Origin of the sequence: Acinetobacter sp. YH16032 (genome assembly GCF_013417345.1) — a bacterium.
In the GTDB taxonomy this organism is placed as follows: Bacteria; Pseudomonadota; Gammaproteobacteria; order Pseudomonadales; family Moraxellaceae; genus Acinetobacter.
The window spans coordinates 1-57,671 of the sequence record NZ_VPEE01000008.1 but is presented as its reverse complement, the minus strand read 5'-3'; the positions used below and the strand labels follow the sequence as shown (position 1 = coordinate 57,671).

The 57,671-nt window shown below is 38.7% G+C and carries 52 protein-coding genes, 1 pseudogene and 1 riboswitch (1 of these 54 running past the window's edge); of the genes and pseudogenes, 24 read left to right on the top strand and 29 right to left on the bottom strand.

Annotation, left to right across the window (positions count from 1 at the left end; genetic code table 11):
* Positions 1–217, bottom strand: partial view of a hypothetical protein gene (locus FTV32_RS07260; RefSeq protein ID WP_180028299.1) — the beginning only. 1,355 nt of this gene lie to the left of the window's left edge; the window shows 217 of its 1,572 coding nt (coding positions 1–217); the start codon lies at positions 215–217; the stop codon falls past the left edge of the window.
* Positions 218–352: 135 nt separating this feature from the next.
* A complete protein-coding gene (acnD, locus tag FTV32_RS07255) occupies positions 353–2,968 on the bottom strand; it encodes a Fe/S-dependent 2-methylisocitrate dehydratase AcnD (protein WP_180028298.1) in 2,616 nt (871 codons plus the stop codon).
* 272 nt (positions 2,969–3,240) lie between these two features.
* On the opposite strand from acnD, the gene FTV32_RS07250 reads away from it, so the two are divergent.
* Complete coding sequence (locus tag FTV32_RS07250) at positions 3,241–3,963, top strand: folate-binding protein YgfZ (RefSeq protein WP_180028297.1); 723 nt, start codon at positions 3,241–3,243, stop codon at positions 3,961–3,963.
* A 38-nt stretch (positions 3,964–4,001) separates the two neighbouring features.
* Here FTV32_RS07250 and FTV32_RS07245 read toward each other — a convergent pair whose 3' ends face one another.
* The 3 genes from FTV32_RS07245 to FTV32_RS07235 all read right to left on the bottom strand — a co-directional run bounded on the left by FTV32_RS07245 (position 4,002) and on the right by FTV32_RS07235 (position 6,188).
* Positions 4,002–5,183 carry an MFS transporter gene (locus FTV32_RS07245; protein WP_180028296.1) on the bottom strand — a complete coding sequence of 394 codons (1,182 nt, stop codon included), beginning with the start codon at positions 5,181–5,183 and terminating at the stop codon, positions 4,002–4,004.
* A gap of 6 nt (positions 5,184–5,189) precedes the next feature.
* Positions 5,190–5,774 carry a TetR/AcrR family transcriptional regulator gene (locus tag FTV32_RS07240; protein ID WP_180028295.1) on the bottom strand — a complete coding sequence of 195 codons (585 nt, stop codon included), beginning with the start codon at positions 5,772–5,774 and terminating at the stop codon, positions 5,190–5,192.
* A gap of 168 nt (positions 5,775–5,942) precedes the next feature.
* The gene (locus FTV32_RS07235) at positions 5,943–6,188 is read right to left on the bottom strand and encodes a hypothetical protein (RefSeq protein ID WP_092767507.1); all 246 of its coding nucleotides are present in this window, start codon (positions 6,186–6,188) and stop codon (positions 5,943–5,945) included.
* A 291-nt stretch (positions 6,189–6,479) separates the two neighbouring features.
* Here FTV32_RS07235 and FTV32_RS07230 point away from each other — a divergent pair, with 291 nt between their 5' ends.
* Positions 6,480–7,280, top strand: a complete 801-nt coding sequence (locus FTV32_RS07230) for a tetratricopeptide repeat protein (protein WP_092767509.1) — start codon at positions 6,480–6,482, stop codon at positions 7,278–7,280.
* Positions 7,281–7,388: 108 nt separating this feature from the next.
* Here FTV32_RS07230 and FTV32_RS07225 read toward each other — a convergent pair whose 3' ends face one another.
* A complete protein-coding gene (locus FTV32_RS07225; RefSeq protein WP_180028294.1) occupies positions 7,389–8,312 on the bottom strand; it encodes an AEC family transporter in 924 nt (307 codons plus the stop codon).
* 97 nt (positions 8,313–8,409) lie between these two features.
* On the bottom strand, positions 8,410–9,528 hold the full coding sequence (locus FTV32_RS07220) for an NADH:flavin oxidoreductase/NADH oxidase (protein WP_180028293.1): 1,119 nt from the start codon (positions 9,526–9,528) through the stop codon (positions 8,410–8,412).
* Between the two features lie 247 nt (positions 9,529–9,775).
* Between FTV32_RS07220 and mutM the strand changes: the two genes are divergently transcribed.
* Positions 9,776–10,630, top strand: coding sequence for a bifunctional DNA-formamidopyrimidine glycosylase/DNA-(apurinic or apyrimidinic site) lyase (gene mutM / locus FTV32_RS07215; RefSeq protein ID WP_180028292.1), 855 nt, complete (start codon positions 9,776–9,778; stop codon positions 10,628–10,630).
* Positions 10,627–10,911 (top strand): peptidylprolyl isomerase, encoded by a 285-nt coding sequence (locus FTV32_RS07210; RefSeq protein ID WP_180028291.1) that lies wholly within the window; start codon positions 10,627–10,629, stop codon positions 10,909–10,911. The genes mutM and FTV32_RS07210 overlap by 4 nt, the downstream gene beginning before the upstream one ends.
* 172 nt (positions 10,912–11,083) lie before the next feature.
* Here the strand turns inward: FTV32_RS07210 and mscL are convergent, their stop codons facing one another.
* Complete coding sequence (mscL, locus tag FTV32_RS07205; protein WP_035270698.1) at positions 11,084–11,518, bottom strand: large conductance mechanosensitive channel protein MscL; 435 nt, start codon at positions 11,516–11,518, stop codon at positions 11,084–11,086.
* A gap of 233 nt (positions 11,519–11,751) precedes the next feature.
* The gene (typA, locus tag FTV32_RS07200) at positions 11,752–13,584 is read right to left on the bottom strand and encodes a translational GTPase TypA (RefSeq protein WP_035270590.1); all 1,833 of its coding nucleotides are present in this window, start codon (positions 13,582–13,584) and stop codon (positions 11,752–11,754) included.
* 178 nt (positions 13,585–13,762) lie between these two features.
* On the opposite strand from typA, the gene FTV32_RS07195 reads away from it, so the two are divergent.
* From FTV32_RS07195 to FTV32_RS07185, 3 genes are all read left to right on the top strand, one after another.
* Positions 13,763–15,127 carry a uracil-xanthine permease family protein gene (locus FTV32_RS07195; RefSeq protein WP_035270592.1) on the top strand — a complete coding sequence of 455 codons (1,365 nt, stop codon included), beginning with the start codon at positions 13,763–13,765 and terminating at the stop codon, positions 15,125–15,127.
* A 61-nt stretch (positions 15,128–15,188) separates the two neighbouring features.
* Positions 15,189–16,214 carry a class I SAM-dependent methyltransferase gene (locus FTV32_RS07190; protein ID WP_035270594.1) on the top strand — a complete coding sequence of 342 codons (1,026 nt, stop codon included), beginning with the start codon at positions 15,189–15,191 and terminating at the stop codon, positions 16,212–16,214.
* A gap of 10 nt (positions 16,215–16,224) precedes the next feature.
* The gene (locus FTV32_RS07185) at positions 16,225–17,679 is read left to right on the top strand and encodes an amino acid permease (RefSeq protein ID WP_180028290.1); all 1,455 of its coding nucleotides are present in this window, start codon (positions 16,225–16,227) and stop codon (positions 17,677–17,679) included.
* A gap of 51 nt (positions 17,680–17,730) precedes the next feature.
* Here FTV32_RS07185 and FTV32_RS07180 read toward each other — a convergent pair whose 3' ends face one another.
* Together FTV32_RS07180 and omp38 are read right to left on the bottom strand one after the other, a co-directional pair.
* On the bottom strand, positions 17,731–18,189 hold the full coding sequence (locus FTV32_RS07180; protein WP_035265532.1) for an OmpA family protein: 459 nt from the start codon (positions 18,187–18,189) through the stop codon (positions 17,731–17,733).
* Positions 18,190–18,298: 109 nt separating this feature from the next.
* Entirely contained in the window at positions 18,299–19,351 is a 1,053-nt protein-coding gene (omp38, locus tag FTV32_RS07175; RefSeq protein ID WP_035265534.1) for an outer membrane protein Omp38, read from the bottom strand.
* Between the two features lie 372 nt (positions 19,352–19,723).
* Here omp38 and FTV32_RS07170 point away from each other — a divergent pair, with 372 nt between their 5' ends.
* Together FTV32_RS07170 and FTV32_RS07165 are read left to right on the top strand one after the other, a co-directional pair.
* Positions 19,724–20,254 (top strand): GspH/FimT family pseudopilin, encoded by a 531-nt coding sequence (locus FTV32_RS07170; RefSeq protein ID WP_035265536.1) that lies wholly within the window; start codon positions 19,724–19,726, stop codon positions 20,252–20,254.
* Between the two features lie 101 nt (positions 20,255–20,355).
* Positions 20,356–21,531 (top strand): acetyl-CoA C-acyltransferase, encoded by a 1,176-nt coding sequence (locus FTV32_RS07165; RefSeq protein WP_035265538.1) that lies wholly within the window; start codon positions 20,356–20,358, stop codon positions 21,529–21,531.
* 161 nt (positions 21,532–21,692) lie between these two features.
* Here the strand turns inward: FTV32_RS07165 and FTV32_RS07160 are convergent, their stop codons facing one another.
* From FTV32_RS07160 to FTV32_RS07135, 6 genes are all read right to left on the bottom strand, one after another.
* Complete coding sequence (locus FTV32_RS07160) at positions 21,693–22,679, bottom strand: diaminopimelate dehydrogenase (RefSeq protein ID WP_035265540.1); 987 nt, start codon at positions 22,677–22,679, stop codon at positions 21,693–21,695.
* 401 nt (positions 22,680–23,080) lie between these two features.
* Positions 23,081–23,566 (bottom strand): DUF934 domain-containing protein, encoded by a 486-nt coding sequence (locus FTV32_RS07155; protein WP_035265541.1) that lies wholly within the window; start codon positions 23,564–23,566, stop codon positions 23,081–23,083.
* Entirely contained in the window at positions 23,559–25,202 is a 1,644-nt protein-coding gene (locus FTV32_RS07150) for a nitrite/sulfite reductase (protein WP_180028289.1), read from the bottom strand. The genes FTV32_RS07155 and FTV32_RS07150 overlap by 8 nt, the downstream gene beginning before the upstream one ends.
* Positions 25,203–25,432: 230 nt before the next feature.
* On the bottom strand, positions 25,433–25,945 hold the full coding sequence (locus FTV32_RS07145) for a DUF1543 domain-containing protein (RefSeq protein WP_180028288.1): 513 nt from the start codon (positions 25,943–25,945) through the stop codon (positions 25,433–25,435).
* 552 nt (positions 25,946–26,497) lie between these two features.
* A complete protein-coding gene (gene trpB / locus FTV32_RS07140; protein ID WP_035265544.1) occupies positions 26,498–27,742 on the bottom strand; it encodes a tryptophan synthase subunit beta in 1,245 nt (414 codons plus the stop codon).
* Positions 27,723–28,367 carry a phosphoribosylanthranilate isomerase gene (locus FTV32_RS07135; protein WP_092767547.1) on the bottom strand — a complete coding sequence of 215 codons (645 nt, stop codon included), beginning with the start codon at positions 28,365–28,367 and terminating at the stop codon, positions 27,723–27,725. The genes trpB and FTV32_RS07135 overlap by 20 nt, the downstream gene beginning before the upstream one ends.
* A gap of 142 nt (positions 28,368–28,509) precedes the next feature.
* Positions 28,510–28,726: riboswitch (cobalamin riboswitch) on the top strand.
* Positions 28,727–28,762: 36 nt separating this feature from the next.
* On the opposite strand from FTV32_RS07135, the gene FTV32_RS07130 reads away from it, so the two are divergent.
* From FTV32_RS07130 to FTV32_RS07100, 7 genes are all read left to right on the top strand, one after another.
* On the top strand, positions 28,763–30,610 hold the full coding sequence (locus FTV32_RS07130; RefSeq protein WP_180028287.1) for a TonB-dependent siderophore receptor: 1,848 nt from the start codon (positions 28,763–28,765) through the stop codon (positions 30,608–30,610).
* Between the two features lie 96 nt (positions 30,611–30,706).
* Entirely contained in the window at positions 30,707–31,291 is a 585-nt protein-coding gene (locus tag FTV32_RS07125) for a cob(I)yrinic acid a,c-diamide adenosyltransferase (RefSeq protein WP_180028286.1), read from the top strand.
* A gap of 138 nt (positions 31,292–31,429) precedes the next feature.
* On the top strand, positions 31,430–32,143 hold the full coding sequence (locus FTV32_RS07120) for a glycerophosphodiester phosphodiesterase (protein WP_180028285.1): 714 nt from the start codon (positions 31,430–31,432) through the stop codon (positions 32,141–32,143).
* A gap of 230 nt (positions 32,144–32,373) precedes the next feature.
* Complete coding sequence (locus FTV32_RS07115) at positions 32,374–33,540, top strand: acyl-CoA desaturase (protein WP_035265557.1); 1,167 nt, start codon at positions 32,374–32,376, stop codon at positions 33,538–33,540.
* 148 nt (positions 33,541–33,688) lie between these two features.
* On the top strand, positions 33,689–35,134 hold the full coding sequence (locus FTV32_RS07110; protein WP_180028284.1) for a YdiU family protein: 1,446 nt from the start codon (positions 33,689–33,691) through the stop codon (positions 35,132–35,134).
* 69 nt (positions 35,135–35,203) lie between these two features.
* A complete protein-coding gene (locus FTV32_RS07105) occupies positions 35,204–35,578 on the top strand; it encodes an MmcQ/YjbR family DNA-binding protein (RefSeq protein WP_180028283.1) in 375 nt (124 codons plus the stop codon).
* 191 nt (positions 35,579–35,769) lie between these two features.
* The gene (locus tag FTV32_RS07100; protein ID WP_180028282.1) at positions 35,770–36,684 is read left to right on the top strand and encodes an NADP-dependent oxidoreductase; all 915 of its coding nucleotides are present in this window, start codon (positions 35,770–35,772) and stop codon (positions 36,682–36,684) included.
* Between the two features lie 362 nt (positions 36,685–37,046).
* On the opposite strand, the gene FTV32_RS17750 is transcribed toward FTV32_RS07100, so the two are convergent.
* The 3 genes from FTV32_RS17750 to baeS form a co-directional block, all read right to left on the bottom strand.
* Complete coding sequence (locus FTV32_RS17750) at positions 37,047–37,163, bottom strand: GNAT family N-acetyltransferase (protein ID WP_373683320.1); 117 nt, start codon at positions 37,161–37,163, stop codon at positions 37,047–37,049.
* A gap of 298 nt (positions 37,164–37,461) precedes the next feature.
* Entirely contained in the window at positions 37,462–38,148 is a 687-nt protein-coding gene (locus FTV32_RS07090) for a response regulator (protein WP_092767563.1), read from the bottom strand.
* Between the two features lie 18 nt (positions 38,149–38,166).
* Positions 38,167–39,828 carry a sensor histidine kinase efflux regulator BaeS gene (baeS, locus tag FTV32_RS07085; protein ID WP_035265564.1) on the bottom strand — a complete coding sequence of 554 codons (1,662 nt, stop codon included), beginning with the start codon at positions 39,826–39,828 and terminating at the stop codon, positions 38,167–38,169.
* 133 nt (positions 39,829–39,961) lie between these two features.
* On the opposite strand from baeS, the gene FTV32_RS07080 reads away from it, so the two are divergent.
* From FTV32_RS07080 to FTV32_RS07065, 4 genes are all read left to right on the top strand, one after another.
* Entirely contained in the window at positions 39,962–40,588 is a 627-nt protein-coding gene (locus FTV32_RS07080) for a hypothetical protein (protein ID WP_180028281.1), read from the top strand.
* A gap of 310 nt (positions 40,589–40,898) precedes the next feature.
* The gene (locus tag FTV32_RS07075) at positions 40,899–42,701 is read left to right on the top strand and encodes an acyl-CoA dehydrogenase C-terminal domain-containing protein (RefSeq protein ID WP_180028280.1); all 1,803 of its coding nucleotides are present in this window, start codon (positions 40,899–40,901) and stop codon (positions 42,699–42,701) included.
* 169 nt (positions 42,702–42,870) lie between these two features.
* On the top strand, positions 42,871–44,652 hold the full coding sequence (locus FTV32_RS07070; protein ID WP_180028279.1) for an acyl-CoA dehydrogenase C-terminal domain-containing protein: 1,782 nt from the start codon (positions 42,871–42,873) through the stop codon (positions 44,650–44,652).
* Between the two features lie 161 nt (positions 44,653–44,813).
* A complete protein-coding gene (locus FTV32_RS07065; RefSeq protein ID WP_180028278.1) occupies positions 44,814–45,311 on the top strand; it encodes a phosphate-starvation-inducible protein PsiE in 498 nt (165 codons plus the stop codon).
* 33 nt (positions 45,312–45,344) lie between these two features.
* Here the strand turns inward: FTV32_RS07065 and FTV32_RS07060 are convergent, their stop codons facing one another.
* A complete protein-coding gene (locus tag FTV32_RS07060) occupies positions 45,345–45,812 on the bottom strand; it encodes an RcnB family protein (protein ID WP_180028277.1) in 468 nt (155 codons plus the stop codon).
* Between the two features lie 199 nt (positions 45,813–46,011).
* Here FTV32_RS07060 and FTV32_RS07055 point away from each other — a divergent pair, with 199 nt between their 5' ends.
* Positions 46,012–46,458 carry a hypothetical protein gene (locus FTV32_RS07055; protein ID WP_092767573.1) on the top strand — a complete coding sequence of 149 codons (447 nt, stop codon included), beginning with the start codon at positions 46,012–46,014 and terminating at the stop codon, positions 46,456–46,458.
* 30 nt (positions 46,459–46,488) lie between these two features.
* On the opposite strand, the gene FTV32_RS07050 is transcribed toward FTV32_RS07055, so the two are convergent.
* Positions 46,489–47,952 carry a phospholipase D family protein gene (locus FTV32_RS07050; protein ID WP_180028276.1) on the bottom strand — a complete coding sequence of 488 codons (1,464 nt, stop codon included), beginning with the start codon at positions 47,950–47,952 and terminating at the stop codon, positions 46,489–46,491.
* An 87-nt stretch (positions 47,953–48,039) separates the two neighbouring features.
* Positions 48,040–50,187: a zinc piracy TonB-dependent receptor ZnuD gene (znuD, locus tag FTV32_RS07045; RefSeq protein ID WP_180028275.1), complete on the bottom strand. Its 2,148-nt coding sequence runs from the start codon at positions 50,185–50,187 to the stop codon at positions 48,040–48,042.
* Positions 50,188–50,367: 180 nt separating this feature from the next.
* Between znuD and FTV32_RS07040 the strand changes: the two genes are divergently transcribed.
* The 3 genes from FTV32_RS07040 (at position 50,368) to FTV32_RS07030 (ending at position 53,393) form a co-directional block, all read left to right on the top strand.
* Positions 50,368–51,138, top strand: coding sequence for a DUF4184 family protein (locus FTV32_RS07040; RefSeq protein WP_180028274.1), 771 nt, complete (start codon positions 50,368–50,370; stop codon positions 51,136–51,138).
* Positions 51,139–51,285: 147 nt separating this feature from the next.
* The gene (gene aspS, locus FTV32_RS07035) at positions 51,286–53,070 is read left to right on the top strand and encodes an aspartate--tRNA ligase (protein WP_180028273.1); all 1,785 of its coding nucleotides are present in this window, start codon (positions 51,286–51,288) and stop codon (positions 53,068–53,070) included.
* Between the two features lie 107 nt (positions 53,071–53,177).
* Positions 53,178–53,393 carry a hypothetical protein gene (locus FTV32_RS07030; RefSeq protein ID WP_035265580.1) on the top strand — a complete coding sequence of 72 codons (216 nt, stop codon included), beginning with the start codon at positions 53,178–53,180 and terminating at the stop codon, positions 53,391–53,393.
* 114 nt (positions 53,394–53,507) lie between these two features.
* Here FTV32_RS07030 and FTV32_RS07025 read toward each other — a convergent pair whose 3' ends face one another.
* From FTV32_RS07025 to FTV32_RS07005, 6 genes and pseudogenes are all read right to left on the bottom strand, one after another.
* Positions 53,508–54,419, bottom strand: a complete 912-nt coding sequence (locus FTV32_RS07025) for a hypothetical protein (protein WP_180028272.1) — start codon at positions 54,417–54,419, stop codon at positions 53,508–53,510.
* 11 nt (positions 54,420–54,430) lie between these two features.
* Positions 54,431–55,222 (bottom strand): glycosyltransferase family 25 protein, encoded by a 792-nt coding sequence (locus FTV32_RS07020; RefSeq protein ID WP_180028271.1) that lies wholly within the window; start codon positions 55,220–55,222, stop codon positions 54,431–54,433.
* 7 nt (positions 55,223–55,229) lie between these two features.
* Positions 55,230–55,994, bottom strand: a complete 765-nt coding sequence (locus FTV32_RS07015; protein WP_180028270.1) for a glycosyltransferase family 25 protein — start codon at positions 55,992–55,994, stop codon at positions 55,230–55,232.
* A gap of 235 nt (positions 55,995–56,229) precedes the next feature.
* Positions 56,230–57,204, bottom strand: a complete 975-nt coding sequence (locus FTV32_RS07010; protein ID WP_092767587.1) for a glycosyltransferase — start codon at positions 57,202–57,204, stop codon at positions 56,230–56,232.
* Positions 57,201–57,386, bottom strand: a pseudogene (locus tag FTV32_RS17675) (glycosyltransferase family 2 protein); the annotation flags it as partial. The gene FTV32_RS07010 and the pseudogene FTV32_RS17675, both read right to left, overlap by 4 nt.
* A gap of 31 nt (positions 57,387–57,417) precedes the next feature.
* Positions 57,418–57,671 (bottom strand): IS1 family transposase (locus FTV32_RS07005; protein WP_257227603.1); only part of this gene is annotated, 254 nt, incomplete at its 5' end.

The following is a 57,671-nucleotide window of genomic DNA, read 5'->3' as shown; positions in this document are numbered from 1 at the left end:
AGCTAAAGCCTGAACCACCCTTGCCAACTGATACATCCCAACCATTATTTTGCAAGGCATTATTCGTTTCATCTTTAGAAACTAAGGCACAATACATTCCTGCATCATTATCCTTATCACTAATCGGTAATGTTTTATAGACAGTTATCCAATTGTCATATCCATGATTGGTTTTAATAAATTCTATATACTTTTCTAATTTTACTAAAACTGACACTAAATTATCCCAATTTAAAAACCCCACTTAACAGTAAGGTCTTTATTCAACAATATCAAAAACTTTAATCCACCCTAACCCCCTTTAAAAAGAAGGGAGTTCCCCTCTTTGAGAAAGAGGGGTTAGGGGAGATTCTTAAACATTCCCTTCCAAGAAATCCTGTGCAAAGCGTTGTAACACCCCACCCGCTTCATATACAGAAACCTCTTCTTCGGTATCCAAACGACACGTTACAGGCACTTCAATCGTTTGATTTTTACCATCCGCCGTTGAGCGCTCAATAACTAAAGTCAAAGTCGAACGAGGCGCAATATTCCCAATCACGCTATACAGCTCTGTACCATCCAAACCTAAGGTTTTACGATCAGTTCCTGCCTTAAACTCAAGCGGTAACACCCCCATACCGACCAAGTTGGTACGGTGGATACGCTCAAAACCTTCAGCTACAATGGCTTCAACCCCTGCAAGGCGTACACCTTTCGCAGCCCAGTCACGGCTAGAACCTTGACCGTAATCTTTACCTGCAACAATGATCAAAGGCTGTTTACGGTTCATGTAGGTTTCAATGGCTTCCCACATACGCATCACTTCGCCTTCAGGCTCTACACGCGCTTTAGAACCTTGCTTAATCGTACCGTCCGAACGCACTACCATTTCGTTATACAATTTCGGATTGGCAAAGGTCGCACGTTGTGCCGTTAAGTGGTCCCCACGGTGCGTTGCATATGAGTTAAAGTCTTCCTCAGGAACGCCCATTTTATGTAGATATTCACCTGCTGCCGAATCCATCATAATCGCATTCGATGGTGATAAATGGTCTGTGGTGATGTTGTCACCTAAAATCGCAAGCGGACGCATATTGGCTAAAGTGCGTGGTGCAGCAAGTGCGCCCTCCCAATACGGCGGACGGCGAATATAGGTACTTTGCGGACGCCAGTCATACAATGGGCTTGCCGCTTGAACCTTCTCACCCAAATCAAACATTGGGATATACACTTTCTTAAATTGCTCAGGTTTAACCGCAACTTTCACCAATGCATCAATTTCTTCATCAGATGGCCAAATGTTTTTGAGGTAAATTGGGTTGCCATCTTTATCATGACCTAAAGCATCCGTTTCGATGTCAAAACGAATCGTCCCTGCAATCGCATATGCAACTACGAGCGGAGGCGATGCCAAGAATGCTTGTTTTGCATAAGGATGGATACGACCATCAAAGTTACGGTTACCTGATAAAACAGCCGTTGCGTAGAGGTCACGGTCGATAATTTCTTGTTGGATTTTTGGATCTAACGCACCTGACATCCCGTTACATGTGGTACATGCATACGCCACGATACCAAAACCGAGTTTTTCTAAATCACCGAGTACACCTGCTTCTTCTAAATACAATGCTGCGGCTTTAGAACCCGGTGCAAAAGATGATTTCACCCACGGTTTACGCACTAAGCCTAACTCGTTTGCTTTACGTGCCAATAAACCTGCTGCAACCGTATTACGTGGGTTAGATGTATTGGTACATGATGTAATTGCCGCAATGATGATTGCACCATCAGGCATTAAGCCTTCTGCTTCTTGCGCACGCGCTGCTTCTAAATTGCCTGCAATACCTTTGGCTTTTAAATCACTTGTTGATACACGCGCATGTGGATTAGATGGCCCTGCAATGTTACGAGTGACTGTAGATAAATCAAAACGGAGTACACGTGGGTACTCGGCTTTAGTCATATCACTTGCCCACAGACCAATTTCTTTGGCGTAGGTTTCTACAAGCTTCACTTGCTCAGGCTCACGACCTGTAAGCGTTAAATAATCAATGGTGTTTTGGTCAATATAGAACATCGCAGCCGTTGCACCATATTCAGGTGTCATATTAGAGATGGTCGCACGGTCACCAATCGACATGGTGTCTGCACCTTCACCAAAGAACTCTAAATAAGCACCGACTACACGCTCTTTACGCAAGAACTCTGTTAAAGCCAATACGATATCAGTTGCCGTAATGCCCGGCTTACGCTGACCAACAAGCTCTACACCAATAATGTCAGGTAAACGCATCCAAGATGCACGACCAAGCATCACGTTTTCAGCTTCTAAGCCACCGACACCAATTGAAATGACACCTAAAGCATCCGTATGCGGTGTATGTGAATCTGTGCCCACACACGTGTCAGGGAAAGCCACGCCACCACGGTTTTGAATCACTGGAGACATTTTCTCCAAGTTGATTTGATGCATGATGCCATTACCCGCAGGAATCACATCAACATTTTCAAAGGCAGTTTTGGTCCACTCAATAAAATGGAAACGGTCTTCATTACGACGATCTTCCACCGCACGGTTTTTCTCAAATGCATCAGGATCAAAACCACCGTACTCGACTGCGAGTGAGTGATCGACAATCAGCTGAGTTGGTACCACGGGATTGACTTTAGATGGGTCTCCACCTTGATCGGCAATCGCATCACGCAAACCTGCAAGGTCCACCAATGCTGTTTGACCTAAAATATCGTGGCAGACCACACGTGCTGGATACCAAGGGAAATCGTGGTCTTGTTTATTAAAGATTAATTCTTTAAGAGACTGCTCTAAAATTGCAGGATCGCAACGGCGTACCAATTGCTCTGCAAGCACTTTAGAAGTATATGGGAGTTTTGCGTATGCGCCTGGCTGAATATCCTCAACGGCTTGACGCACATCATAATATTCGAGCTGGGTACCTTGCAGTGGTTTACGGTAGTTGTTATTCATCGCGTTCCTGCCTTGCCTTGAGCATCTTTTTTCTAAACTTTCTAAACATTTTGTTGTTGATGAGACTTCATCATTTGTGTTGGCATAGTACACTGCTGAAAGTCCATTTCCCAAATCTTATATATTTCATACATTTAGGTGTAAAAAACAGGGTTTTTGAAATATTTTGTTTCAAATAATGCAGTTAAATTAGCAGTTATGTGCTTTTTTTTGAAAAATAGTGGAAAATTGGGATAATTCTTTAGTATTAGATTCAGATTCGAGCATAGAAAATGAACAATTTATCTTTCTCCTCATTTACGCTTAATGGCGTGGATGCTCAAAAATTTTTACAAGGTCAAGTGACGTTGCATGTTGAACGCCTTGAGGAAAATATCACGCGCTACACAGCAATTTGTGATTTAAAAGGTCGAATTCACTTTGGTTTATGGTTAACAAAGCTGAATACTGAAAGCTTTGTCATTGTAACCACTCAAGATCAAGCTGAAGAATTTTCTAAACACATTAAAAAATTCGGTGCTTTTTCCAAAATGAAACTTGAAGAAGCTAGTCAGGTCTATCCTACGCTTCAAGGTGACACCACAACGTTCTCAGCAGAAGTAACAGATATTGCCGCTTGGAAAGTTCAGGCTATTCAACATGGTCAAGCTTACATTGATCAAGCCATTGAACACGTGTTCCAACCCCAAGAACTTCGTTTACATCAACGTGAAGGCGTTCACTATGACAAGGGTTGTTACTTGGGTCAGGAAGTGATTGCACGTTTATGGTTTAAAGCTAAACCGAAAGCGTGGTTACATTTAATTCAGGGTACAGGTGCTGTACCTGCAGAAGCTGAACAACTCGATAAAAGTGTACAAGTCGTCAATAGTGCGCCATTCGAAAACGGTTATATCGCTTTGGTGGTGGCACGCCCTGAAGCATTAACAGAGTTAGACGTGACTGTTTTAGATTTGCCTGAGTATTTAAATGGTGATGTGGCTAGACCACAGTAAAATAATCTAAAAAAACCTCCATTTAGGAGGTTTTTTTATTAACTAATAGGCTGAGGATTTGGAACATATTTCCGGTAAATGATCAGGTTTAATATGACCAATACCGCACAACACCAGTACATAAATTCAAAGCTCCATTGTGCAATAACCAATCCCATCACAACTGAACCAATCGCTAGACCAATATCAAAACAAATAAAGAATGTTGATATTGCATGCCCCATCCGATGTTTATCTACGGTTTGAATGGTGAGCGTTTGCAAACAAGGAAATACTGAACCATATCCAATTCCAATAAAAATTGCAGATAACCACAACATCCACTGATTATTGACTAGTGTTACGACCACAAGTCCAATCGCAAAAAATATAAAAGAAGGAACGATAACAGCACTCGGACCTTGACGATCATAAATTTTACCAACCCAAGGTCTTACAATTAACATCGACGCCGCAAACAATATAAAAAATACACTGGTGTACGCCAGCAGTTGTTTGCTCTCACTATAAACCGTAATAAAACTGGTAATACTCGAGTAAGCAAAAGCTGTAAGTAAAGCAACACCACTTACAGCAAAAACTTTAGGCTCAAGAAAATCATCTAGCTGAAAACCTTTTTTATTCATTTTATTTTGCTGAGGTATCTGATTCGCTGGAATATTTAATAGCCAGCTAAAAATTAGACCTAAACTGATGAGCACCGCGAGAGCACCGAATAAAATTTGGAAGCTATAAAATTGAATCATGGTAAGCGCAATTAATGGTCCAAATACCACACCTAGGTTAGTTGACATCACATAATAACCCATGCCTTCACCTTTACGATGCTCAGGAATAAAGTCATTCGCGACTGGAACAGCCACAGTGGTCAACACACTAAACCATATCCCATGTAAAAATCGTATAAGCAATAATGACCACATGTTATCAATGAATAAATAAGCAAATGCAAAGACCGCAAAAAACGTGCTCGATCCACGCATAGTGAGTCGCTTACCCATTTTTTGAATAATCATGCCTGAAAATGGTCGTACTGCTATTGATGAGGCGAGAAAAAGCGTTAACGCTAATCCTGCTTCTTCAACTGATCCCGCTAAATCCTTCACAATGTAAATCGGAAGGACAGCCAACATGGCAAAGTAGTAAATAAAAACAAATAAATTATTTAATACACACAAGATAAATGAACGATTCCAAAGTCGTTCGGTGGTTACACTCATGAAAATCTACTCTTGTCGCATTAATGTTTGGGCTTGAGGGCGTAATGGATCTAAACTCAGTTTGACCAATTGACGGATATAGTGCTCATCAGGCAAATGATTAAAGAAAATAATTTGGTAATGAATAGGACCATACAGTCGATCAAGTACCAAATCATAGTGATCATGTTCTATCAGCTCCCCCGCCTCAATCGCCTGTTGGATCAGTTGATGCAGTTGAACTCGTTTAGGTAACAAATATTGCTTGAAGAATGTTGCAGCCAATTCACGATGATTCGCCATAACCACCAACATCGCTCGTCCCACTGGATGATCTAAAGCCTTAGCCAAACGAAGCAATTGTCGATTAAGATTTTGTTCAAGGTCGAGTTCTGGCTCAAACTCAAAAATTGAGAGTGTGAGCTCCTTAAACGTGTCTAGAACCAATTCAGATTTATGTGACCACCATCGATAAATAGTCGACTTTCCCACCCCAGCACGTGAAGCAATGTCTTCTACTGTCAGTTGGTGATATTCCACTTCATTCAAAGCCTGTTTGACTGAAGCTAAAATACATGATCGGCGTCGTGCACTTTTGTCTTCGCTTGCCATGAAATCCCCGAAATAAAACGATACGTTTCGTATCGTTTTATAATAAAGAGTTTTTATTGATAAAGATATGAAAATAAGACCAAGGCATTAGATAGAATAGATTTTAACTCTCAATCGATTGAGAGATGACTCATAAAAAAAACCTCCTATATCGCTAGGAGGTTTATTCTAAAAGCCATGAAATAGTTTATTCATATCCTTCACCACATAATCTTTAAAATGAAATGCTCTCGCGTGTTTAGCATCAAACTTTACGGTTAAATCACCTTTTTGGAATACATACACTCGATTCTCCTGACTCACCAAATACTGCTCGCCAAGTTTCAATAAGAGCGCATCTATCTTTTGTTCATCTGGGATTGAATCATCTTGAAAAACTTTATCGTAATTACGTTTAATGCCTTTTATAAACATCGTTGAACACCTCATTGCACAATGCGTATTTAAGCAAAACCATCGAAGAACTACTAGTGGATTAAAATTTTGGTTAAATCCATATATTCAAGGCTGAACTACATAAATATATTTCGTTCATATGCGCGTACACTGCAATACACACACTTTATTCACAAAGCGAAGCTAAATTTGAAGGATGTATACATATTCTATATTTACATTCACACAATTCGGACTATGATGAAATAGTGTAAAACTCTATTTACATCAAATAAATAGGGTTGCTTTTAAGATAGGTATAAAACAATTATGAAAAAAATATTATGTGGTGCTTTACTCGCTGTTGCCACCTCATTTAGCTTCGCTGCCGCACCAGTCGATCCTGCATTCAGCAAAGTACAGGAACTGATTCAAGCAAAGAATTACAATGCGGCCTACCAAGAACTTGAACGCTTATCAAAAGCAGGGAATCCTCAAGCGACTTATAACTTGGCATATCTCACTCAAGCTGGTCAAGGAACCAAACAAGACAACAAAAAAGCAGTACAACTTTATGAACAAGCTGGCACTGCAGGCTATCCTTTAGCCAATTATGTATTGGCGCAAAACTATGCCACTGGCGGCTTGGGGCTGACCAAAAATGAAAAAAAATCTCGTGAATACTTAGATAAAGCTGCAGCTCAAGGTTTTGAAGATGCGATTGTTGAATCTGCTGTTCTGCTGTTCTCTGAAGGTAAAGAACAATCTGATAAGCTCGCTTTGCAAAAACTTGATCCTTTAATTAAGAAAGGAAGTTATCCAGCCATTCATGCTCGTGCTTTATACGATATTTCATTAGGCTTCAAAACTAAAACTGAAGCGCCTGTGAAAAAAGGTTTAGCGAGCATTCAAGATTTAGGTAAAAAAGGATACATCCCTGCGCTTATGGCCATTGGTAACATGTTCGTAAACGGAAATATCGTTCCGCAAAACCTACCTGAGGCAAAAAAAATATTTAGTGCTTTAGCAGATGAAAATATTCCTCAAGCCAAAGAAAATCTAGCGATCGTGAACAAACTGATTGCTGAGAATGCAAAAAAACCTGCAGCAAATACGAAAGCTAAATCTTAAGCATTAATTTAAATTTTAAACCGCTGCTCAAATACAAAAACCCTATCACGAGATAGGGTTTTCTTATATGAAAAGGATATTTATGATTACATTTTAGGTTTTACTCAATTACCACCATAAAATAATTAATCCAGCAGTCACAATAAATCCAATTACTGTACTCATCAATAAAGGTGTAATTGCACGATCATTGAGCCCATATGCTTGTCCCAACATTCCAAATAATGCAGGTGTAGGTAAAGCTGCAATCAATGTCCCTACATACACGATATCCATTGGTGCTTGAGCAATAAATCGTAGAGTCAAATACATGAGTATTGGAAAAATAAAGTTGGATGATAGAACAATATAAAGACTCTGCTGGTTGACATATTTTAAGGTTAAACCTGCGACGCTCCCGCCAATCACAAATAACGCCAAAGGAGATGCCGTCTGACCAATCATTAAGAAAACTTGATCTATATAATGCGGCAGTTTAACCTGAAAAATAGCGCACACAATTCCGATTACCACACCAATAAACAATGGATTTTTACATAGGTTTATAAAGTTATTTTTTAATGTATTGAATACAGCTTGCTGATTTTGAGCTTGCAAGCCCGCAATAAATAAAGCTGCTGGAACAAGAAAAACACTTTCGATAATTACGATTAAAGAAGTAAAGGCAAGCGCGATATGACCAATCAATAGACTTAAAATGGCTGTACCAAGTAATCCAGTATTAGACATTGAAGCTCCAATCGAGAGAATGGCAGCATCACTTAAATTGTTTTTAAAATGCTTTACCAAAACCCCTAAAGCGATTGCAAATACAAAGGCGGTCACCACAATATAACTGTAAAAAAGTTCAGGTTGCCATATCGCATCAAGATCTTTTGATGAAAGCGCTTGTAAAAATAGAGCAGGTAAAGCGACTCGAATGACGAATGTACCAACAATAGAGACTTGTTCCTTGCTAAGTAAATTCAGTTTAACCGAGGCATATCCCGAAAAAAGCAGTAAAAAAATCGGAATAATGACCGATAAAACCATGACTTAGCATCCCTAGCTATTGTATGAGTTAGTCAAATTATCATACAACAGCCGTAATTACCCAGGATGACTTTTTAAGTATACCTTTATGCCTATTTTATCTATCAGCATATGGCTTAAATAATGATTTCACATCATGCGGTTGGCATCGTAAATATTGCGGACTAATTTCAACCTCTGCTTTTAATTGAGCAGCAGCATGCCATGGCCATCTTGGATTAAATAGTATTGCCCTTGCGAGCCCGATTGCATCAGCTTTGCCTTGTTGTAAGACATCTTCCGCCTGTTGAGGTTCAGTGATCAGCCCAACAGCAATCACTGGAATGTCTACGTGTTTCTTGATTGCTTCCGCAAATGCAACTTGGTAATTAGGACCAATCTGAATATTTTGATCGACATGTAATCCACCAGATGATGCATGGATATAAACGGCACCAAGTTTTTCTAATGCCTTTGATAACCCAATTGAGTCATCAATATTCCATCCCTTTTCTTGCTCCATCCAGTCTGTTGCAGACAAACGAACACCGATTGGATAGTTGTCTGGAACAGCATTTTTGATCGCCTGAAAAACCTCTAAAGTTAGACGAATGCGATTCTCAAAACTTCCACCATATTCATCTGTTCTTCGATTAGATAAAGGGGACATAAATTGATGTAATAGATAACCATGAGCCGCGTGGACTTCGATGAGATCAAAACCTGCATCTACAGATCTGACTGCTGCAGTTGCAAAGTCATCGATAATTTTTTTGATTTCCTCGATACTTAATTCATGAGGAGCCTGATCATCTGGATTAAATGGTAAATCACTTGCAGATACCGTTTGCCAGCCATGTTCATGATTCGATGAGAATTGACCACGTCCCAACCATGGTTTATCAGTTGAAGCTTTACGTCCCGCGTGCGCTAACTGAATGGCGATTGGCGTTGGAGCAATCGATTTTACCTTATCAATCAATGCTTTTAATTGTGCACGTTGTAAATCATTCCATAACCCTAAATCTGCAAAACTGATACGACCTACAGCTTGTACCGCAGTTGCTTCAATAATATATAATCCAGCTCCCGACAATGCATAACTCGCCCATTGTTGTTCATGCCAAAAACTATGCTCCCCTGCTTCATTCGCAGAATACTGACACATGGGAGCAATAATAATTCTATTTTTGAGTGATAAATTTCCGAATTGAATTGGCTCAAATAATTTTGCCACACTGAATCTCCCTGATTTTAAATTGATTTATTTGTAGCAGTGTACAACGCATTTACGTGATAAATCATCTAAGTTCATTTCATCATTGAATGCTTTAAAAAACATTTTAAAACTTAACCATGAAGGCACTAGATGGATTGTGTATCATATTCTGTTCAAGCGTAATATCTTGTAGTTCACTCGATGCTGCTTGCAATATCCTCATTTAACCCAATATTTTTCTACTCGCCCATTTAACAGAGTTTCCATGCCTGAATTACCTGAAGTTGAAACCACTAAAACCAGCTTGCTCCCTTTGCTGAATCAAAAAGTACTTTCTGTTCAAGTCAATAATTCAAGTCTGAGATGGCCTATACCAAATGATGTAAATCAATTGGTCGGTCAACGACTGATAGGGCTAACACGTCGATCCAAATATATTTTGGCACAATTTGAAAATGCGACCATGTTATGGCACTTGGGCATGTCAGGAAGCTTTCGTTTGAGTGATTCATGTGATGCGTTGAGAAAGCATGATCATTTCATCATTCAATTCGATGATATCCAATTACGCTACCACGATCCTCGTCGTTTTGGTTGCATTTTATGGCTAGATGATCATGCTCAATCCAAACTTTTAGATACGCTTGGCCCTGAACCTTTAAGTGAAGCTTTTAATGCGGACTATCTAGAGCAGAAATTTAAAAATAAGAGTGTTGCAGTTAAAGTTGCAATTATGGATAACCACATTGTTGTGGGTGTTGGAAATATTTACGCAACTGAAAGTCTGTTTAATTTGGGCATTCATCCTGCACAACCCGCCTCTAGTCTTACACGGCCACAAATTGAAAAATTTGTCATTGAAATCAAACGAATCCTTAAACAAGCAATTGATTTAGGCGGATCTACTTTACGTGATTACACCAATGCCATGGGCGAAAATGGCTACTTTCAACAAACGCTATTGGCTTATGGGCGCGCTGGTGAAATGTGCATCAACTGTGAAACAACTTTAGAAAATATTAAGCTCGGGCAACGTGCTTCTGTTTTTTGCCCTGAGTGTCAACCGCTTAAGCGACCTCAAGCCTCAAATAATCCTGTATCAAAGGTAAAATCCAAATGAAATCAGCAATTGTTCGGCATATTTTAGTCAAAGATAAAGACCTGTGTATCCAACTTAAACAAAAGCTTAAAGACGGTGCTGATTTTGCTAAAATTGCTAAGCAACACTCAACTTGTCCCTCAGGAAAAAAAGGAGGGGAATTAGGTGAGGTAAAGAAAGGACAATTGGTTGGTCCTATCGATAAGGCAGTTTTTAGTTTGGCTGAACGTGAATTACATGGACCAATTAAGAGCCAATTCGGCTGGCATTTACTCGAAATTAAATTTCGTATGGATTTTTAAACTTCCTGGATTTCCCTCTCCTTTTAGGAGATGAGAAGCATCGCTTCGCAAGGGAGAGCTAAGAATCAATACCTCCCAGCCTCCCTTTGACAAAGGGGGATTTCGGGCGATTTTAAAAAAATGATGAGATATAAAAAACGGCGCATTTAGCGCCGTTTTCATTGTAAAAGCATTAACCTTTACGTTTTAATTCGTCACGAATTTCACGAAGTAATTCGATATCTTCTGGAGTAGCTTCAGGTGCTGGAGCTTCCTCCTCTTGCTTACGACGCATTTTATTCATCAATTTCACTAACCAGAATACCACCCATGCAAGCAGGATGAAGTTGATGAGAATCGTCAAGAAATTACCGTAAGCCAAAACATTTAAACCCGCTTCTTGAGCGGCAGCAAGCGTTGTAAGGTTATTTGGATTATCTCCTAATACAACAAACCAGTTTGAATAATCAACATCACCGCCTAAGATCCAACTGATAATTGGCATGATGACATCTTTCACCATTGAATCGATGATTTTACCAAACGCCCCACCAATGATCACACCGACCGCCAGATCCATTACATTGCCTTTCACGGCAAATTCTTTAAACTCTTTAATAATGCTCATTTTTTCTCCAAAATTTTTCTATGCATTAATGTGACATAATATACATTATTCTTAATGATATTTCCGTCTAAACTCGTTGGTTTTCCACCAAAATCATAAGTATCTCTGTTTAAATAAACAAGATCTTGTCCAAATCAACTACAACAATTCAACAACTTTTATTTCATATCTTAAATGATGTAGTCAAGATATAAAAAAACCGCTCTTTTGAGCGGTTTTTTTATTTAAATCAATTAAGATTTATTACGTTTACGTTCGTTTTCAGTCAACCAACGCTTACGAATACGAATTGATTTAGGTGTAACTTCAACAAGCTCATCATCTTGAATAAATTCAAGTGCTTGTTCTAACGTATATTCAATCGCAGGAACAAGTGTTAATGCATCATCAGTACCTGATGCACGAACGTTTGTTAATTGTTTCGCTTTAGTTGGGTTTACAACCATATCGTCAGAACGAGAGTTAATACCAATAATCATACCTTCGTAAACTTCTAACTGAGGTTTAGCAAATAGACGACCACGGTCTTGTAAACTGAACAATGCATAGCCCAAGCATGTACCTTGAACCATAGAAATCAACACACCGTTTTGACGTTTTGCAACAGAACCTTGTTTCATTGGTCCATAGTGCGAGAAACTTGAGGTCATGATCCCAGTACCTGAAGTCATGGTCATGAATTCTGAACGGAAACCAATCAAGCCACGTGAAGGTACAGTTGCTTCAATACGAATACGACCTTTACCGTCGACTTCCATATTGGTCATTTCACCTTTACGGTTACCCATTTGTTCCATCACAGCACCTTGATGCTGTTCTTCTACGTCAAATGTTACGTTTTCGTATGGCTCTTGCATTTCGCCGTCAATCTCTTTCAAGATTACTTGCGGACGAGATACACCCATCTCGAAGCCTTCACGACGCATGTTTTCGATCAATACCGAAAGGTGAAGTTCACCACGGCCCGACACTTTAAAACGGTCAGGACTGTCAGTATCTTCTACACGAAGTGCTACGTTGTGAATCAATTCGCGGTCAAGACGTTCACGGATGTTACGTGAGGTCACAAACTTACCTTCTTTACCGGCGAATGGTGAGTTGTTAACTTGGAATGTCATCGATACTGTAGGCTCATCTACAGAAAGCGGTGGCAATGCTTCAACATGTTTAGGATCACAAATCGTGTCAGAGATATGAAGTTCGTCCATACCTGTTACACATACGATGTCACCTGCAGAAGCAGATTCAACGTCGATACGCTCTAAACCATGGTAACCCATGATTTTTAAGATACGACCGTTACGTGTTTTACCATCTTTGTCGATTACCGTTACAGGTGTGTTCAATTTCACTGAACCACGTTGGATACGACCAACACCAATAACACCAACGAAGCTGTTATAGTCAAGTGAAGACACTTGCATTTGGAATGGACCATCAACATCCACTGCTGGCGGCTCAACGATGTCTACGATTGTTTGGAACAACGGAGTCATGTCTTCAGCCAATTCTTCTGGTGAAGGACCTGCTACACCACGAAGACCAGAAGCATAAACCACAGGGAAGTCTAACTGTTCGTCAGTACCACCAAGGTTATCAAATAAATCGAATACTTGATCGATTACCCAGTCAGGACGCGCATTAGGCTTGTCAACTTTGTTGATAATTACGATTGGTTTCAAACCACGTGCGAACGCTTTTTGCGTTACGAAACGAGTTTGTGGCATTGGACCTTCTTGTGAGTCTACCAAAAGAAGTACACAGTCAACCATCGACATTACACGTTCAACTTCACCACCGAAGTCGGCGTGTCCCGGGGTATCCACGATGTTGATACGGTATTCAGTATCAGTACGTTTATCTAACCATTTGATTGCAGTGTTTTTTGCAAGAATGGTAATACCACGTTCACTTTCAATAGCGCCTGAATCCATGACACGCTCGATCTCACCCGCGCGTTCACCCAAAGCACCTGATTGTTGTAAAAGTTTGTCGACAAGAGTCGTTTTACCATGGTCGACGTGTGCGATGATGGCAATATTACGGAGAGTTTTAATATCTGACATGTAAATTCGATACGCTTTAAATTTGAGGGCAAATTATACAGAAAAATCCTAAACTTTTATAGTGACTGTTTCTTTACAATTTCATTTTTTTTTGACGAATGGTTATGTTTCGGTTTTGTAAACGCATGTAACTCGATTAGAATGTCGGCACTTTCGCTTAATCTAGATGGTATAGACCATGTCTGCTCCCGACCAATCTCAAGAACCGAAACTCGATCTTGTTTATGGTTTAGACGATAAACCAAAACCGTTCATCGCTTTTCTCGCTGCCATTCAGCATTTACTTGCCATTATTGTTCCGATTGTTACTCCTGGTCTATTGATCTGTTTGGCTTTAGGTGTTTCTAAAGAAGATACAAACATGATCCTCTCCATGTCATTGGTGATTTCAGGTATTGCGACATTCTTACAAAGTAAAAAGGTTGGTCCTTTCGGTGCAGGCTTACTAATTGTTCAAGGTACAAGTTTTAACTTTATCGGTCCTATTATTGGGATTGGCTCAGCAATGGTTGCCGCGGGAACTCCAGTTGAAACTGTTATGGGTTCAATTTTTGGTGTCGTGATTGCAGGCTCATTCATTGAAATGGGAGTTTCACGCATATTACCATGGGTGAAAAAACTCATTACTCCACTTGTGACTGGTATTGTTGTACTTCTCATTGGCTTAACCTTGATTAAAGAAGGTTTAATCTCAATGGGTGGTGGTTACCAAGCGATGGGGAATAACACTTTTGCCAATACAGACAATCTCATTATGTCTTGTACTGTTTTGGCATTAATCATTCTCTTAAACCGCTTAAATGTTACATGGGTTAAGAGTAGTGCGATATTAATTGCACTGATCGTAGGTTATGCGCTAGCAGGCTTCATGGGCCATTTAGATTTTTCTGGCTTAGAAAATGCACCTTTGGTTCAAATCCCTACACCAATGCACTTTGGCTTAGACTTCTCTTGGAGTTTATTTATACCAATGGCATTTATTTATCTGGTTACTTCATTAGAAGCGATTGGTGATATCACCGCGACTTCTAAGTTATCTAATCAACCTGTTGATGGTCCGAAATGGATGGAGCGCATTAAAGGTGGTGTACTCGTCAACGGTGCAAACTCCTTACTCGCAGGCTTATTTAATACTTTCCCGAGTTCTGTTTTTGCTCAAAACAACGGAGTAATCCAATTAACTGGTGTCGCTAGTCGCCACGTGGGTATATGGATCGCCGCGCTATTAGTTATTTTGGGTTTACTACCTGCAGTGGCTGCCATCATCCAAGCTGTTCCTCAAGCTGTACTGGGGGGCGCTGTCATGGTGATGTTTGGGGCTGTTGCAGCATCAGGGATTAATATCCTTTCTGGTATTCAGCTTGACCGCCGTGCATTGCTTATTATTGCAATTTCACTTGCTCTTGGTTTAGGTGTTGCTCAAGTTCCACAGATTCTTGAACATATGCCTGAACTCATTCGTAATATATTTAGCTCTGGTGTAGCAACTGGCGGCATTGCAGCCTTGATCTTGAACTTCGTTCTACCTGAAGCAAAGAAATAATTTAGATTGAATCAAAGACTGCCCAGCATTGTCTGGGCTCTTTTATTCTGTGGAGAAATATATGGTTCCTCAAAGTGAAGTTGTTATTCGTCAACATAACTTTCTGAAAGGTCGAATATTATTAGTCAATGCACCAACTGATGACTTAAGCACTCAGCTCGATAAAAACATTCAGGCTTCAGTATGGACATGGAATTATAACGACTTTCTATTTTTCCAAAATCAAAATATTCCTGTTCATTTTGGGACGGATATCCCTGAAGCAGAATATGATCAAGTCATTGTTTTTGTGCCTAAAGCCAAAGAGCTTTTGAATTACTTACTACACAGTGTGGTATTAAAACTCGGTCTTGGTGGATCAATTTTTCTTGTGGGTGAAAAGAAAGGTGGCGTTGAACGAGCAGCAAAACAACTCGTTCCATTTGGCAAATGTGTCAAACTAGACAGCGCTCGTCATTGTCAAATGTGGCAATTAATTATCGATCAGACTCCTACGCCTCGAGCTTTAGAAAATTGGGCTCAACAATATACAATTCAAACACCGAATGGCGAATTACAGATTTATGCTTTACCTGGTGTATTTAGTCAAAATAAACTTGATATTGGTACAGCTGTATTTCTCCCCTACCTCAATCGAGTGAGTTCAGGTAAAATCGCTGACTTCGGTTGTGGTGCTGGCATTATCAGTGCATATTTAGCCAAATTGAATCCCAAAAATCGTATTTTTGCGCTTGATGTGGATGCTTTTGCGCTCGCCTCCACCCGCCTAACATTTGAAAAAAATAATTTGTCACCAGAACAGCTCGAAATCAAAGCTGTGACTGGCATTGAAGATGCGCCACTATTTTTACATGCCATCGTCAGTAACCCTCCTTTCCATCAGGGTATATACACTGATTACAATGCGAGTGAGAATCTTTGTAAGACATCACGTCGCCATCTAAAATCTGGTGGTGAACTTTGGATCGTGGCAAATCGTTTTTTAAACTACCCAACTCTCATTGAGCAAAATTTTGGTCAATGTGAAACTTTGACTGATCAACAAGGCTTTAAAGTACTGTTTGCAAGTACTCAAAAGAAATCATAAGGAACTTTCGATGAGCGAAACCGGTCAACTTAAGCGAAAGCTTGGAGCACGCCATCTTAATATGATCGCCATTGGTGGTTCTATCGGTACAGGACTATTCCTAGCTTCGGGTGCAACAATTGCCAATGCTGGCCCTGGTGGTGCATTACTTGCCTATTGTTTAATTGGCGTAATGATTTACTTCCTCATGACCAGCTTAGGCGAACTCGCAACACACAATCCAACATCAGGTGCTTTCTTCACCTATGGCACCAAATATGTCGAAGGTGGGTTTGGATTCGCACTAGGCTGGAACTATTGGTACAACTGGGCGATAACCGTCGCATTTGAACTTGTTGCAGTTCAATTCATCATGAAATTTTGGTTTCCTGATATCCCAGGTTTCTATTGGAGTGCCATTTTCCTTGCTATCGTTTTTGGTATTAACGCCTTAACAGTCAAAGGTTTTGGTGAGTCTGAGTTCTTTTTCTCACTCATTAAAGTTCTTGCCATCATTGCATTTATCATCATTGGTATTTTCATGATTGCCAAAATCATGATGACACCCAATGTTGCAACTTTCGCAAATTGGTCAAAGGGTGAAGCGCCATTTGTAGGTGGTTTGTCAGCATTAATTGGTGTCGCGATGATCGCAGGATTCTCATTTCAAGGTACTGAAATGGTTGGTGTTGCCGCTGGTGAGTCGAAAGATCCGAAGAAAACCATTCCTATTGCGATTAAACAGATCTTCTGGCGTATTCTCTTATTCTATATCGTTTGTATTTTTATTATCGGCACATTGATTGCGTATGATGATCCTCGTCTAATGCAAGCTGCTTCAGATGAGAATATTGCATTATCACCTTTTACTTTACTCTATGAACAAGCAGGCTTTGCTTTCGCTGCAAGTGTCATGAATGCAGTCATTCTTACGGCTATCCTTTCTGCCGGAAATTCAGGAATGTACTCTTCCACACGAATGCTGTTTGATATGGCAAAAAATGGAAGTGCACCCAAAGTTTTCTCCAAACTTGATGGTCGCGGTGTACCAATGAATGCACTTTATGCTACGACAGCAATCGCAGCATTATGCTTCTTGACGACATTTATTGGTGAAGAGGAAGTATTTAATTGGCTTCTGAATATGTCTGGTATGTGTGGCTTTATCGTATGGCTTGGTATCGCAATCTCTCATTACCGATTCAGGAAAGGCTATTTGGCTCAAGGATATAAGTTAGAAGATTTAGCATATCGTGCAAAATTTTTCCCTTTTGCACCGTGGTTCGCTTTTGTTTTGTGTGCAATCGTGGTGTTAGGTCAAAATTATCAAGCCGTACTTGATGGGGAGTGGATCGCAGTAGTCTCCACATATATTGGGATCTTCTTATTCTTAGCAATATGGTTAGTTTATAAGTTTAAGTACAAAACCAAGTTGATTGAATATCAAGATATGGATGTAAAACCGATTCAAGTCGAACAAGACTAATAAAAAAAACAGCTCAAATTGAGCTGTTTTTTTTATTATTAGATTCTGATCTTATTGTATTTTTAAGGTTAAATTCACTCGACGATTCAATGCTCGACCCTCTTCTGTCGTGTTATCAGCGATTGGCTGATTTGGGCCATAACCTTGAGTCGAAATTTGTTTAGGATCAACATTATATTGCATCACCAATTCATTACGGACAGCATTTGCTCGCTCAAGTGATACTTTTTGATTCGCTGCTATAGACCCTCGATTATCTGTATGCCCATCTACTTGAAGTATAAAACTTTTATTCTGCGCCAGAATTTTTGAAGCTGCTGTTAAATAAGGTTCATATCGGACATCTATTTGACGGGAATTGTGATTAAAATACAGCGGTAGACCTTGTTTTAATTCAATTAGTATCTTTTGATCCAAGTCTTGTACACCATTAGTTGATTGCATCTTTGTCGTTGTACAAGCTGCCAAAGTTAAAGCAATGCATAAGCTTGCTATTAAACTATATTTCATCTTTATTCTCATTGTGTAGTTGATTATATTTTGTGAAATATATCACATTTACAAAAAAGGGGTAAAAAAAAACAGCTCCTAAGAGCTGTTTTTTACAATCTATTAAAGATTATTGAGCTGCTGCTTCAGGTTGAGCAACTACTGTGCGGCTACCAGAAATCGTAGCGAATACACGACGGTTCATCGCACGACCTTCTTTAGTTGCGTTGTCAGCAATTGGTTGATCCCAAGCGAAACCTTGAGTCGCTAAACGAGAAGCATCAATATTGTATTCGCTTACAAGAGCAGATTTCACAGAGTTAGCACGAGCTAAAGATAAACGTTCGTTCAACGCACGTGGACCAGTATTATCAGTGTGACCTTCAATACGAGCAGTTGCATTTGGATATTCGTTTAATTTTTCAGCTACTTTAGCAATTTCAGGCTTGTACTGATCTTTGATGTTAGACTTGTTCGTATCGAAGAATACGCGAAGTTCCATGTTAAGATCTTCAGTCAACTCTTGTGGAGCTGGTTGAACTGGAGCTGGAGCTGGTTGAACTGGAGCAACTTCTACTACTTCAGCAGCAGGCTTCAAGTGACCGCCTAAAACTACGTTAAGACCAGCAAGTGCTGTGTAGTTCCAGAAATCTTCGTCGATGTTATAAGTTGCACGAGCTTCTGTACGAAGAGATAGAGCATCATTTAAGCGCCAGAAAGCACCTACACCTGCATTACCTAAAGTACCTTCGTCATCTTTAAGATTTACACCATCGTATTCATATTTGTAGTGACCAGCACCCAAAAGAACGTATGGCTTAATTTTGCTGTCATAGTTCTTAGTGATTAAATCAGAAGTAACATAGAAGTTACCATTGATTTGAGTTTGCTTGTACTCGCCAACATCATTACCAGTAATTGTGCCTTCGATATCACCTTTTACTTGGTTATATTCAGCTTCAAAACCCAACCATGGAGTAAGTTCAATACCTAACGCAGCACCAACGAATAAATCGTCTTGTAATTCGATAATGCTGTCAGATAAGTGATCAGCAGCACCGTTGTTGTGTTGAGTGTCTTGGAATGTATAACCCACTAATAGTGGAGTAACAGTTACACCAGCATTAGCAGCAGCGAATGGAGCAGCAACAAGCATAGCAAGTGCGATACGACTCAATTTCATGGATATCCTCCAGAGATAACAATTGTTTTTCAAGCTCAGCCTAAAATAATTATGGCTTCCTGAGATAGGCTTTTTTATACCCCAGTATTTTTTTTAAGCTACTCATGTTGAATCATACAAACACTTAAAGTGAATTCCAAGTGTTTGATTACTTTAATCAAGTAAATTATTGACAAAATTACTTACAATTTCCGTTGTAATTCGGTAATTTTTTACTCAATTTATCAGCATGAATAACTTATCTTTTCATTTTTGGTATATTAACAGCATTCAAAGGTGATAGTAATCATTTTTTAGCACTTCAGCTTATAATATAACTTCACCAAGATTATCTATAAATTCAAATAATTAACAAATACTAGAAGCTTTAAAATGTATTCCTATTGTAAATCTCTTGCTTTTACCCTTTTAGAACTCATTTTCACGATCGTCATTATTAGTATTCTTGTGATGATAGCACTCCCTCATTATCATGAATTTCGTGAAAATCAAGAAAGGGCGCAAATTCTTAGCACGGTACGGCAGGCTATCAGCCAAGCTAAAGCCAATGCTGTAAGTTACCGAAGCCCTGTGATTATCTGTGCTTCTCAAGATTTAAAATCGTGTACGAACAGTCAATGGCATAAAGGGTTTATCATCTTTCTAGATCAGAATCACAATCAAGAATTCGATCCTCACGAAAAGCTTATTCAAGCAACTTCGACAGATTACCAATATGGTGATTTCAGTTGGAAAGGTGGAGTTACCAGCAAGAATACGATCACCTTCCAACCAGACTCTGGTTTACCACGTGGATCAATGGGACATTTCAAATACTGTGCACATTCAAATAAATCAAATCTAATCGTTAGACTTTCAATGATGGGACAGACTCGTCTTGAAGAAGCTAAAACATGTGAATGACAACTTATCAGTCACATTTATCACGTTATAGTCAATATTAATTGTACTGATATTACATATACTCAAGCTGTAAAACAAAGCTAAATAAATTGGAGAGAATAATGACTGATATCGTCATCCTTAATGGTGCACGTACAGCAATGGGCGGCTTTCAGGGAAGTTTATCAAGTGTGACTGCACCAGAACTGGGTGCAGTGACCATTAAAGAGGCTATCTCACGCTCGGGTTTGCAGCCAGCAGACATTGAAGAAGTCATTATGGGTTGCGTTTTGCCTGCAGGTTTAAAACAAGGCCCTGCTCGCCAAGCCATGCGCAAAGCTGGACTACCTGACTCGACAGGTGCAGTGACAATCAATAAATTATGTGGGTCAGGCATGAAAGCTGTGATGCAAGCAGCTGATATGATTAAAGCTGGTTCAGCAAATTTTGTGGTTGCAGGCGGTATGGAGTCTATGACCAACGCTCCTTACATCTTACCTAAAGCACGTGGTGGTTACCGCATGGGTCATGGTGAAATCAAAGATCATATGTTCTTCGATGGTTTAGAAGATGCTGAAACGGGTCGTTTGATGGGCTCATTTGCTCAAGATATGGCCAATACTAAAGGCTATACCCGTGAGCAAATGGATGACTTTGCAATACGTTCATTAAAGCGTGCTCAAACTGCGATTACTGAAGGCTACTTCAAGGATGAAATCGTCCCTGTTACTGTGTCAACTCGTAAAGGAGATGTCGTTGTAGATAAAGATGAGCAACCTTTTAACGCAAACATCGATAAAATCCCAACACTTCGCCCAGCTTTTGCTAAAGATGGTACGATCACTGCTGCCAATGCCAGCTCGATCTCTGATGGTGCTTCAGCCTTGGTTATCAGCTCATCTGAGCAAGCACATGCAAAGGGTTTAAATCCTTTAGCCAAAATTGTGGCATATGCGTCTAATTCACAACATCCATCTGAATTTACGATTGCACCAGTGGGTGCAATCCAAAAGGTTCTCGATAAAACAGGTTGGAATGTCGCAGAGGTCGACCTTTGGGAAATCAATGAAGCTTTTGCAATGGTCACGATGTGTCCTATTGATGAGTTCAAACTTGACCCTGAAAAAGTAAATATCAACGGCGGAGCATGTGCTTTAGGACATCCAGTAGGATCTACAGGTTCACGGATTATTTTAACGTTAATCCATGCACTTAAACGCACAGGTGGTAAACGTGGTATTGCTGCGCTTTGTATCGGTGGTGGCGAAGCAACTGCAGTAGCGATTGAGTTAATCTAAAGCTTTTAAAGCCCCTCTTTTTCAAAGAGGGGCTTGGGGGAGATTTAAATCATCTCCCCCCTAACCCCTCCTTGACTAAAGGAGGGGAAATCAAAAAGCCTCTACTTAGCTAGAGGCTTTTTTATAATCTCAATTCAAAGCATAACTTTGAATTATTAGACTTAAAGAATTTCTTTACGAAGTTGCTCTGGAGATTTCATTGACAATAAGCCTGGTGCAACGTCAAATACAGTTTTCGCGCCATATTGACCCATTTGATTCATGCGGTAGCATGCACGTGCATAAGCCACAAGTACACTTGCAGTAAACTCAGGATTGCTATCTAATTTCAACGAAAACTCCATTACTTGAGTCTGCTCTGCACTACTATGACCACTGCGAATGACAAATCCACCGTGGGGCATACGATTATGCTCGTTACGAAGCGTTTCTTCATCAATGAAGTTCACAGTCGTGTTGTACTCTGCAAAATAGTCTGGCATGGTCACAATCGCCTGCTTTACGGCTTCAGCGTCAGCACCATTTTCAAGCACAACATAACATTCACGAGTATGTTTTTCTTTAGTGGTTAATATAGGACGTGAACCACTACGAACTTTATCAATCGCATCTTGTGATGGAATTGTATATTGGACACCTGCTTTAACACCTGCCACACGGCGAATCGCATCTGAGTGACCTTGGCTCAAACCTTTACCCCAGAAAGTATAGGTTTCACCATCTGGTAGTAATGCCTCACCAAATAAACGATTAATTGAGAACATGCCTGGATCCCAACCAATCGAAATCATTGCCGTTTTTTTGTTAGTAAGTGCACGCTCATTCACTGCTTCAAAAAACTCAGGAATACGTGCATGCGTATCAAAACTATCTACTGTGTTGAATTTACTTGCCAATTCAGGTGTTTGTTTTGGAAGATCATCTTTAGATCCACCACATAAGATCAACACATCAATTTTGTCCTGACGGTCATTTAAGTCATCCATATGAAAAACTTTCGTGTCACTAAAGCAAGGAGACACTGATTCAGGTGCACGGCGTGTAAAAATTCCCACAAGCTCTAAATCTGGGTTCTTGTGAATTGACGTTTCAACGCCACGACCGAGGTTGCCATAACCGACAATACCAATACGAATCAAATTTTGCATAACAACTGCTTCACTATTTAAATGATGGCAAGATCACTAGACTGAGTACTAAACATATACCGCAAAACAGTCTGATTGAATGGAGAAAAACCCGCACCAAAAATGATCAAATGAATACTAACATACTACAATAAACTGCACTTTTTTGGAGCAAATTTATCATTTAAATCAGTTTTAATCGATCAATTGAATCATATAAAAAACCGCTGCACTAAAGGCTTTGTCGCTATATATTTCTGAATGAATTAAAAAATTCTGCTCTAAATAGACATATGATTAAACTTTGACCTTCTATGTGTCATTTTGAATAGCGCTTAGGCTGAACTATGAATACCTAAATCTTGTTTCCATTAAATAAAAAAAGCTGAACCTAAGTTCAGCTTTTTTATCACTTAATAAAATTAAGCACCCGTTTGATAATTTGGTTTTGGTACAGCAGTCGACGCTTGATAAGGTTGAGTAAAGTCGTTTAAACCTGCCGCTGCTTCTGCAATGTCTTTACCTTCTTTAATCACGAAAGTATCGAAACCAGCACGCTTCATGTAGTTCAACACGTCTTTGAATACATCACCTGTTGCACGAAGTTCGCCTTGGAAGCCTTGGCGACGTAACAATGCGGCAAATGAATACCCACGACCATCATTAAAACCTGCAAACTCAATAAAAATTGCATCAAGCTGATCAAGTGGGAATTCATTATTTTCAGGTGAGGCATCTACGGTTAGGTAAAGTGCTTTTTTACCTGAAACATTGGCAAGCTGGTCTAACTGCTCCACCGTTAAAACCACATCACCTTGTGGCAATACGCCATCTTCACCAATCAGTTGATAAGTATTGTCTGCAATCGTGCCATTCTTAGAGAGCACTTGTAGTGCGGTATTAAGCATATGCACGCTCCTTAAATGGTTGAATTCCTACACGACGGTAAGTATCAATGAACTCTTCACCTTCTTGACGTAAATCAAGATAAGTGTTCAAAATTTCTTCCACCACATCTGGTACTTTTTCAGCAGCAAATGATGGTCCTAAGATGTCACCAATCGATGCATCATGGTCTGCATTACCACCCAATGTAATTTGGTAGAATTCTGCGCCTTTCTTATCGACACCTAAAATACCAATATTACCCACATGGTGATGACCACAGGCATTCATACAACCTGAAATGTTCAAGTCCAATTTACCTAAGTTGTAAATTGTATCTAGATCATCAAAACGGCGTGAAATCGCTTCAGAAATCGGAATGGATTTCGCATTTGCCAATGAACAGAAATCACCACCTGGACAGCAGATAATATCGGTTAAGAAACCAATGTGCGCGCGAGCCAAGTTATTCTTTTCAAGAATCGTCCAAAGCTCAAATAAATCTTTTTGCGGTACATCGACAAGGGCAATGTTTTGCTCATGCGTGGTACGCAATTCACCAAAAGTGTACTTATCTGCAAGATCAGCAATCAAGTTCATTTCTTCAGTGGTCACGTCACCCGGTGCAACGCCTGCACGTTTCAATGAAATTGTTACGATGCGGTAACCTTTCACTTTGTGTGCATTGGTATTGATGTTAAACCACTGTTTGAATTTCGGATGTGCAGCAAACAGTGCTGAGAAGTCTTCATCTGCATAATCTTGGTACGCAAATGGTTTGAAGTTCTGGTCCATTTTCGCTAGAGTGTCTGCATCAACTTTTAAAGTTTTAATCGTATGTGCAAATTCAGCTTCAACTTTTTCAGCAAAAACCTCAGGTGTTAAAGCTTTTACCAAGATTTTGATACGAGCTTTATATTTGTTATCACGACGACCGTGTAAGTTATACACACGAAGCACTGCTTCTAAGTAAGCAATAAGGTCTTCACGTGGCAACCACTCTTTGATCACAGCACCAATGATCGGTGTACGACCTAAACCACCGCCAACCATGATTTTATAGCCCATTTCACCCGCCTCATTGCGAACGATATACACTCCGATATCATGAAATGCTGTTGCAGCGCGGTCGATTTCAGCAAGTGCAGAAACTGCGATCTTGAACTTACGTGGCAAGAATGCAAATTCTGGATGGAAAGTTGACCACTGACGAATCAATTCGCATGTCGGTCTTGGATCTTCAATTTCACCAGCAACGACACCTGCATATTGGTCTGTTGTTGTATTACGAATACAGTTACCAGATGTTTGAATCGCATGCATTTGAACTGATGCCAACTCTTGCAACATGTCTGGCACATTTTCTAATGCTGGCCAGTTAAATTGAAAGTTTTGACGAGTAGAAACGTGTGCATAACCACGGTCATACGCTTTAGCGAGTTCAGCAATTTTACGAAGCTGTTTAGAGTTCATCAAACCATAAGGTACAGCGACGCGAAGCATCGGCGCATAACGCTGAACATATAATCCATTTTGTAAACGTAATGGACGATATTCATCTTCAGTAAGCTTTCCAGCTAAATAACGTTCCGTTTGATCACGGAATTGTGCAACACGTTCATTGATCAGTTGCTGATCGAAATCAGTATATAAATACATGGCGTACAGCTAGTAGTTTAATTTTAACGAAGCACAGCATAGCTTTTATTCATCTATCAATAAAATGCGTTTTTTACATATTTAATAGCGGTTTTATTGATATGTAATCACTCGAATCACTGATATATAGACCAGCTCTGGATTCCAGCACTTATTCCACATAAAGATGTTATTTAACTATTCTTAGCACATAAATTCATATAGATAGTAAATTTGTTCTTTATTAAAAATTATCCGATCGTGATGTATGTATTTTCCCAGTACCCTTCTTTAAATTGACCCTCAATCAATTGCACATAACGACCATGCACATTATCAATGGCAATACAATCATCAACGTCCAAAACCCGATCTGTATGCTGTTTTTGCCAATCTTTTCCAAAGAATGATTTTCCACGCTCTTTAGCCGATGCAGTATTTAAAGCTGGTACTAATACATAACGATGTAACTCTCCGAACTCATTAACGTGGTACCCACCTAAATTAATCAACCAGAGTTTCATTTCGTTTTCATTAGGAGCTGCATCTGTAAAATGGATTTGGAATTGCTGCTCATTATATTCCACTCCATTTACCTTCGCCCACGCATCAATATGTAAGCCTTTCTGCTCACCAAACCAAGCATTTTTGAGTTGAGGATAGACTTCTTCTAGTGAATCCCCAACAGCCAAAACCACATCATGCACTTCAGTATTGGCACGTGCATGACGACCACCGAGCATTACAAGAAATAGGCTTGGCATGGTTGATTTCCTTTGGCTTTGACAAGACCATTAATCATACCTGAATTTGGATTTGCCACTACTGAAAAGAATGGATTGGCTGTGTTACTGATTTTTATACAGGGTTTAAAGATTAACCTGACCAATTCAACGATAATGGATACGTGGTGGCGACATGGATGTCCCCCGTTGAGCAGTATTACAAGAATGTAATATCTGCTCAACAGAAAGCCTTCGGTTACTTTGGGCTTTTCCAAAGTAACGTAAAAGTAAGTCCATGAAATAGCTCTTCAAATCTGAATCTCAAATAGATTCACACTCCAAACTGCCTTACTTTTTTTCGGTAAAAGTAACAAAATCATTTTGTATTTCTGATGATACTTGCCTGTATCACAGAAATACAGACGACATCCATGTCACCGATCCAAAAATCAAATTTTAGGAAAATATTTTAGCTTTTCTAGAGCGCATAAAAAAATCGCATCCAATGGCTTAAATGCGATTTTCTAAATAGCACCTCTCCCCTTACAAAGCAGTGCTTCTCATTCCAAAGGGAGAGGCTTAAAGGGTGAATTACATTTCTACCATTTCCACGCCATCAATGCGTGCAACTGTCATTAAGTCTTTATCACCACGACCTGAAACCGTCGCAATAATAATTTGATCTTTAGACATCGTTGGAGCCAACTTAGTCACATATGCCATCGCATGCGAACTTTCAAGTGCAGGAATAATACCTTCAATCTTAGTTAAGTCGCGGAAGCCTTGTAATGCTTCATTGTCATTAATTGGAACATACTCAACACGCTTCATATCTTTTAAGAAGCTATGCTCTGGACCTACACCAGGATAATCCAAACCTGCTGAAATTGAGTGTGTTTCAATAATCTGACCTTGTGCATCCGACATCAGATAAGTGCGGTTACCATGCAGCACACCAACATGACCAGCATTTAATGGAGCAGAGTGTTTACCAGTTTCAATACCGTAACCAGCAGCTTCGACACCGTACATTTTCACATCTTGATCATTCAGGAATGGATAGAACAAGCCCATCGCATTTGAACCACCGCCGACACAAGCAACCAGTGCATCTGGTAGACGACCTGCTTGCTCTTGAATTTGGCGGCGAGCTTCACGACCAATGATCGATTGGAAATCACGTACCAATTGAGGATATGGATGTGGACCTGCAACTGTACCAATCACGTAATAAGTAGAATCGACATTTGTTACCCAATCACGCATGGCTTCGTTCATGGCATCTTTTAATGTTTTAGAACCACTTTCGACAGGAACAACAGTCGCGCCCAATAAACGCATACGATATACATTCATCGCTTGGCGTTTCACATCATCTGCACCCATGTATACAACACATTCAAGCCCTAAACGCGCTGCGATGGTCGCTGTTGCCACACCATGTTGACCTGCACCAGTCTCAGCAATAATACGTTTTTTGCCTGATAACTTTGCCAGCAAAGCCTGACCAATCGTGTTATTTACTTTATGGGAGCCAGTATGGTTCAAGTCTTCTCGTTTTAGATAGATTTGTGCACCACCCAACTCCTTTGACCATCGCTCAGCATAATAAAGCGGACTTGGACGACCTACATAAAAAGCGAGGTCACGGTCGAATTCTGCCAAAAACTGTTCGTCATTTTTCATTCGGAAATACAGTTGCTCTAGATCTTCTAGTGCAGCCATTAGAGTTTCTGACACAAAACGTCCGCCATGGATACCGAAATGCCCTTTTGCATCAGGGTATTGGGTATAGTCAATCACTTGATCTTGTTGATTAACGGTTTGCTGATCCACGATGGACTCCTTGCATAAAGCGTTCTACGAGTTGTTGGTCTTTTATACCTTTTGCGGACTCTACACCGCCGCTCACATCCACAGCATATGCTTGTGTTGTAAGAATTGCTTGCTCGATATTGTCAGGGTTTAGTCCTCCTGCCAAGATCAATGGAATATTTAATTTTGGAAATGTTGTCCAATCAAAGCTGTGGCCTGTTCCGCCCTTTAAATCTGGATGCCATGCATCCAACAACACAGCACTCGCACCAAACTTTTGATATTTATTGATTTCTTCAACGATATCTAGTTCTGGTTTTACTTGAATTGCTTTATACCAGCGGCGACCCACTGCTTGAGCAATTTGTTTGCACTGTTCTGGACTTTCATCGCCATGAAACTGCAAAATATCTAAAGGGACTTTTTTAAGTATGTTTTGGATCTCTTCGGCTGAACTATTAACAAATAATCCAACTGATTGAATATAAGCAGGAATCGCTTGAACCAACAGTGCTGCTTGCTCAACATCTACGTGTCTTGGACTTGGTGGAAAAAACACAAGTCCTATTGCATCCGCACCAGCTTGCACAACAGCTTGGACATCTTCTAATCGGGTAATCCCACATATTTTTGCACGAGTTCGCATCTATTCTAGCTCTAATCCACCCTCATCATAGCCGATCTATCATTTTTGGGCGCTTCATTGTAAAGCAATTTTTTCATCTTGCGTAAAGTTCACTCAGAATATTCGGTGTGAAGATTGTTTAAATGAGAAGCGCTCTTTATACTGCGCTCAAATTGCAACAAGTCAAAGCAATCGCTTTAGGGAAGTTGGTGAAAATCCAACACTGCCCCCGCAACGGTAAAAAATGAAAAGCATTTCTCAATAGATTTCTGATTTTTAGAGATTTACACCACTGCATGTCATATGTGGGAAGGTGGAAATGTAAGTAATCCAGTTACTACATTTGAGTCCGGATACCTGCTTGTTGTGTTCTTCCACTCAATCATTCACGGGGAAGTGAATGTATGGAGCACGTTATGTCTATTCAATGTCAACCAACAGCTTTGGTTGGTGCAATCGCTATTGCGATGGGTTTTTCAACGTCTGTAACAGCAACGACTGAAGCTCAAACTTCTGCAAAATCTTCTTTAAGCACGATTGTGGTTACAGCTTCTCGTAGTGAACAAAATATTGAAAATGTGCCTGCGCGGATTTCAATTATTGAGCCTAAAGTTTTAGATCAATCCCCTATTGTATCTTTACCTCACTTATTAATTAATGATGCATCAATCAATATGGTTCAGACTGGCGGATATGGACAGCAAGCTTCTATTTTTTTACGTGGAACTGAGTCTGACCATACTTTAGTCATGCGTGATGGTGTTCGTTTAAATACACCCTCTCAGGGTTCGGCATCAATTCAATTTATTGACACAACAGACCTGAAGCAAATTGAAGTTCTTAAAGGACCGGCATCTGTACTTTATGGTACTGATGCTATTGGTGGTGTCATACAACTTGTATCTAAAACACCGGTAAAAACAGGTGCATTTGTTACAGGCGAAATTGGTGAAAACAAAACTTATAAATCAATTGTAGGTGCCGACTTTGCTGAAAATGGTTTGTATACACAAATTCGCGGTCAACGTTTAGAATCTGATGGCACTGAAGTATTAAGCAACAGTAATCAAAAATATGCATATGATCAAAAAGGATACAGCGCAAAATTTGGTGTCGACAAAGAAGCTTTTTCTGCATCTTTAGATTACAGCCAAAATGAAGGAAATGGTGCTTACAACTTAAACGGCAATTTAGTTTCACAAGATTTTCAAAATGAAATTGTGAACTTAAAGGGTAAGGTTAAAATCACATCAGATCTTGAATTAAATGCCCGTTTATCACAGTTTAAAGATGATTTAGACCAAATGGACAAGCCTGACTTTGTTCACAATACCTCTAAAGAAACTGAAGTTTATGGAAAATGGCAATTCACACCTTCTCAAAATATTCTAATGGGGGTAACTCATAAAAATATTGAAGCAGATATTTTATCTAAAAGTGATTGGGATCCTATGTATGATGTTGAATATAGTCGTAAAAACAACAGCACAGGCTATTTTGCTCAACATCAATACCAAGCAAATAATATCGATGCGCAATTTGGCATTCGCTTAGAAGATGATGAACGTTTCGGCTCACATACCGTTGGTCAAGGGGCTGTAAGATATCACTTTAGCCCATCTACAAGTATCTATACCAATATTGGTAGCTCATTTAGAGCACCAAGTATGAATGATTTATATGCAAAAAATTGGGGTGGCAACCCAAACCTAAAACCTGAAGAAGGCTTTTCATATGAAGTTGGTTTAGATCAGAAAGTTACAGAAAACTCTTTAATTTCTTTATCTGTATATCGTAATGAAGTAGACAATCTGATTACTTCAAAAAATAGCACCCTCATAAATGTAAATAAGTCTAAATTTACAGGTGGTGAAGTTTCTTATAAATGGAATACAGATGATTTATTCTTAAATGCTTCTTACGCTTATATGCAAGCAAAAAACTCAGAAACAGATGAAGATTTGCAAAAGCGCCCTCGTCAAAAAGCAACACTATCAGCAGGCTTACAAAATGAGGTTTACGGAATTAGCACTTCTATAGTTGGTAGCTCTAAGTCTAAAAGTTACAGCACTCAATACAATAATCCTGGTTATGCAACCATCGATGTAAATGCTTACTGGAATATAAACCCCAATATTAAACTATTCACTAATATTGAAAATATTGGTGATGTTCAATATGAAACTGAATACTCTAGTGGCAATGGTATTTATTACATCAATGGTGGTCGCCAAGCTTCCGTTGGTGTTACGTTCAAGTACTAATTTCATCAACCTATAGCTAAATACTTTTTGAGGATAATGTCACAGCTGTGGCATTATCCTTTTTAAATTGCGATATCTAAATATTAAGGAAATAACATGGGACACCGTTTAAGTAAAATTTACACCCGCACGGGAGATACGGGCACTACCGGACTAGGCGATGGTTCACGTGTACCTAAAGATGATTTACGTATCGATGCGTTAGGTGATGTCGATGAACTCAATGCGACCATTGGTGTATTACGTTCGCACATTGTTTTAAGCAGCATTGAAAACAAAACTCAATGGGATAAATCACTCAGTCTGATACAACACTGGTTATTCGATTTAGGCGGTGAAGTCTGCATTCCTGGATTTAACTTGGTTCAACCAGTATCTATTGAATTTTTAGAAAATGATATTGATCGTATGAACGAAGCATTACCCATGCTCAAGGATTTTATCCTTCCTGCAGGAACTTTGGTCTGTAGCTTTACACATCAAGCACGTGCTGTCTGCCGTAGAGCTGAACGCAGCGTGATGTCTGTCCATCAACGTGATCAAAATATCCAAGCTACATCATTGCAACTTTTGAACCGCTTATCTGATTGGTTATTCGTCGCATCTCGTACCTTACAACGTGCTGAAGGTGGCTCAGAAGTGCTTTGGCAAAAGAATATCAATGAGACGATTGAGGCCTGACCTTAAAAGTGTAAAAAGGTCTGCATGTTGATTGCCCCATCCACTTAAAATGCTTTTTTAATCAAAATTTTGATTAAAAATCGTCATATTTCATTCATAATTTAGCACTAAAATCACCCTGAAATTTCAGGGTGTTTTATGAAAATAATTGGTCATCGTGGTGCGCGTGGGGAAGCACCTGAAAACACCCTCGGTGGATTTCAATATATTCAAGATATTGGTATCCGCGCTGTAGAATTTGACGTTCGTCAACTCAAAGATAATGCTCTGATCGTGATGCATGATGATGACTTTATTCGTACTACAGGCCAAGCTAAACATTTATACGAATGTGATGAGCAAGATTTAGCGCAGTATAATCATGCCGTAACGTGGTCTGAATGGAATAAAGTCGAAGCTACGCCTCTACTCGATCAAACCCTCAAAATTATTCATAATTTTAATCATATTGAAGTTGAGGTCAAAGCTGTTGAATCGATGAAGGCCGCAGAAAAGATTGTCGAAGCCTTAGATCAACAATTAATTGGCTTTGAAGATTCAGCCATTATCACCAGTTTCGATCCTAAAATTCATCAAGCCCTTCAACAGCAAAAATCAAGGTTTAAGCGTGGATTACTGGTTGAAACCGATATAAAGCATGCAGCCATTGATCAAGCTTTGAAATTTGAATGTTGTCAAATTGGTTGGATGAACGAACTTGCTACAAATGAGATCATTGCCTCCACACTTTCCGCAAATTTAAATATTAGTATTTGGACAGTCAATCATATAGATCGTGCTAAACAGCTTAAGGATTTAGGAGTTCAAGGCTTAATTACTGATTATCCCAAGTTAATGATGTCTCACCTATAATATTTTCAAATTCAAAAACTTATTTGATTATTTTTTCTAATTTATTTTTTGAAATTCGTCCAAAGTCGAATTTATACAATGATGTATTCTGTTACGGTTTAAACAATACAACTGTACAATAATGCTAGTGAACACATGTTCGCCCATGTTAGTATTAACGAGTCTAACCTCACAAATTTGTGAGTGGATTTAGTTTTAACCTATTAAAGGTTCTAGGAGTGCTGTTGGAGATGAATGCTCCCCTACCCAAAGCCCCAATCAACTGGATTGCAGTATTTGCATTGGTGTTTTTACCTATTGTCGCCGTTATTGCGATTCCACTTTATGCTTATCATCATGATTTCTCGCTTGCTGCGTGGATCAGCATGTTTGCGCTGTTGGGTCTGAGCAGTCTTGGCATTACCGCAGGTTATCACCGCTTATGGGCACATCGTGCTTATGAAGCGACTGTACCACTCAAAATCATTTTAATGATTATGGGAACCTTTGCTGTACAAAACAGCATTTTGTATTGGGCCTCAGGTCACCGTACCCATCATCGTCATGTTGATGATGTAGAAAAAGATCCCTACTCAATTAACAATGGCTTCTGGTACGCGCACATCGGTTGGATGCTACGCAACTATCCAGCAGCTGAAGCAAATTACAAAAACGCCCCTGATTTATTGGCTGACAAAATTGTCATGTTCCAAGATAAATATTACATCCCTCTCGTGATTGTCGTTCATGCCGCTATTCTTCTTCCTATTGGATGGGCAGTTGGTGATGTCTGGGGAGTGTTATTGTTGGGTGGTTTAATGCGCTTAATTTTAAGCCATCATGTGACCTTCTTTATCAACTCGCTATGCCATATGTGGGGCAAACGTCCGTACACAGATGAAAATACTGCACGTGACAACTTTGTTCTTGCTATTGCGACTTGGGGTGAGGGTTATCATAACTACCATCATATCTTCCAATACGACTATCGCAATGGCGTAAAATGGTGGCAGTACGATCCAACTAAATGGTTGATCTGGACGTGTTCAAAACTAGGGCTCGCAAAAAACTTACGACGTATTCCAAGTTTTAATATTAAAAAAGCTGAGCTTGCAATGAAGTTTAAATATGCCCAACAAGATCTCGCTGTTTACGGCCATAACGTGAATGATGATATCGTGACAGTTAAAACAAAAATTGCTCAAGAATATGAAGCATTTACACAAACTCTAAATGATTGGGCGAAGCTTAAAGAGCAAGAAATTAATGCCAAAAAAGCAGCTGTTGCTGAAAAAATTCACCTAATGGATAGTAAACTGAAAGTTGAATTCCAATTGGTTGAACAACGTTTATCTCATCATAGAGAGACATTGAACTTATTGGTTCGTAATTTAAAGAAATCACCAGTATCTGAATAACTCATTCAAGAGACTCTTCAGTTACTCCAAAGCTCCGTTGATCGGGGCTTTTTTTATTTTTTCGATACCATTTCCATTGTAGCAATCACAGTTTTATGTATTGAATTTTGCTATAGTCAAAGTTGTTCATCACATTTTGAAAAATTATATGCAGTTCAATTGTCGCTATAACACACTACCCGCTCGACTGTATCATCATCAACAACCTCTTCCTCTAAAAGGGGCTAAACCTGGTCATTTTAATGAAGCACTTGCAGATGAGTTACTGTGGACTCAAGAAGATAAAATGAACTGGGTAGAAATCTGTAGCGGGCAAAAAACTTTTGCTGAGTTTGAACCTTTGGCGATGGTATACGCGGGTCACCAATTTGGACAATGGGCTGGACAGCTTGGTGACGGTCGCGGTTTACTCATTGCTCAAATTCTAGATCAAAATAACAACACGGTCGATTTACATCTTAAAGGTGCTGGCTCTACCCCCTATTCTCGGAGAGGCGATGGTCGTGCAGTGTTACGTTCCATTATTCGTGAATATTTGGCTGGACACGCCCTCAATGCCCTAGGTGTTCAATCCAGTAATGCGATTGGTTTTGTGTCATCAGATCAAGGTGTACAACGAGAAAAACTTGAACGTGGCGCGATGATGTTGCGTACGTGCGAGACACATATTCGCTTGGGTCACTTTGAATGGATTAATCAATTTCAGCCAGATCTACTGCAAGAATTTACGCAAAAGTGCATTGAATGGCACTACCCTGAATGTTTGGAGACAGAGCAACCTGTTCTTTCTTTTGCAACTCAAGTCATTCAACGTACTGCGATCATGATCGCCAAGTGGCAACTGATTGGTTTTGCGCACGGGGTCATGAATACTGACAACCTGAATATTACCGGCTCAACTTTAGATTTCGGACCTTATGGTTTTATGGAGCGTTTCCGTCCTAATTGGATCAACAATCATTCTGATTACCAAGGACGCTATACGTATCAGAACCAACCGAGTATCGGGCACTGGAATTTATGGACTTGGTTAAATAGTCTCATTCATCTTTGTCCTGAAAATTATGATCGAGAGCAATGGAAACAAGACTTGTCTTACTGTTTAGAACACTATGAACCAACGTTCCTGGAACACTATAAACTTGGTTTAAGTCAAAAAATGGGATTACCAAGTTTTCATAAAGATAGCTTTGATTGTGGTATGGCTTTTCTACATATTTTACAAACAGAACAACTTGATTACACCCAAAGTTTTATTCGTTTACAGAATAAAGCGTATGAACAAATCAAAGATGATTGCCTTGATCGTATCGCATTTGAGCGGTTTCTTCACCAATATCTCTCAATACGGGAAAATCAAGACACTGACGATCTCGATCAAGCGATGTTAACAGCCAATCCACACTACGTTCTACGAAACCATATGGCACAGAAAGCAATTGAACTTGCTGAACGTGATGATTTCTCTGAAGTTGATCGCTTGTTCAAACTTCTTCAAACACCATACACCAAACAAGAACATCTTGAACAACCAGAAGACTTAGGCCCTTTAGCTAGCGACGTCCCTGAAATTCAAGTCAGTTGTTCATCATAAGTTATTCACAGACCTCTCTCATTCTGTGGATAATTTAATCATTATCCACAATACCCATTCGTTTTGACTATGCATTTACATCAATTGGCAGCATCACAAGCTTTAAAACTTCCTGAAGTCACTGTCAGTCAACCGTTTGGTGAGGGATGTGATGTTTATAAAATTATGGATAAAATCTTTTTGCTCGCATTTCATTTACAAGGCAAAGCTGCGATTAATTTAAAAGTTGAACCAGATCATGGACATATGTTGAAAGATATTTATCCTTATATTCGATCTGGATGGCACATGAATAAACGACACTGGGTTTCAATCTATGATGAATCTGAATTGGATGAAGAGCTTCTCAAAGATTTGATCTCTAACTCCTATAATCTTGTGATATCGAAGCTTAGAAAAATAGATCAAAAAAGAATTGCACTTTTAGGTTCAATTGCAGAATAACGATATTGCGCAACGATCCATGCCTATCGTGCTTCACGATACATTTTATCCACTCATTTTTTTCACACATTTGAATAAAAGTTCATCTTTTTAAGCAATTCATAGAACAGTCTTTTTCAAAATTGAATCTGTAACCCCTCACTGATCAATTTTAAGATTTTCTTCTCTTCTTCCATTTGTTGAAAATATACATGAAAGCAATTCAAATAAAACAATACGGTGATGCAGATGTCTTAGAAATCACTCAAATTCCTGAACCTACACCATCAACAGATCAACTACTCATTGAGAACAAAGCAATTGGAATTAATCCTTTCGATTGGAAATTAAGAAATGGTCTATTCCAAGACTTATTTCCGCTTGAGTTCCCAAACATTCTAGGCCTTGAAATTGCTGGGGTTGTAAAGCAAGTTCCTGCCCATGTAAAAAACATTCGAGTCGGTGATCGTGTGTATGGTAAAGCAGATCATGCCTATGCCAAGTTCGTTTCCATGGATGTCTCTCAAGCTCACCATATTCCAGAATCTATGAGTTTTGAACAAGCGGCTGCTTTACCTACAAATACACAGGTTGCTTATAATGTTTTGGTGACATTAGGCAAATTAAAAAAAGGACAGAAAGTATTGATTCACGCTGGTGCTGGGGGTGTCGGAATTGCTGCAATTCAAATTGAAAAATATCTTGGTGCGGATATTACAACAACCGTTTCACCCAAAAAAATTGAATTCGTTAAAAGCTTAGGAGCAAATCACGTCATTGATTACACCAATACTTCATTGGATCAGATACAAGAAAGATATGACCTCATTTTGGATAGTATTGGAGCTAAAACACAAATCGAATCTTGGGAGCTTCTCAAGCAACAAGGCTTGCTTGTCTCTTTACTCGGTGATGAATCTGCCCATTTTTCCAAAAGTAAATTTGATCGAAAATTTATTTTCGCAGTTGATGTTTTGGAAAACCACAGTGATGAAATTCACGACCTTATTTTAGGGGGGCATATCCAACCTATAATTGATGAAGTTTTTGAATTCCATGACATGGCAAAAGCACATAATAAAAGTGAATTTGGTCATGTCACCGGTAAAATCATCGTAAAAATCTAGTGATCCATCTGATTTAATTTTTTTTAACTACACATTTTTATAAACACGAAGATGATCATAAAACTGCTCATCTTCGTTATAGATAACTTATGATTAGTTTATTTATTGTTCTTCAATATTGATTTAATCAACGCAAAATAATTCGTGAATAATTATATTTAAATTAACATCTTAAATTATCTAATAATTTCAAATATTTGAGCACAAAAAATCTTTGATTGAGGTTAACACTGTGTAAAACTGATCGCCTGAAAAAATTAGGAGAGACATTGGCAAGAACCAAGTTTGACTGTGGTGCGAAACCAAATTGTTGATAATATTTGGATCACCTTACAATACACATCCACATGCGCCTTTCAACTTTAACTCAGACAAAGCTTTCTCATCAAAGCTTTTCCCACACCTCTATTCTGTGCATTAGGTATTACAAATACAGCCCCTAAACCGTACCAGTCCGTATCTGCATTTGATAATTTCACTGACGAGACAGCAACATGACTCACTAAACTAAATTTTTCTTTGACTGAATGATCAACTGCAACCAAGGATAGGATGAGCTGCTACCGCTTTCTTAAAGCATTTACAATAAAATGCGCTGTGTGACTCGCATATTCCACCTTCTCAAATGCTTTTTTAGTGAGTTCGGCAATACCCTGTATATCCTCGTCTCGTTCTGGTCGAATTTCCAAATTCATTTTTTTATTCAAATTCTTTTTTTCAGCATAAAAAAAGCGAACATCATGTACTGTTCGCTTTTGTATCACCATTCAGTTTTACTTAATCTTCAGGATATTCGAAACGATATCCCACCCCATAAACAGCTTGAACCCATTCATGGCGATTACCTGTTTCCGCGGCATCCGAGATTTTACGGCGCAAGTTTTTGATATGGCTATCAATCACACGATCTGCCACTTCAAAACTGTCTGGGTTGATATGATCCAATAATTGCGCACGAGAGTACACCTGACCTACATGCTCTAAAAATAATTCAAGAAGTCGAAACTCTGTAGGTGTCAAATTTAAAGATTTGTTTTGATACCAAATTCGTTGTTGACCTTTGTCCATACGGAATAAATTATTTTCTTCAGGTTCGGCTTTACGATCTAAACGTCGCAAAACTGCTTGGACACGCGCAACTAACTCTTTAGGGCTAAATGGCTTACACACATAATCATCCGCCCCCATATTCAAACCAAGTACACGATCAATCTCTTCCGTACGTGCTGTCACCATGATAATAGGCAAATCAGACTGCTCACGGACTTTACGGGTGATCGTGAGACCATCCATACGAGGTACCATCAAATCTAAAACCATTAGACTTGGTTTACGTTGTAAAAAGCTATCATAAGCCTCTTGACCATCGTGAAACATACTGACTTCAAAGCCAGCTGCTTCAAGATAATCTCGCACCAATTGAGCAAGTTCTACTTCATCTTCAACCAGCATCACATGTTTCATATGTCACCCTTCTTCAATTTAAAACGATTTCTTTGGAAATGTAAGGATGCAGCGCAATCCACCCAATGGTGAGTGGTCAAACTTCAAGGAGCCCTTCATGCCTTGTGCAATTTTGCACGATAATGCTAGACCTAATCCAGTTCCGCCAGTACTACGTGTTCTAGAATCATCCGCTCGATAGAAACGCTCACCTAAATGAGCCAATTGCTCATCAGTAAGACCTAATGGGCTATCGTCAACAATCACCGACCAAGTCTTATCGTTTTCGATCGTATGCACATGAATTCTTCCACCGGCTTCCGTATAGCGAATAGTATTACCGAGTAAGTTGACCATAATTTGTTTAAAACGATCTACATCTAATTGTAATTTCGTTCCATGCCCCTCTGCGCTAATCGTGAGATCGGCTTGTTCAAATTTAGGTTTGAAATTTTCAATCTCATTTAACACGACACTCCAAGGGTCAATTTCATTGAAATCAAAATTGAGTTGTTGTGCTTCAGCTTGTGCTAACGCAGCCAAATCTTGTGTTAATTTTTTCAGACTCGAAACTTGTGCCAACATTGAAGCAAAATGTTCAGGCGTTGGTTTACGTATTCCATCTTGCATTGCTTCAATTTGTGCTTGCAAAACAGCCAGCGGCGTTTTTAACTCATGCGAAGTGTCTGCAACCCACTGCTTTCTAGAATTTTCATGCTGATCTAGAATCACAGCTAACTGATTAATTTCAGTCGAAAGATCGCCAAGCTCATCGTTACGATTTACTTTCACCTGATGCTGAAAATTCCCTTTGGTTAATTCTCGTGTTGCATTTAATAAGCGTTGAATTGGCTTTCTAAAATAAGTTGCTAATAATAAGGCAGCAACCAAACTCGAAATAAATGTCAGAATATATATTAAAAATAAATAACGCTTTTGATTGCTAAAGAAATTAATACTTAAAGCATCATCTTGATCTAAAACAGGTCTTAGCCCGAGATACCCCACAATATTTCCATCAACTGTGATCGGTCGATACGACACCATATTCTCTGATGGTTCACCCAAGATAAACTGTTGTTTTGCATCATATAAGGAAAGTCTAGAACTTAAACCCAAGTGATCAGACATAGATATAAATAGTTTCTTGCCCTGCTGGTATTCAGAAGTTCTCAAACTAGAAAGCTTATTTTCATGTGATTTATCAGAACTGTTCGTGGTTCTTGTCTGATTCTGATTTGAACTTAATGGGAAACGCAATCCTTCAAATGGCTGAAATGCAGAAGGTAAATTTTCTTCTAAGACTTTCAGCTCTTCAGGACTAATAGTTTGCGTTCTTTGTGACTCAATTTCGCTAATTAATGTATGTTCTTTGAAATAACGCTGTTGCAATGCAATATCATATTGGCGACGTAACCACCAACGTGATAGTCGATCATAATCATCGGGTGCAGCTTCACCTTCAATTTGTAAAATCTGAGCTTGAACGGCATTGCCCCAATCTTGATAAACAGAGAATACGCCCGCTAAATTATCGATCAGATGATCAAGCTTTTGCATTTCTACATCAGCTACATATTTGGTGAAGTTTTTTTGCATCGTCCAATGCAGCACACTTAAGCTAACCGTCGTAATGAGCAATGTCGTTAACAGTACTGTAAAAAATAAGCGTAGTGCGATTGGTACGCGACGTATATTCAAATTGAACTCACATTATTTCTTCGTTTTTCAGTATTGTATCTAACACTGATTCAAAAAACTCTCCATTGTTTCTTCATCTTTATTATTTAATCTTTACCTATACCGAATCCAAACAACTTTGGGGATAAACATAATGAAAGCGATGAACAAAATTGTATTGGTGACCACTGGTTTAATCAGTATGGGCGCACTTACTGCATGTCAAACAACAACTCAAGCACCTCAAGACGTTAAAAAGGGTCACTATGATAAAAAACATCATCATAAAGAACGTTTAACACCTGAACAACGCGAGCAATTCAAACAAGCGCGTGCTGACCGTAAAGCGATGATGCAGCAAATTCGTCAAGCATGCGACGGCAAAGCTGTCGGTCAAACTGTTCAAATCAAAACTGATAAACAAAATATTGATGGTACTTGTCATATCCGTTTCGTAGCGGATCGTGCTGATATGAAAAAAATGCATGAGCAAGCACGTGCCCAATTTAAAGCTGAAAAGCCAACTTCGGTCCAAGCTAACCGTTCACAAAAAGGTGAACCTCTCACAGATGCCAAACGTACTGAGCTTGTTCAAAAATTTGATCAACGTTTGATGCAACAGCAAGTTAGTCAAAATGCAAAACTTCAAGCATGCAATGGGCAAACTGATGGTAAAAAAGTTCAAATCAAAGTGGGTGAACAGACTATCAACGGTGTATGTAAAGTTTATTTCAAACCAAATCAACCACTCGTTAAACCAGACTTAAAAAAATCCGCATAATTCAATTCAACTCACTACTAAGTGATTGAATATTAAAAAGGCGCATATTGCGCCTTTTTTTATGTCATAACTTATTACGTTTTTGACTATTCTGTTCACATATAATTCACGAAAAAACTATATACTCTAAACACTTAGCCAAAATTAATATTTTTTCTTTGACTTTACAGTCACACAGAATATGGCTATAAAACTTGTACCAAGCAATAACTTATTGCACGATGTAATAGAACAAAATAGGTGTCGTGGATGACACGACATTTTTTATTAGGATTATAAATCTGGTTTAACCAGTATTGAGGAACCCGATATGCCACAATACAAAGCGCCCTTACGTGATATGCAATTCGTTTTGCATGAATTATTAAATGCTGAAGAACACTTTTCAAAACTCCCTGCATTCCAAGAAAACGTAAGCCGTGAGTTGGTTGATCAATATTTAGAAGCTGCTGCAGATTTCTGTGAAAACGAATTATCTCCACTCAACCAAGTAGGTGACCGTGAAGGTTGTACTTGGAATGATGGTGTAGTTACTACTCCAACAGGCTTCAAAGAAGCATATAAAAAATATGTAGAATTAGGATTCCCATCTTTAGCTGCTGAAGAACAATATGGTGGTCAAGGCTTACCAAACTCTTTAGGCATTATCATTTCTGAAATGATCGGTTCTTCGAACTGGGCATGGGGTATGTACCCAGGTCTATCTCATGGTGCAGTTCGTACAATTGAACACCATGGTACGGAAGAGCAAAAAAATACTTACTTACCAAAACTGATTTCAGGTGAGTGGACAGGTACCATGTGTTTAACAGAATCTCATGCAGGTTCTGACCTTGGTATTATCCGCACAAAAGCTGAACCTAATGCAGATGGTAGCTTTGCAATTTCAGGTGAAAAAATCTTTATTTCCGCTGGTGAGCATGACATGGCGGACAACATTGTTCACATCGTTCTTGCGCGTTTACCAGGTGCTCCGAAGGGAACGAAAGGGATCTCATTATTCATCGTACCTAAGTTTAACTTAACTGCTGATGGTGAAGTTGGCGAGCGCAACGCTGTTCGTTGTGGTTCGATTGAACATAAAATGGGTATCCATGGTAACGCAACATGTGTGATCAATTTTGATCGTGCAACAGGTTACTTGATTGGCCCTGAAAACCGTGGTCTGAATGCAATGTTCACCTTCATGAACACTGCACGTATTGGTACAGCTGTACAAGGTTTGTCTGCTGCTGAATCATCTTTCCAAGGTGCTTTGGCATATGCGAAAGATCGTTTAGCAATGCGTTCACTTTCTGGTCCTAAAGCACCTGAAAAAGAAGCAGATCCTATTATTGTGCATCCAGCAGTTCGCAACTTAATCTTAACACAAAAAGCATTTGCTGAAGGTGGGCGAGCTCTAGTGTACTACCTTGCTCACTATGCTGATATCGTTGAGAAAGGCGCGACTGAAGAAGAACGTAAATTTGCAGATAACATTCTGTCATTATTAACGCCAATTGCTAAAGCATTCTTAACTGAAGTTGGTTATGAAGCTGCAAACAAAGGCGTACAAGTATTTGGTGGTCACGGCTTCATTTCAGAGCATGGTATGGAGCAAATCGTTCGTGATACACGTATTGCTTGCTTATATGAAGGTACCACTGAAATTCAGGCACTTGATTTGTTAGGTCGTAAAGTACTGCAAACTCAAGGTGCGATGTTGAAAGATTTCACTAAAATCATTCACAAATTCGCTGAAGCAAACAAAGATAATGCAGACTTGAAAGAGTTTGTTGAACCTTTGGCTGCACTCAACAAAGAATGGGGCGATTTAACTATGCAGATCGGTATGCGCGCGATGCAAAACCCTGATGAAGTCGGTGCTGCTGCAGTAGATTACCTATACTTCTCTGGTTATGTAACGCTAGCATTCTTATGGGCTCGCATGGCTCAAGTTGCTCAACAACAACTTGCAGCAGGTTCAACTGAAGTTGACTTCTACAATGCGAAAATCACAACAGCTCGCTTCTACTTCAAGAAGATCCTTCCACGCGTTCGCTCACATGTTGACGTAATTGCAGGTGGATTAGAACCATTAATGACTTTGGATGCTGAACATTTTGCATTCTAATGATCCATATTAAATATGTGTAAAAGAAAAAGGACAGTCATAGATTTGGCCGTCCTTTTTCTTTATAAATAAATTCGAGATATTAACCTTTAGTCGTCTAACAAGTCCTAATATGCTTCGATAGACTGCTAAGAACTAAAGATATTTAAACAAAAAAAGGTGAACGAAAATGCCAATCTATAATGCGCCTCTTACAGATATGAAGTTCATTTTGAATGATGTATTTCAAGCTGAACAATTTTGGCAATCAAATGAGAATTTAGCTCATATTGATGCTGCGACAGCTGAAGCTATTTTAGAAGAGATGGCTAAATTCGCTCAAAACGTAACCCTTCCCCTAAATCGCACAGGTGATGAAGAAGGCGCAACTTATAATAATGGATCTGTTACCACACCAGCGGGCTTTAAAGAAGCGTTCCAACAATATGCAGAAGGTGGTTGGATTGGCTTAGGTGCTGACGAAGAATGGGGCGGTCAAGGCATGCCAAAAATGCTGACTGTGCTTGCAGATGAAATGCTTTTTGCAACCAACCCATCATTTATGCTTTACCCACTTCTTTCTGTGGGTGCGGGTATGGCATTAAATAGCTATGCTTCTCAAGAACAAAAAGAAACCTATCTCCCTAAAATTTATTCAGGTGAATGGTCAGGTACGATGTGTCTCACAGAGCCTCACGCAGGTACTGATTTAGGCATTATTAAAACTAAGGCTGAACGTAATGAAGATGGTACTTACAACATCACGGGTACGAAAATCTTTATTACTGGTGGTGACCATGACTTAGCTGAAAATATTATTCACCTTGTATTAGCAAAAACGCCTGATGCTCCTGCTGGTTCACGCGGTATTTCTCTGTTCATTGTACCTAAATTCTTAGTGAATGAAGATGGTACCTTGGGTGATCGTAACCCTGTAAGCCCTGGTTCTATTGAACACAAAATGGGGATCAAAGCCTCTGCAACATGTGTGATGAACTTTGACGGTGCAAAAGGCTATTTAGTCGGTAAAGAAAACGAAGGTCTTGCTGCAATGTTCGTGATGATGAACTATGAACGTTTGTCAATGGGTATCCAAGGTTTAGGCGCTTCAGAATTTGCTTATCAAAATGCTGCTCAATACGCCACTGATCGCTTACAAGGTCGTAGTGCAACAGGTGTGAAATCTCCGAATAAACCTGCTGATAGTATTCTTGTACACGGTGATGTACGTCGTATGCTCTTAAATGCTCGTGCGAACAATGAAGCATCACGTGCATTTGCAGTATATGTAGGTCAACAACTGGATATTACAAAGTTCTCGACGGATCCAGAAGCAGTTGCAAAAGCAAATAATCGTGTTGCTTTGCTCACACCAATCGCAAAAGCATATTTAACAGACACTGCTTTCAATGCGACACTAGATGCCCAAATGGTCTTTGGTGGTCACGGCTATATTCGTGAATGGGGTATGGAACAATGTATCCGTGATCTTCGTATCTCACAAATTTATGAAGGAACGAACGGCGTTCAATCACAAGATTTAATTGGTCGTAAAACGATTAAATGTAATGGACAATTCATCGCAGAATATATCGAAGAAATTCGTGACTTTGCAAATGCATTAGATGCGGACTTAAATTACATCAAAGATGCCACTCTTGATGCTGCAACTGAACTTGAATCGATTACACAAGTTGTTCTTGAACGTGCTGCGGAAAATCCTGATTATGCGAATGCTGCTGCGGTTGATTATTTACATGCGGTAGGCTTACTCAGCTTTACCTATATGTTTGCTAAAATTGCTAAAGCTGCGAGTGAAAAATCAGGTGAGTTCTATGAGAACAAATTATCTTTGGTGAACTACTACATCCAACGCGTTTTACCTGAATTAAATACACGTTTAGCTCGCATCAAAGCTAGCTCTGAAATCGTGATGGGATTTAGCGAAGATTACTTCACAAATCAATCATAAGTTTTATCTTAAAAAAGCCTGATTCTTCAGGCTTTTTTTTACCTGAAATTTGCTTATTTTCAAAGCAACTCATAATAGTCTTCCCTGCTTAGACATAAGATGAGCATGAATTTTGCATCACTCCAATGAAACCATCAGGTTTTTTCAAAGGAGGAGATGTCATGATTAAAAAAGATATTACCGTAGAAAAAATCGAATCCTTATTAGATCGTTTTGGAAATCTAGCAGTTGAGAGCTTCCACTATATTGCGCTCTTTATTATTGGCTGCATGGTAATTTGGTCTGCAGGACATACCGTGATTGATATTCTTACGGTAAAACAATATGCAACGATTGATGACATTCTGTTGTTATTTATCTATTTAGAGCTAGGTGCGATGGTAGGTATTTATTTTAAGACCAATCATATGCCCGTCAGATTTCTGATCTATATCGCCATCACTGCCCTGACACGTCTGTTAATTTCAGATATTCAACATGACCATAAAGCTGATATTGATTTAGTCATCATTACAGGATCAATTTTAATCCTAGCATTCGCTATATTGGTCGTGCGTTTTGCTTCTTGGAATTTTCCATCAGTGATCAGAGATAAACACCAAGATAAACCTTTACCATTTGGAAAAACACCACGCCCTGAAGATGATGAGTTGGCTTAGATAAAGATGGCTTAGACAAATTGGATTAAGCATCTAACGATCATTTGGCATCTGGATATATCGACCATTTTGGTATATCCAATGCATTCCAACTTGTGGTGCAGGAAGACCATAACGACGCCAATCTGAAATCAGCATATACTGACTCATTTCAATAGTACCACCCTGCCCATTTACGAAACTTGACTGCTTGCTAGAATATGTCGTCGTGGTCGGTAAAGACTGTTGATAGATCACTGTAATCCCATTCTGCTGCGGATACGCTGGATAAGGAGGATATGGTCGCTGTAATTGAGGTCTATTCTGAGCAAAACGTGGTTGTTGCAATGGGACTGGCTTACTTAGACGATCTGCATTACCAGTATATATTGGAGTCTGTGTTGGTTTTACAGGTCGAACCTTAGAACCTTGGTAATTACCCCAACTATCTGCAAAAGTATGACTCGTTATTAAAAGAATCACTGAACCCAATAGAGTCTTAACCAATATTGTATTGTTCATCTCTATTACCTCATTCCAAATTTAAGATTACTTTTATTTTCAAAATTCATTCTAAAGCTTAAATATAGATCAATCATGTAGAAATCTTGAACATTATTTAAAATTTTAAATTTAATACTTTAGACCTTTTATTTATCTGCATGAGTCTGTTTGTAAATCTGCTAGACTAACCATTTTTAACTTTGCGAGATTATCCACCGTGCCTGAAATGAGTTTTGATCGCCTGCACCAATTTTTTTGTAAAGTTCCGAGTGTCCAAGAAAACTATATCGATTCTTATGGCACTGATGGTGAACATGCATGGTGGTTTAAATTTCAAATCAATATCGACCATGCCTTAGCTTGGCAAACGGTTCAAGAACTTGGTCATGTATTAAATTACATTTCTAAAAATGAACGCCTACCCACTCAGTTTTTACCAGTGTCTCCTCCACCCTATATGAATGGTGAGGCGAAACAATTCTTATCTTGGGTGATTCAGTGTAATCATCCTGATTTTACGCCAGATGTGGTTTGTGATTGGTTAGAAGCACGTTTACCTCAACCTGTTGAGGATGAGTCTAAGTGGAAAATTAAAACCGATATTAAAGAGCTCGATCAGATTGATGATAAGGAACTCGATAAATTAGTTCCACCGAATCCATAAATGAAAAAATCCCTCTTTCGAGGGATTTTTTTAGAAGGTTGAGAGACCACTCCATTCCATGAATCGATAAATGGCATATTTCATTATTGAATCTTCTGCATATTCTGAGTAATCAACACTCATTTGCTTACCCTCTAAATTCATCCAAGCAGTATCAAAATACTGTACTGCATCTTTAAAAACTTGCTGATTTGAAGAGCCAATAACACGTAAATCAGTTTCTAAATTATAATTTTTCAAATTACGAGCAGTAAAATTAGCCGACCCCAAAATCAGTTCAACCTGATTTGAACTACGCTTAATAATCATTTTTGAATGGCACTGCTCACCTTGTGTATTACACCAGCGTACGTCTATTCCAGCTTTATAGAGCTCTGTCGCGACAGGACGATTTGGAATACCATTTTTAGTACGTCCAAATGCATCTTTGTTCGGGTCTAGTAATACACGAACTTTAACACCGCGTTGGTGAGCTTTAATTAAGGCTTCAATAATTTCTCGCTCTGATAAATAGAACATTGCCAAATCTATTTTTGCATCAGCACCTTGAGCAGATTCAATCAGTTTCAGCACTTCATCATATATTGCTTTTTCTGTCAGTACTTGCACTTGTGGCAACTGTTTATCTTCTGGTACATCTCCCACAATAACCATTGGAATATTTGCTTTAGAAAATAAAGCCACTGATTGTTCAGTTTTTAAAATATCGACAGCTGTATGCCCTTCGACCACAAGTGCTACATTAGAATGGCTTGAGCTTCCATCATGCGGATTCATCGAAGTCACTAGTGTTTTCCATCCCTCGAATGTATCCACTATGATGGTTTTACGATGGTTCGCTTTAAAATTAAAAAGATTTAAATAACTTCGAATGGTAATTTTTTCTTCGCCGAAAGGATTACTTAACCAACCTTTCTCAGCATTGTTTCCTAAATTCTGACAACAAAAATACCAAATGCCCGACCACAGTGGATTCGATGCGCGTAATGGTGATAAATCTGTTTCTATGACATCAATTCCTGCTTGTCTGAGTTGTCGATAGTGCTCTGGGATTATTCCACCATAAACTGAATTTATAGGATCAGTGATTAATTTAATTTCAATATTCGGTGTTAGACGCTTTTTTTGAATGAGTGCTTGGGTCAGTTCTTGTGTTAAGGCGCGATGTTGATTTTGAGACTGACCAGTTTCAGGATTGAACAGAAACATATCTAACACAATTGTGGTTTGCGCTTGCTCAATAAGATTGAGAATTTCATCAAAAATCTGATGCTGCTGTCGCTGACCCGCCGTATCTATATAAGTTTGGTCTGCTAGGAATTTCACATTTGCATGCCGTAATTTACCGGAATAATTAAGCCCTTCTGGTAATGGTTTATAAATATGATAAAGCGCTGAGGCTAAATAGCCGATGGTCAGCATACCGAGAATCAGACCAACATAACGTCGGTTTGACCAATTTAATTTTTGGTGAATTCGTTTAAATAGACGCATAACAAAAAACCTAGTCCGATACTTTCAGACTAGGTTTTAATTTACGTTTTTTCAAGCATTAAACTGTTTTTAACACGTTGAATTAAATTAGAACCCGTATTCAACGCCGACGGTAAAATTACGTCCAATTTGTGGAACATTCGACAAAAATGAATTGTGCGAATAAACCTGATCATCCAACAAGTTATTTGCTTTTAAATAAACCCGATAATCGTTGCGATTGTTTAACTGCCCAGCATAAGACACACCAACATTGACCATGTTATAACCTTGGGTTTCTTTTTCAAAGTCAGCAAATTTATCTTGCTTGAATACATGATAATACTCAGCTAAACCAGACCAACCATCAGCAAAATTGGTTTCCACCTTTGTACCAAGTCGTCCAGCAGGAACACGTGGAGCATTTTCCCCCTCTATCTTGCCTCTTACATAATCACCAAACACACTCACCTTGTAAGTATCATTAATTTGATAGCCTAGCTGAGCCTCAGTTCCATAAAAACGTGCCTTATCCTGCGTATATTTAAGTCCACGTAAATTGCCTTGTTGAGCTACAGTTGCACCATAAATATAGTCATCAAACCAATTGTGATAAACATGAACATGATAATCGAGCTGATCACCTTCATAATGGAGACCTAACTCTAGATTATTTGATGTTTCCTTATCAATATCTGGATTACCTAGCTCATATGTGTTTGTTGCAAAATGAAGACCATCTGCATATAACTCTTGAGCTAGCGGTAAACGTTGTTGATGAGACCCCACTAGAGACAACTTATAATTTGGCGCGAACTCCCAATTAGCTGCAGCTGATCCTGAAACAGCAGTCCCTGAGTAGTTCTTTTGATTGGAATCGACATCAATTTTTTGATGGTCTACACGAGCGCCCAATTCGACATGCACAGGACCAATCTGTTTATGTTCTAGTGCAAATAAACTGTACTTATTGGTTTTTGTATCCGCCATCAGAACATCATGACTATGACCATGATGTTCATGATCGTGATCACTATGATCATGGTCACCATGATCAACTTCATCATGGTCATGTCCCTCAGGCGCATTAAGTTTTATTTTTTGCTGAGATGCTTGTACACCTACAACACCCTCCCAACCTAACAACGGTATATGAACCAACTCTAAACGACCATCATAACCCTTACTTTTAAAGTTACTAATAACTTCATTTTCTTCTAGTTCATCATGCTCGTAATCTGTAAAACTTAAATGAGCTCGCAGCTTTTCAAATCCTTTTAATGGATCATTTAATTCAGTTCGCAAATCATAGCGTTCAGATTTTAAGTCAACCCATGGACCTGCAGCATTTTCGTGTTCATGGTCGTGCGCTGAATTAGGTGGTGGACAATGGAAATGATCTCCATGCAATTCACATCCATGATATTCATGACTATGACCTGGTAATCCATATTTATCTTGTCGATTACTATATGACAGCCCCACAAAACCTCGATCATGGATCCATGAGCCGCCGACATTAACTGTTTGACCTTCTGAGAAGGTATTTTCTACACGTTTAGCACTTTCACGATGAGGCTCTGTCTCACCTTCATGATGATGTTCAGTGAAGTAACCTTTGAAAGGGATATAATCATTGGCTTTATGCTTCGTGCCTTCAACACGAAGTGCAAAATTTTCACCTATAGCTGCTGTTACACCTGCACTCGCAAGTTTTTCATCACTCCCAGAGTTGTAGCGGACGCCCACTTGCCCCTCTAGACCATTAGCTGGCATTTGTGTAGGTATTTTTTGATCAGTCACATTGACTAAACCACCCACAGTACCAGCTGAGTAAAGCAATGTTGAAGGTCCTCGGATAACTTCCACTTGCTTCGCCAAAATAGGATCAACCGTTACGGCATGGTCAGGAGAAAGTGTTGATACATCTGCAGTTTCAGAAGCATGCTGTAAAACTTTTACACGCGGTCCATCTTGGCCACGAATCACAGGACGACTTGCACCTGTTCCATACTGATTAGAATAAACACCCAACTCATCGGCTAACGCATCACCTATGGTTGTTGGTCTTTCAGATAATTTTTTTTGATCAATCACATGATCTGCTACAGCGAAGTCAGCAGCTGTTTGAACCAATGGATGTGCGGTAGAAGAAATTGTATCTAATTGAACATTTTTTTGTTTTTGATCAGCATGTGCTGCGGATGCTATCACTGCCAAGACGGAGGCAGTAATGATATTTTTATGAAAGTTCATACGACAAGCTCAAAATTCGAGAATTTACAATTGTTGTTATAATATAACATTTCAACCAAACTTCAATCATATTTCATTCATTTACTCCAAATTAATTACCTTCATATAATTAAACCAATGGGTTACATATCAATGTTAATCTATAAAATTCGGATAGCATTTTTTTGATATATTTCAGCAATGCCCTTTACAATTTCACATGCTGTACTCGCACCAATTTTGCATAAAGCATCGAAAGGAACACTTCCTATTTCTGCTCTAGCAATTGGTTGCATGGTCCCTGACTTATTTCGTCTTTTTACAGACGAACATATCCAAATCTCACATCAATGGAGCGCATTGCTATACCCCAATTTATTGGTGGGAATGGCATTCTGTCTATTGTGGTATGCACTATTACGACCTACTTTTTTTAGATGGATTGGTATTTACAATCCCTTAAAACTCTCGAACTTTAGATCTGTCTTTCAATTCTTGGTGCTGATCAATATTTCATTAATCTTGGGTATCAGCAGTCATATCCTTTGGGATGGTTTAACTCATGTTGATTACAGAACCTTTGCTTTTCATGATCTATTAGCTAAGCAAATCAATCTTTTCGGACAACACTACTCCCTCCATCGAATTTTACAGGTCGGTACCTCTATTATAGTTTTACCCTTTATTTTATGGTTTGCAAAACAGTATTTTTGTACTTACCGTCAACCATTCAGAGTAACTCGTTCTATCACTATTTTTGCTGTAGTATCCGTGCTAATTTCAATATTAGTTGGATTATTTGGATTTATTCATTTCAACTCTAATTACAATACAGCCATTTTAAATGACCTATATGGTTACATTGGCTTCTCAATTAATTATTTCTTTAGAGGCTTTCTATTGACGTTTGCGATTTGTGCGCTTGTTTTTCAAATCCTAGATCAATTGGAATTATTCGAAGGATCGTCTTAATTTTAAATTTGCATTAAATAATTGGGCTTTCATAATCTTCTCCTTGTGACTGTAGTCTCAAAGAGGCATAATTCACCCTTTGTATAAAGGCGTTACGCTGTTTACGTATACGCTTTCATTAACCCATATAGTTGGATTTTTAACGCTATGATGCGAACTCATTACTGCGGTTCATTAACCGAAGCTCAAATTGATCAAACCGTTACACTTTGCGGATGGGTACACCGTCGCCGTGACCACGGTGGTGTAATTTTCCTTGATATGCGTGACCGTGATGGTCTAGTTCAAGTGGTTATTGATCCTGATACACCAGAAGCTTTCGAAACAGCTGATAAAGCTCGTTCTGAATTTGTTTTAAAAATTACTGGTCGCGTTCGCCGTCGTTATGCTGGTACTGAAAATGCCAACATGGTGAGTGGTCAAATCGAAGTATTAGGTAAAGAAATTGAAGTTCTAGCAGCGTCTGAAACTCCACCATTTCCATTAAATGATGATAATACTAATATTTCAGAAGAAATTCGTTTGAAGTATCGTTTCTTGGACATTCGTCGCCCAGAAATGTTAGAGCGTTTACGTTTCCGCTCTAAATTAACAAACCTTATTCGTAACTATTTCGAAGAAAATGGATTTTTAGACGTTGAAACACCTATTTTGACACGTGCGACTCCTGAGGGTGCGCGTGACTATTTAGTTCCAAGCCGTGTATCAAATGGTAGTTTCTACGCTCTTCCGCAATCACCACAGTTGTTTAAACAATTGTTAATGGTGGGTGGTATTGATCGTTATTACCAAATTGCTAAATGTTTCCGTGACGAAGACTTACGTGCTGACCGTCAGCCTGAATTCACACAAATCGACGTTGAAACATCGTTCATGAGTGACGATGACATTATGGATTTAATGGAACGTTTAACAGTTAAGATGTTTAAAGAACTTCTTAATGTTCAATTTGATAGGTTCCCACGTATGACCTATGCAGATGCAATGCGTGACTATGCATCTGACAAGCCTGACTTACGTATTCCACTTAAACTCGTTGACGTTGCAGATTTAATGCAAGATGTAGAGTTCAAAGTATTCGCAGGTCCTGCTAAAGATCCTAAAGGTCGTATTGTTGCGCTTCGCGTACCGGGTGCAGGCTCTCTTCCACGTAGCCAAATCGACGAGTACACTAAGTTTGTAGGTATCTACGGTGCAAAAGGTTTAGCTTATATTAAAGTCAATGAGCTGGAAAAAGGCATTGAAGGCTTACAATCTCCTATCGTGAAATTCATCGAGCCAATCGTTCTTGATCTATTAAAACGTGTGGGTGCTGAAAATGGCGATATCGTATTCTTCGGTGCAGATAAAGCGAAAGTTGTAAACGATGCAATGGGTGCTTTACGTATCAAAGTCGGTCATGACATGAAGATGGCAACTTGCGAGTGGGCACCACTTTGGGTTGTTGATTTCCCAATGTTTGAAGAAACTGATGATGGCAAATGGACCTCTGTTCACCACCCATTCACGCTGCCTAAATCTAGCGTAGAAGAAGTGAAGAACAACCCAGGTGCAGCATTATCTGTAGCTTACGATATGGTGCTTAACGGTACTGAAATCGGTGGTGGTTCACTTCGTATTCACAACCTAGAAATGCAAAAAGCAATTTTTGAAGCTTTAGGTATTGGTGAAGAAGAAGCAGAAGAAAAATTCAGCTTCTTATTGAACGCTTTACGTTATGGTGCACCTCCACACGGTGGTTTAGCATTCGGTTTAGACCGTCTTGTGATGTTAATGACAGGTGGTTCTTCTATTCGTGATGTGATTGCATTCCCGAAAACGAAAACCGCGGAATGTCCTTTAACACAAGCTCCTGCACCAGTTGAATCAACTCAACTTCGTGATCTTGGTATTCGCTTACGTGAAAAACCAAAAGCTGAATCACAAGAATAACGTTTTGTTGATCTAAATAAAAACCCTGCAACTGCAGGGTTTTTATTTCATTGAGATAAACGCTCAAAAATGGCATAATCTCAGAAAATATTTAAGAGTTCATTCATATGGCTATGCGTCCTGATGTTCGTCGTCATACAATCATTATTATTGTATTTTGCATCGTGCAATGGGCATTTATGCGTTATATCTTGAATGAACAATTATTTAACCTCACCACTTATCAGCGTATCGTGTTCTTTAGTACGAGTAGTTTTATTGCAGCTTTTGGTTCAATCGCCGCACTTATTTATATGGTGATTAAAGGAAATGCGGATAAATAAGCATTGAGCTTACTTCCCTCTTCATTCTTCTCTTGCTTAAATTAAGTCAGTATTCATCTGACAAGATTCACCTATTATCAATAAATTATTAATTTTTAAATATAAATTAAATACTTAAGGGTTTAAAATTTTTAATAAAAACTTATGTCGATCATATTGGTGCACTATAGGAATCACAGATTGATCTTTATTGACTATTTTGCCATCTAACAAAGATATCTCTTCTTGCGAAAATAACCCTAAAGTTATTATATTGGAATCATTGGGTTGGCAGAATTGAATATTGGGTATACGACCATCGAATATCAACTTATTATGCATGGCTTGATCATAAATTCGATTCGACATGATTTTATATGGAATATTACAAAACTCACTTATCATTAACTGAATATAAGCCAGCATAGACTCTCGATCACCATAGCTTACTCCTGAACATGAAATCTGCTGCATTCCCATTTGCTCTAAGACTTCTACACCGTATGCATCTTTAATCCAGTCAGCGTTAAAAGCCTCATCCTTTAATTTAACCTTTTGTTTTTCCATCCCGACATACAATCCATGTACGATGCCATCAAGTGGTGGAGCTTGGAAAATTACATCCCGAATATCAGATAAAAGAATTTTTTGAGCATTTGGACGAAGTCGAATCGCTTTTTGATACTCAAAGAAACGACCTACATGAGGATAACTCGCATAGTTCAAAGCGATTTCTTTCCAACCTTGCATTGGAATTTTAGCTACAAATTGAAAAAACAGAGTGGCGCAACGTCGTGCCAACTTATGTTTGAGTAATCCAACATAATTATTACGATAGTGTAGCTTACCCATAGAACTAAATTGGTAATTAATAGTGTAGTGTTGAATATGCTTTAAGTGTTTTCTATATTCTTCTAATTGTTTACGATAAATGATTAAAACAAGTTCACCATCAAATCCAGTATGATCTAAAGAGTTTATGAACGCTAAAATTTGAGAAACACTATAACCTGTAGCAGCAGCTAGAATAACCTTCTCATCACCCATCGATATTTTTCCTATTTAAACTTAATTGTTCGGTGCTGATATACATCCAACAGTTGCTGAATGAGTCTAAACCACTCCCGTACAACCTTTTGTTTAAACGTCAATTTCTGCTTGATATGCTGTACTTGAATATCAAAACGCTTACGACGATTCTGCTCTAAACTACTTTCAAAAATTTCTTTTTGTGTAGGCTTTAATATATCGCTTTGAATACACAACCCAGGACTTAATTGATATGGAGTATACTGAGTTGACTGATCAAATAATTCAAAAACTATATGATCAACAGCCACCATTTCATCAAGACTTCGAGCATATTGCAATAATTGTTCACAAGCCTTTCTAGATAAAATATAGCCAGCACAACCTAAGTGTATACCATTCAGCTGATACAACGCTCGTTTACCAGGTACTATAGCTTGCTTTTGATAAGCCATTTTTATTTTTTTTGAGAAAACTTCAAGTTTGATTATATGTGTATCTTTTGGTATCCAATTATAATTCTCTAAAAGTAGATGACTCTCTTGCCCCAGGTAAACATCATCTTCAAATATAGTAATAAAATCAAATTGCTCATCAACTGCTTTTTTCCACAAAGTGAGGTGACTCAATAAGCAAGCTATTTCACCTTCTGTAAGCTCTGTCTTTTGAAAATTTAGATCTAATAAGTTAATCGATTTCTGACAAGAATCAGGTGTAATCGCATTAAAAAACTCAAAACCAATATTTTGACGATTGAATTCAATGCTTATGTGTTCACGTCGGCTCTTAGCAGTCTCTAAGCTAATAACAAAATTTCTCATAATTCAGCTACTTAAACTCTACTTTTCTAGCAAACAAACATAGCCTCAACTTATGAATCAAACGAAGAAATTCTCGTTTGATTTTTTGATCAATGCTCAACATTTGTTTTGGTACTTTAAAATTGTTGCGGAAAGCATCTAGCGAACTAACGAGCGTAATTTCTTGCTTGAGAACTTTCTCTTGTATACAAATGGCAGGTTCCAACTGATAAACAATATAATCATTGTGTTTAAGCAAATCAGAGAATAGTATGTGATCCAATGGTTTCAACGTTGTTTGATGCTGAATATAGTTTAGAATATTCTTTATGGCTTTTTTCGAAAGTATATATCCCGCAGCCCCAAAGTGATCTGTTTTTAGCTCACTTATTACATGTTTTTCTTTACTTAATTTTGATTTTTTTAAAATTACTCTCTCGAAGAAAGTTTCAATCTTTAAAATATCTATATTTTGTTCTAACCAACTACTATCCTTTAAAAATAATGATGCATCTTCAGTTAAAAAAATGTCATCTTCAAAGATCGCAACATACTCCAAACCATCATTCAGCGCTTTCTTCCAAACAGTAATATGGCTCAATGCACACGCCAATTCACCTTCACTAATTTTAGTCAGGTCAAAAAAATCAAAATCGGATTTTATAATTTCGTAGGCTAAATCGGGAGTTAGAGCATCAAAAAACTCAAAATCAATTTTTTTTGCGTGAAATTCCTCAGTGATATGACTCCTTCGCTCATGAGCAGAAGGTAAACTTATAACAAAACTCTTCATATAAAATTGGGGATCTACTTTTTACTAAGCTTATAAAATAAAAAAAGTTAATAGATTATGGTTGTTAATAAATTTCACATTCAACAGTTCTAGTATGAAAAAAACATATACATTATACTTTAATTTAGATTAATTAAAAAAATATCTATCCATAAAAGTTAGTTTTTCTAGTTTGTCTAATTACACATTAGAACATTTGCAATACATTTAAAAACTACATGAGAGTTTAGCATTTTTAATGCCAATCTAAATGAGTGCTATCTTTCAATAATGATGGAGCTTGATAATTAAATGCTTTACCCTCAACAGCCATTTGATATTTTTCTAAATATCCATACATCATTTTTTCAGCATTAAAATATTCTTTAACATGTTCGTGGCACTGTAAAGGATCATATTTCTGATTCAAAATAGCATCGACTAACTCATCGGTTTGAGGTGAAAGTTTTCCACAAAAATGAGGAACTAATTCTGGAATAGCCCCATAAGGCGTTGAAAAAACTGGACACCCGAAATACATACTTTCGATAATCGCTAAACCAAATGGTTCATGCCAACGCACTGGAAAAATCAAACCTTTTGAACCATTTAATAGTGCGAGTTTTTCTTGACCGCCCACCATACCATGAAAACGAATATTTGGAGAAAATGTTAAGCGTATGCCTCGTTTAAAATTAAAGCGGTCACCACCCAATACATCTAATTTTTGCTTCGCTTTTAAAGCAACATTGATCGCACCTTTGACATTCTTTAAACGCCAAGCCGCTTTACCTAAGAAATGATAATAATCACGCTTGGCTTTCCAATTCACATTACCATAATTTGACCAATCGAGGCCGTTATAAACAAAACTGTTCGACTGATGTCTCTCTGCATGATTTTTTGAAACAAAAATAGTATTTCTATCTAACAAATCACCCACTTGAGCATTACCATGTTCTGTCACAACATAAGGTATATCAATTTCAAGGTTTTTAGGTTGGAATTGAAAATGAACGATATCTGTATTTTCAGGAATTAATTGACTCCAAGATTTAAAAGGATCAATTTCAATAACTTCTGCAAAATCACAAGTTGAGCCCTTCGGGACGATAAATGTGACTTTATGACCGAACTCGACTAATTTTTTTGCTAAATCCCAAATAACTCGCTCCGTTCCACCGTAAGCAAAAACTGGAATCGTCGACATATTTGCGATTACAATATTCATTTATTCTTCTCTTGATTCATTTGCCAAAGCATCACGTATTTATTAAAGGTGTATCCCATCGAAGCGATTGCCAAAAATAATCCATATGCTCCACCAACAAAATCACCTCGGATAATATATTCTCGAATAAATGAAAATATTGATCGAAATATTAAGGCAATTAAACTGACTTTTTTTCCATTTTTAGGTGGTGTTTCAAAAAGTATGCTGGCGTTAAACAAATCCGTTATTAAGGTAAAAGAAAGTCAAATCAAAGGCTTTAAAATGATTTTCGAGCTTTTTAGAAAAGTTGCAACTTCTCCTAAATCCACGCCTGATTCGATGACGAATTCTACAATTGTTACCTTCAATACCGACGGTAAAAAACTTACCGATCACTTGCTTGCAACATTGAAATGCTGTGATAAAACTATCCCAATGATCACTCGCAATTCGAGCATATTGAACCCCAAGCTTTTTAAGTCTAG

Coding starts and splice junctions, on each gene's coding strand:
- aspS (WP_180028273.1), top strand. CDS start 51,286: ATGATGCGAACTCATTACTGCGGTTCATTAACCGAAGCTCAAATTGAT.
- FTV32_RS07230 (WP_092767509.1), top strand. CDS start 6,480: ATGAAAAAAATATTATGTGGTGCTTTACTCGCTGTTGCCACCTCATTT.
- FTV32_RS07245 (WP_180028296.1), bottom strand. CDS start 5,183: ATGAGTGTAACCACCGAACGACTTTGGAATCGTTCATTTATCTTGTGT.
- FTV32_RS07170 (WP_035265536.1), top strand. CDS start 19,724: ATGTATTCCTATTGTAAATCTCTTGCTTTTACCCTTTTAGAACTCATT.
- typA (WP_035270590.1), bottom strand. CDS start 13,584: ATGTCAGATATTAAAACTCTCCGTAATATTGCCATCATCGCACACGTC.
- FTV32_RS07225 (WP_180028294.1), bottom strand. CDS start 8,312: ATGGTTTTATCGGTCATTATTCCGATTTTTTTACTGCTTTTTTCGGGA.
- FTV32_RS07100 (WP_180028282.1), top strand. CDS start 35,770: ATGAAAGCAATTCAAATAAAACAATACGGTGATGCAGATGTCTTAGAA.
- FTV32_RS07080 (WP_180028281.1), top strand. CDS start 39,962: ATGAAAGCGATGAACAAAATTGTATTGGTGACCACTGGTTTAATCAGT.
- znuD (WP_180028275.1), bottom strand. CDS start 50,187: ATGAACTTTCATAAAAATATCATTACTGCCTCCGTCTTGGCAGTGATA.
- FTV32_RS07135 (WP_092767547.1), bottom strand. CDS start 28,367: ATGCGAACTCGTGCAAAAATATGTGGGATTACCCGATTAGAAGATGTC.
- FTV32_RS07125 (WP_180028286.1), top strand. CDS start 30,707: ATGGGACACCGTTTAAGTAAAATTTACACCCGCACGGGAGATACGGGC.
- FTV32_RS07110 (WP_180028284.1), top strand. CDS start 33,689: ATGCAGTTCAATTGTCGCTATAACACACTACCCGCTCGACTGTATCAT.
- FTV32_RS07150 (WP_180028289.1), bottom strand. CDS start 25,202: ATGTATTTATATACTGATTTCGATCAGCAACTGATCAATGAACGTGTT.
- FTV32_RS07115 (WP_035265557.1), top strand. CDS start 32,374: ATGAATGCTCCCCTACCCAAAGCCCCAATCAACTGGATTGCAGTATTT.
- FTV32_RS07195 (WP_035270592.1), top strand. CDS start 13,763: ATGTCTGCTCCCGACCAATCTCAAGAACCGAAACTCGATCTTGTTTAT.
- FTV32_RS07160 (WP_035265540.1), bottom strand. CDS start 22,679: ATGCAAAATTTGATTCGTATTGGTATTGTCGGTTATGGCAACCTCGGT.
- FTV32_RS07090 (WP_092767563.1), bottom strand. CDS start 38,148: ATGAAACATGTGATGCTGGTTGAAGATGAAGTAGAACTTGCTCAATTG.
- FTV32_RS07120 (WP_180028285.1), top strand. CDS start 31,430: ATGAAAATAATTGGTCATCGTGGTGCGCGTGGGGAAGCACCTGAAAAC.
- FTV32_RS07185 (WP_180028290.1), top strand. CDS start 16,225: ATGAGCGAAACCGGTCAACTTAAGCGAAAGCTTGGAGCACGCCATCTT.
- FTV32_RS07030 (WP_035265580.1), top strand. CDS start 53,178: ATGGCTATGCGTCCTGATGTTCGTCGTCATACAATCATTATTATTGTA.
- mscL (WP_035270698.1), bottom strand. CDS start 11,518: ATGAGCATTATTAAAGAGTTTAAAGAATTTGCCGTGAAAGGCAATGTA.
- FTV32_RS07145 (WP_180028288.1), bottom strand. CDS start 25,945: ATGCCAAGCCTATTTCTTGTAATGCTCGGTGGTCGTCATGCACGTGCC.
- FTV32_RS07010 (WP_092767587.1), bottom strand. CDS start 57,204: ATGAATATTGTAATCGCAAATATGTCGACGATTCCAGTTTTTGCTTAC.
- FTV32_RS07105 (WP_180028283.1), top strand. CDS start 35,204: ATGCATTTACATCAATTGGCAGCATCACAAGCTTTAAAACTTCCTGAA.
- acnD (WP_180028298.1), bottom strand. CDS start 2,968: ATGAATAACAACTACCGTAAACCACTGCAAGGTACCCAGCTCGAATAT.
- FTV32_RS07025 (WP_180028272.1), bottom strand. CDS start 54,419: ATGGGTGATGAGAAGGTTATTCTAGCTGCTGCTACAGGTTATAGTGTT.
- FTV32_RS07050 (WP_180028276.1), bottom strand. CDS start 47,952: ATGCGTCTATTTAAACGAATTCACCAAAAATTAAATTGGTCAAACCGA.
- FTV32_RS07210 (WP_180028291.1), top strand. CDS start 10,627: ATGAAATCAGCAATTGTTCGGCATATTTTAGTCAAAGATAAAGACCTG.
- FTV32_RS07070 (WP_180028279.1), top strand. CDS start 42,871: ATGCCAATCTATAATGCGCCTCTTACAGATATGAAGTTCATTTTGAAT.
- FTV32_RS07060 (WP_180028277.1), bottom strand. CDS start 45,812: ATGAACAATACAATATTGGTTAAGACTCTATTGGGTTCAGTGATTCTT.
- omp38 (WP_035265534.1), bottom strand. CDS start 19,351: ATGAAATTGAGTCGTATCGCACTTGCTATGCTTGTTGCTGCTCCATTC.
- FTV32_RS07065 (WP_180028278.1), top strand. CDS start 44,814: ATGATTAAAAAAGATATTACCGTAGAAAAAATCGAATCCTTATTAGAT.
- FTV32_RS07165 (WP_035265538.1), top strand. CDS start 20,356: ATGACTGATATCGTCATCCTTAATGGTGCACGTACAGCAATGGGCGGC.
- FTV32_RS07075 (WP_180028280.1), top strand. CDS start 40,899: ATGCCACAATACAAAGCGCCCTTACGTGATATGCAATTCGTTTTGCAT.
- FTV32_RS07235 (WP_092767507.1), bottom strand. CDS start 6,188: ATGTTTATAAAAGGCATTAAACGTAATTACGATAAAGTTTTTCAAGAT.
- FTV32_RS07040 (WP_180028274.1), top strand. CDS start 50,368: ATGCCCTTTACAATTTCACATGCTGTACTCGCACCAATTTTGCATAAA.
- mutM (WP_180028292.1), top strand. CDS start 9,776: ATGCCTGAATTACCTGAAGTTGAAACCACTAAAACCAGCTTGCTCCCT.
- FTV32_RS07020 (WP_180028271.1), bottom strand. CDS start 55,222: ATGAGAAATTTTGTTATTAGCTTAGAGACTGCTAAGAGCCGACGTGAA.
- FTV32_RS07240 (WP_180028295.1), bottom strand. CDS start 5,774: ATGGCAAGCGAAGACAAAAGTGCACGACGCCGATCATGTATTTTAGCT.
- FTV32_RS07250 (WP_180028297.1), top strand. CDS start 3,241: ATGAACAATTTATCTTTCTCCTCATTTACGCTTAATGGCGTGGATGCT.
- FTV32_RS07180 (WP_035265532.1), bottom strand. CDS start 18,189: ATGAAATATAGTTTAATAGCAAGCTTATGCATTGCTTTAACTTTGGCA.
- FTV32_RS07190 (WP_035270594.1), top strand. CDS start 15,189: ATGGTTCCTCAAAGTGAAGTTGTTATTCGTCAACATAACTTTCTGAAA.
- FTV32_RS07155 (WP_035265541.1), bottom strand. CDS start 23,566: ATGCTTAATACCGCACTACAAGTGCTCTCTAAGAATGGCACGATTGCA.
- FTV32_RS07015 (WP_180028270.1), bottom strand. CDS start 55,994: ATGAAGAGTTTTGTTATAAGTTTACCTTCTGCTCATGAGCGAAGGAGT.
- FTV32_RS07130 (WP_180028287.1), top strand. CDS start 28,763: ATGTCTATTCAATGTCAACCAACAGCTTTGGTTGGTGCAATCGCTATT.